General features: G+C 39.7%; 33 protein-coding genes. 2 read left to right on the top strand and 31 right to left on the bottom strand.

Features of this window, described 5'->3' with window-relative positions; all coding sequences use genetic code 11:
* Positions 1–108: 108 nt before the first annotated feature.
* The 16 genes from QME45_06940 to QME45_06865 form a co-directional block, all read right to left on the bottom strand.
* Positions 109–5226: an Ig-like domain-containing protein gene (locus QME45_06940; protein ID MDI6618400.1), complete on the bottom strand. Its 5118-nt coding sequence runs from the start codon at positions 5224–5226 to the stop codon at positions 109–111.
* A gap of 36 nt (positions 5227–5262) precedes the next feature.
* Positions 5263–6864, bottom strand: a complete 1602-nt coding sequence (locus QME45_06935) for an extracellular solute-binding protein (GenBank protein ID MDI6618399.1) — start codon at positions 6862–6864, stop codon at positions 5263–5265.
* 156 nt (positions 6865–7020) lie between these two features.
* Entirely contained in the window at positions 7021–7914 is an 894-nt protein-coding gene (locus QME45_06930) for a carbohydrate ABC transporter permease (protein ID MDI6618398.1), read from the bottom strand.
* A 16-nt stretch (positions 7915–7930) separates the two neighbouring features.
* The gene (locus QME45_06925; GenBank protein ID MDI6618397.1) at positions 7931–8896 is read right to left on the bottom strand and encodes an ABC transporter permease subunit; all 966 of its coding nucleotides are present in this window, start codon (positions 8894–8896) and stop codon (positions 7931–7933) included.
* Positions 8897–8931: 35 nt separating this feature from the next.
* A complete protein-coding gene (locus QME45_06920; GenBank protein MDI6618396.1) occupies positions 8932–10548 on the bottom strand; it encodes a hypothetical protein in 1617 nt (538 codons plus the stop codon).
* Positions 10549–10847: 299 nt separating this feature from the next.
* Positions 10848–13145, bottom strand: a complete 2298-nt coding sequence (locus tag QME45_06915) for a helix-turn-helix transcriptional regulator (GenBank protein MDI6618395.1) — start codon at positions 13143–13145, stop codon at positions 10848–10850.
* A 258-nt stretch (positions 13146–13403) separates the two neighbouring features.
* Complete coding sequence (locus tag QME45_06910) at positions 13404–13694, bottom strand: demethoxyubiquinone hydroxylase family protein (protein MDI6618394.1); 291 nt, start codon at positions 13692–13694, stop codon at positions 13404–13406.
* 81 nt (positions 13695–13775) lie between these two features.
* Positions 13776–14966, bottom strand: a complete 1191-nt coding sequence (locus QME45_06905; protein MDI6618393.1) for an anhydro-N-acetylmuramic acid kinase — start codon at positions 14964–14966, stop codon at positions 13776–13778.
* An 83-nt stretch (positions 14967–15049) separates the two neighbouring features.
* Positions 15050–16630 carry a beta-N-acetylhexosaminidase gene (nagZ, locus tag QME45_06900; GenBank protein ID MDI6618392.1) on the bottom strand — a complete coding sequence of 527 codons (1581 nt, stop codon included), beginning with the start codon at positions 16628–16630 and terminating at the stop codon, positions 15050–15052.
* Between the two features lie 130 nt (positions 16631–16760).
* Entirely contained in the window at positions 16761–17462 is a 702-nt protein-coding gene (locus QME45_06895; protein MDI6618391.1) for a PIG-L family deacetylase, read from the bottom strand.
* 2 nt (positions 17463–17464) lie between these two features.
* Positions 17465–18454, bottom strand: a complete 990-nt coding sequence (locus QME45_06890) for a GNAT family N-acetyltransferase (GenBank protein MDI6618390.1) — start codon at positions 18452–18454, stop codon at positions 17465–17467.
* 90 nt (positions 18455–18544) lie between these two features.
* A complete protein-coding gene (locus QME45_06885; GenBank protein ID MDI6618389.1) occupies positions 18545–19402 on the bottom strand; it encodes a carbohydrate ABC transporter permease in 858 nt (285 codons plus the stop codon).
* Between the two features lie 150 nt (positions 19403–19552).
* Positions 19553–20467: a sugar ABC transporter permease gene (locus QME45_06880; GenBank protein ID MDI6618388.1), complete on the bottom strand. Its 915-nt coding sequence runs from the start codon at positions 20465–20467 to the stop codon at positions 19553–19555.
* A gap of 111 nt (positions 20468–20578) precedes the next feature.
* Positions 20579–21994, bottom strand: coding sequence for an extracellular solute-binding protein (locus QME45_06875; protein MDI6618387.1), 1416 nt, complete (start codon positions 21992–21994; stop codon positions 20579–20581).
* Between the two features lie 59 nt (positions 21995–22053).
* Positions 22054–22971: an N-acetylmuramic acid 6-phosphate etherase gene (gene murQ / locus QME45_06870; GenBank protein ID MDI6618386.1), complete on the bottom strand. Its 918-nt coding sequence runs from the start codon at positions 22969–22971 to the stop codon at positions 22054–22056.
* Between the two features lie 254 nt (positions 22972–23225).
* Positions 23226–24083, bottom strand: coding sequence for a MurR/RpiR family transcriptional regulator (locus QME45_06865; GenBank protein MDI6618385.1), 858 nt, complete (start codon positions 24081–24083; stop codon positions 23226–23228).
* A 473-nt stretch (positions 24084–24556) separates the two neighbouring features.
* Here QME45_06865 and QME45_06860 point away from each other — a divergent pair, with 473 nt between their 5' ends.
* Complete coding sequence (locus tag QME45_06860; protein ID MDI6618384.1) at positions 24557–24739, top strand: PspC domain-containing protein; 183 nt, start codon at positions 24557–24559, stop codon at positions 24737–24739.
* Between the two features lie 302 nt (positions 24740–25041).
* Here QME45_06860 and QME45_06855 read toward each other — a convergent pair whose 3' ends face one another.
* The 15 genes from QME45_06855 to QME45_06785 form a co-directional block, all read right to left on the bottom strand.
* Positions 25042–26499: a nicotinate phosphoribosyltransferase gene (locus QME45_06855; GenBank protein MDI6618383.1), complete on the bottom strand. Its 1458-nt coding sequence runs from the start codon at positions 26497–26499 to the stop codon at positions 25042–25044.
* Positions 26500–26512: 13 nt separating this feature from the next.
* Positions 26513–27409 (bottom strand): NUDIX domain-containing protein, encoded by an 897-nt coding sequence (locus QME45_06850; GenBank protein ID MDI6618382.1) that lies wholly within the window; start codon positions 27407–27409, stop codon positions 26513–26515.
* Positions 27410–27644: 235 nt separating this feature from the next.
* The gene (gene groL / locus QME45_06845) at positions 27645–29270 is read right to left on the bottom strand and encodes a chaperonin GroEL (GenBank protein MDI6618381.1); all 1626 of its coding nucleotides are present in this window, start codon (positions 29268–29270) and stop codon (positions 27645–27647) included.
* An 18-nt stretch (positions 29271–29288) separates the two neighbouring features.
* Positions 29289–29573 carry a co-chaperone GroES gene (locus tag QME45_06840; protein ID MDI6618380.1) on the bottom strand — a complete coding sequence of 95 codons (285 nt, stop codon included), beginning with the start codon at positions 29571–29573 and terminating at the stop codon, positions 29289–29291.
* 293 nt (positions 29574–29866) lie between these two features.
* On the bottom strand, positions 29867–31183 hold the full coding sequence (locus QME45_06835) for a hypothetical protein (GenBank protein ID MDI6618379.1): 1317 nt from the start codon (positions 31181–31183) through the stop codon (positions 29867–29869).
* Positions 31180–32304: a DUF58 domain-containing protein gene (locus QME45_06830; protein MDI6618378.1), complete on the bottom strand. Its 1125-nt coding sequence runs from the start codon at positions 32302–32304 to the stop codon at positions 31180–31182. Before QME45_06830 ends, QME45_06835 begins: the two co-directional genes overlap by 4 nt.
* A gap of 4 nt (positions 32305–32308) precedes the next feature.
* Complete coding sequence (locus QME45_06825) at positions 32309–33277, bottom strand: MoxR family ATPase (GenBank protein ID MDI6618377.1); 969 nt, start codon at positions 33275–33277, stop codon at positions 32309–32311.
* 164 nt (positions 33278–33441) lie between these two features.
* Entirely contained in the window at positions 33442–33735 is a 294-nt protein-coding gene (locus QME45_06820; protein MDI6618376.1) for a hypothetical protein, read from the bottom strand.
* A 46-nt stretch (positions 33736–33781) separates the two neighbouring features.
* The gene (locus QME45_06815) at positions 33782–35491 is read right to left on the bottom strand and encodes a homocysteine S-methyltransferase family protein (GenBank protein ID MDI6618375.1); all 1710 of its coding nucleotides are present in this window, start codon (positions 35489–35491) and stop codon (positions 33782–33784) included.
* Positions 35492–35722: 231 nt separating this feature from the next.
* Complete coding sequence (locus QME45_06810; protein MDI6618374.1) at positions 35723–38188, bottom strand: hypothetical protein; 2466 nt, start codon at positions 38186–38188, stop codon at positions 35723–35725.
* A 127-nt stretch (positions 38189–38315) separates the two neighbouring features.
* Complete coding sequence (locus tag QME45_06805; protein ID MDI6618373.1) at positions 38316–39821, bottom strand: carboxypeptidase M32; 1506 nt, start codon at positions 39819–39821, stop codon at positions 38316–38318.
* A 225-nt stretch (positions 39822–40046) separates the two neighbouring features.
* Positions 40047–40973 (bottom strand): ATP-binding cassette domain-containing protein, encoded by a 927-nt coding sequence (locus tag QME45_06800; GenBank protein ID MDI6618372.1) that lies wholly within the window; start codon positions 40971–40973, stop codon positions 40047–40049.
* The gene (locus tag QME45_06795; GenBank protein MDI6618371.1) at positions 40966–41643 is read right to left on the bottom strand and encodes an ABC transporter ATP-binding protein; all 678 of its coding nucleotides are present in this window, start codon (positions 41641–41643) and stop codon (positions 40966–40968) included. Before QME45_06795 ends, QME45_06800 begins: the two co-directional genes overlap by 8 nt.
* A 1-nt stretch (position 41644) precedes the next feature.
* Positions 41645–44485, bottom strand: coding sequence for an FtsX-like permease family protein (locus QME45_06790; protein ID MDI6618370.1), 2841 nt, complete (start codon positions 44483–44485; stop codon positions 41645–41647).
* 15 nt (positions 44486–44500) lie between these two features.
* Positions 44501–45520, bottom strand: a complete 1020-nt coding sequence (locus QME45_06785) for an efflux RND transporter periplasmic adaptor subunit (protein MDI6618369.1) — start codon at positions 45518–45520, stop codon at positions 44501–44503.
* A 303-nt stretch (positions 45521–45823) separates the two neighbouring features.
* Here QME45_06785 and QME45_06780 point away from each other — a divergent pair.
* The coding region (locus QME45_06780) for a transposase (GenBank protein MDI6618368.1) at positions 45824–46086 on the top strand (263 nt) is incomplete at its 3' end.

The following is a 46086-nucleotide window of genomic DNA, read 5'->3' as shown; positions in this document are numbered from 1 at the left end:
GCAGGCCTTAGAACTTACAAAACTTGAATCTGGCGAATGAGTGCTCAAAATAACACAATTCTATTTATGACAGATTTCATATTATGAATCGCAGATATCTAAAGAATACTACTGCTTTTCATATTCATAAACACAGTCTATGGATTCTATAAGCATGTCTGCAAAACTCTCATCTATTTTCTTTCCCCTCTGGGCTTTTACTTCATTTTTTAAAGCTTTAAGCCTGTTTAAATCAGCATTGCTGCCTTCTTCATGGTCCTCTTTTAGCTTGGCAAGCAGACTGTTATATATGCCCTTACTGGTTATATAATTCTTGCTATACCCTGTGTTAATCATATAAATCAAATCCGATTTACACATGTTGTGTCTATGAATATTTACCTCGGCGATATTGTTCCAGCGGTTTACATCGCTTCCATGCCCGAGTATCCTTATATATCTTGCTCTTTCCATCTCTGGGAAATCATATTTTACAAGATCAGAAGTAGTTCCTGTGGTCTGCACATTTTGGAATATTGTCTTCCAGCTCTTTCCGTCTTCCGATACAAGAATATCAAAAGTATATTTTCTTTCATTTCCACGGAAGTATGCAATGGATATACCTTCCACTACCTGACCTTCTCCAATATAGTATTGTATCCACTGGTCACCTTCCGCCGCCCATCTGGTTACAAGATCTCCGTCCATGGAATTTTCAGGCCAGTTCCCTTCCTCAGCCGTACTTGCAGTTATTCCCTTGTCTGGATACAGGTCTATATAATAACTGTTTTTGATATCCGCATTTGTTTTAGAAGTAACCGTCACCTTGGCAGTTCCCGGAACAGTTTCAGGCAGTTTTACATCCACATTGACATCAGGATTGTTTACTTTCGCCTCTACGTTTGGTACCGTAGTGCTTCCGTATGGAATCATCACTCTATAGACTCTATTATATTTATTGAAATTCTCAACTTCTTTTCCATCCACCGACAGCCCATCTATAAATAACGGCGTTTCTTCTTTTACCTCCCACTTATCAAGACTTACTACAGCCGGCTTATCAGTCGGTATCTCGTCGGTGCTCATGAGAGGTACCATCCTTATGGCTAAGTTTACATCCAGTGCATCTTCTATATGCACAACCAGTTTTTTAATACCTGTATTTGGCTGTTGAACAGCCACCGGTGATGTCGGCAACGGTACGGCATCCATTACAGAAAATTTACCATCATCGCTCAATATCTGAACATAAAGTCTCTTCCCCTGCTTGGTCAATATGGCTGATTTACCGTCTGCACTTACGTCTATGCTTGAGTCGGTATGCATAAACCACCAGTAATCGGAAGGTTTCCTGTTTCTTACCTCATCTTGAACCAAAAGGTCCGTTTTATTGTTAGTCAGTGATAATCCTCTCTTCGCAGAAAAAGCATCTTTATTATACGTTTCGCTTAAGTCCACAATTGACATAGCCGCAGTCTGATTTGAATTAGTTTCAAATTTTTCGATCTTAGCTTTTGCATACACATTTTGGTCAGGATAATTTCCCGGATTTATTACAAATGTATTGTGTCCTTCTGCCCTCTTCCTGTAGTACTTCCACCTTCCTGCTGTAGGCCCCATCTCCCAGTAACCCTGGGAATTATAATCTCCCTGTCCTAAATCCAGAGCCCATCTTACTCCATAGGCATCATATATGAAGGAACCCTGATCGAGATCACCGTGATTGAACTGGTTATATCCGCCTTTAAAGCCTAAAAATATCCCATTTCTGTCATACCAGTTGCTGCGCATCGTTCCAACTTCAACATAGCCAAACTTTTTATCCAGTATTTCCGGCGGTGCGTCAGCTTCATATTTTTCCGGTCCTGGATACCAGAGCATGCTTAAAGGGTCCCCCGTATCCGTTCCGGATACTCTGTAAGTCCAGTAATATGAAGGATTATTATATCTTGTACCAAACCAGAGCATTATCGGCGATTTTGCTATGCCGCTTCCTGCATCTGAAAAATTATAACTTCCCAAATCTCCGTTATTGTATATAGGAAAATCCGTAGTTATATCCATACAAGGAAAATCAGATAAGCCATAATCCGTACCGAGAGCCTGGAGCATTGACGACAGCATATATACTGTATAGCTCGTTCCATAATCCCAGTAGCCAGGGCCTTCATTCCATGCTCCTTCCGGCTGATATTCCTTCAGCATGTAGGGCAAATTTTTTACTGCATTTTCAAGTACGGTAGCAGCTATGCCCTCTATTTCAGGATCGATATCTGCCTCATCCCCTACAGCCAGCGCACCAACCGAAAGTCCTCCGTTACATACCCCGTTCCAGTTGGTGTTGACCTTTGTCCACCATCCATTCGTATTATACGCATTCACACCGGGTATAAGCCCCTTTTCCTTTATGGCTTCAACTATGAAGCTCTTTCTCTCGGGGCTCCAGTAATCGTAGAGCCAGTCATAAGCTATGCCAAAAGCATTTGTCATCTCTGCGGTATCGAGGAAATGCGTAGAAGAATTCCAGTCTTTGAAATTCCCTGCTTTATCCAATTCAGTCCACAGCCTTTCGGCATATTTGCTGTCACCCGTCATCAAATAAGTCATGGAAAGGTATCTTGCTCTTCTTAAGACTTCCCTGCTTACATCCAGAAGCCTGATCCCATCCGGGCGTTCATATTCTTTTGGCGGCTGAGTCAGTATCACATCTGAAGCGGCCTTTACATTTCCAAACCATCTCGTTATATTTTCATCATTATTTTGCAGCAATAATTTTAAGTTGTCAAATGTTTGCCTGCCGGCACCTATCCTTGGATGCGTTTTATCTTTGCTTACCGATTTCAAAGTACCGATTATTTTTGCACCTTTAGGCGATATGAATACATTAACCTTGTAAGGTGCCGTTCCACCTTTGCTATCACTTGCCATGATCGTGAAATCATCATCTCCAATGCTGTCGTTGCCGGCTTTGTATACAAATTTTCCATCTGAAGTCAACGTCACCGTCCCTTTTGACGGATTGCTGCTGATTGTGTAGGTAACAACATCTTTATCTATATCGGCTGCATCAGCACTGCCTTCTACCGAATCTCCCTGCACAACCACAACAGTGGTCTCGCCGGATGACGGAGCATCGTTTTTAGCATTGACGGTAATATCTATATCTTGCTGGCCTATTCCCCCTGCTCCATTTGCAGCTATTACTTTGAATTTATCGCTTCCGTAAAAATTCTTGTCCGGAGAATATTGAAAATCACCGTTGCTGTTTACTCTGGCCAGTCCGTTATCTGCATATTCACATACAGTGTACGTAAAAGCGTTACCATTCTCATCGGTTTTATCCAGACTGCCATTTATCATCCCATCTTCATCTACGGAAAAATCATATGTCTTTGGCGGCAGAATCTCCATATCGCTATTGGACACATAGACAAAGAAATCCCTCGAAAATCCGCCTTCTTCCGTCGTTGCGGTAATTGCAGCCGTGCCTTCGCTGATTCCGGTTATGGCTCCATCGTTTACAGCTGCAATATCCGGATTTTCCGTCGTCCATATTATCTTTTTATTATTTGCATTGTCAGGCGTTACCTTTGCCGTAACGTTTATGCTGCTTCCAACCTTGACTACTCCAAAACCGGATGAAATCTCTAAACCCTTAACCGGAATATACTCCTCAACCCTTGCATCGTCAAACCAGGCAGTCCCTTTAGCTACGCCAATATAACATTGAATACCTACCGCCGTAGCATTTTCAGGTATGGTTATGACCTTTTCAAGCAATGTCCAATCGTTATTACCCGTTAATGTAGTGGGCGCCAGAAATACCGGAGAGGCAGCATCGCCGCCGCCTGACTTCCACATGCATACTCTGATGTCCGCCCCCTTATCACCGGAATTTGCCTTTACTATATTCTCAGTTTTTACATAGGCAGAAAATTTGTATGTCTTTCCTGCAAGCGCAGGCACATTATTTTGCGTATAGGCTCCTCTTGTGTTGGCATCCGAGCTGATTTTTGCGGAATAATTCCCGCTGTGCTTATTAGCTGAATCCAAAGAAACATTGAAAGGCGTCTGCCCGGGAGCTGTCCATGCCGACCATCCGCTGGCCAGAAGAGTGCCGTTATCATCTGTATATGTATCTTCAAATCCGGGATTTGCAACTATGTTTTTGGCTGCTACCTCTACATCACAGTAGTCGGCAAAGCCGCCTTCATCTGTAGTTACTGTAATTCTTGCAGTCCCAGGTTCAAATGTTTTGACCAATCCGCTATCAATAGTTGCTACAGATGTGTTTGAGCTTGTCCACTTAACATCCACACTTGTAGTATTGCCGGGTTCGAAAATAGTATTAAGCATGTACGTTTCCCCTTGAGTAAGAGTTATTTTTTCCTTATCCAGGGAAATCCCGGCTACAGGTACTTCTTCATCACCTACTCTGACATACAATTCCTTTTTTCCGGCTCCTGCCGATATATCCTCAGGCCATGCAGTTACTATGGAAGCTCCCCTGCTTATGGCTACCAACTTTCCGTCCTCTATCCTTACAGCTTCCTGATTTGAACTGGCCAGCGTAATATTTTTATTAGTAGCATCTTCCGGAGTATATATTATCGGAGGCTCTATAGTCTCACCAGGTTGCATGCTTATGCTGGCGTTTTGAAAGTTGATGGACTGAAGGGGGACCAGCTTTATAAAGCTTACATCGTCGAACCATACGGCACCCTGGCCTGCCATATAGACTTCTATTTGTATCTGCTGGGCATCCCCCGGAATCTGTATAACATTTTCTATATAAGTCCAATCTGTAGCCGAGCTACCGGGAGTATACTGCCAGCTACTGTCATACACACCGTTTCTCTTGAACTTATACCTTACCTTGCCTGCAACTTTATCGGCTTTGATCCATAGTCCAAGCCTATAGCTTTTTCCCGCTTCTACATTGATTAGCTGATTTGCTCCTCCACTGGAGGTAGTTGAGATCTTTAATGATTTTGTCCCTGAATGAAATACAGCGCTGTCAAGTGAATATACAGTATTGGTGTTATTCCATGTTCCCCATTTGTCAGCTGCATTAGTGCCTGACCCTGCAGTTTCAAATCCGGAATTTAAGATAAGATTCTGAGCCGTCGCATTGGATTGCAGAATTTCATCTGCTTTCGCTATGATGTTTCCCATTCCTGTAAACGTCAATATAAGGATGAAAACCAAGCATCTGCTGATTTGCCTCATAAATCTTTTCTTTCTCACTTTATCCCTCCTAAATTTTTAAAATGGATACAGCATTTATCTTTTATTGTATCTGTCTACCGATGCCTGTCTTATTTCAATTGCCCTGTCTATATTTAATTTTTTCAATTGAGCCTGGAATTTATCAAAATCGCTCAAAGGTTCCGTTCCCATTATGAACTTTATAATATTTTCATTTGCATAGGCATTCAAAGGGGCTTCAATACCTACTATCTCCTGGGATTCTTTGCTGTTGAATGTCGCAAGGGGATATTTATTTGGATAAGGGTCTGCCTGTGCCCAAAGTTTTTTAGCCTGTTTTTGCTGCGGCATGCCCATGGTAAATTGTTCGTCCAATTCTTTGCTCTGCACGAAAGGGCCGACATATGAACCCCTTGAATATTTGGCTATTGCCTCTGCCACGGATAATTTATCGGGATTTTTTATAACATTATCCGTTAATGTCGGATATCCGTTGACCATCTTGAAACTTACACCTTCTATGCCAAAATTATATAGTAGATTGCCTTTTTTAGAATATCCATAATCCAAAAGTCTCATAGCTAATTCAGGGTTTTTGCAGTTAGGGGTTATCGCTGCAGTGACTGTGTTGAATTTCCAATCCTTATTGGCAAACTTGACTTTCTCTCCCTTTTTAAGCGTCGGATAAGGGGCTCCTACTAATTCATATTTGGAATCTTTATCTTTCATGATATTCATAAGCGTAGCCAAATAGCCTCCGGAGTATCCCAATATGAGGCCGGATTTGCCGCTTAGCATATTTGACTTTACCGCATCTTCGTCATTTGATGCAAAATTCTTATCAAGTATTCCCTCTCTGTACCATCGGTTCATAACGGTCAGATAATCTTTAAACTCAGGCCTTGCAGGCCCATAAGCCACTTTTTTATTATCGTCGATATACCAGCCTTTGCTTATGCCGAAAGCTCCTGTTATAAAGTTATCCTCAGTACCAATCTGAGTAAAAGCTGCGGTAGCACCTTCCTTATCCTTAAACGCCTTCAGCACATTTTCATATTCATCAATAGTGGTTGGTATTTCAAGATTCAGGTCATTCAGCCAGTCACCTCTCATTATAGGCCCGTAGAAAACGCAATTCATATCCGTACCCCTTACAAACGGGAAACCATATAAAGTTCCGCTATCGGTTTTTACCTGTTTCCCCAAATCCGGTTCACTCATAAGATACTTTTTGTAATTCGGGGCATACCTGTCAATTAAACCATTGAGTTTTAATATTATATGATCCTCTATGGCTTTATCGGGCCCACCGGGATAATTCAAAAAACCGCGTTCAATTATATCGGGCAGATTTTTCGAAGATGCCATTATGTTGAAATTTTCATTTTCCTGGCCCAGAGCAGGATGTATCCATTCGACATCTATTCCCGTCTGTTTTTTGAGCTCTTTTGCAAATTCCGTATACCCTAAGTTTTTTGCACTTGCAGCAGCCTTGGCATCGAGGCTGACCCAGTAAGTCAATTTAGCATTGGTTTTAATCGGATAAGTTACTTCACCTGCGGGCAATCGATTTTTACTATTTGCAGTCTCACTTTTATTGTTTTTACAACTGCTTATAGTTGCAGTCATGACGACGCATAACAGAATAGCAAGTAATTTAACAGTCTTCCTTTTCATATCTAATCTTCCTCATTATGTAAATAGTAAACAAGAAAAAATCTAAGGTTAAGTACATAATCGTCAATATAATAACATCTGTTTCTATTATAATATTGAAGCAATAATTTTTGCACAATAACCTTAGATTTTTATTCCGATAGAACTAAATCACCATCAACCTTTTACCGCACCTATCATAACACCTTTTACAAAATATTTCTGCAGGAACGGATATATGCAAAGTACAGGAACAGTCGTGATGATGATCGCAGAATACTTTATGGTTTCCGAGAAATCATCTACCTGATCGGCCTCCGTAGCAGCCGAATTCAAAATATCCGAATTTGCGATCAATACCGCACGCATTACATTTTGGATAGGAAGTTTCTCGTTATCCTTTATATAAAGGGATGCAGGAAACCAACTGTTCCAGTGCCCTACGCCGTAGTACAAAAGGAGCACGGCGATGGTCGGCATAATCAGCGGAAATACGATCCTAAAAATGATCATTATATCGTTGGCTCCATCGATATACGCTGATTCTATGAGGCTGTCCGGTATGCTTTCGATGGCCGTTTTGCAGATGATCGAATTGTAAATGCTAAGTGCACCGGGAATTATAAGAGCCCACAGTGAATTATAAAGCCCTAGCGAACGCACATTCAGATAACCGGGGATCATGCCTCCGCTGAAGAACATTGTAAACATGATAAACGCTAAAATGGGTTTTTTAAAATAGACATTCTTTGAAGCCAAAAAGTATCCACAAAATAGTGTCAATATAATGTTAATTGGCAAGGATACAAGCAGAATAAATAAAATGTTTCTATAACCGCTTACCAGCAGCGGATGTCTGAATGCCAGCTTATACGCACCAAGGTTGAATCCCTTGGGAAACCAGAGCACCCCCGGTGAAGCCAGAAGTTTGACATTATTGCTGAATGAAGCGCACAATACATAATACATCGGATATAATGTTATAAAGCATAGTATGAGCATTATTATAATATTGATGGTATCAAATATAATATCGCCTTTTGTTTTCTTTAACAACTTGCTTTTAGCCACTCTAAATCCCTCCTCTTTAGAACAGGCTCAAATCGGTAGTTTTTTTTGCTAAATGGTTTGCCAGAAGCAGAAAAATTACATTGACCACCGAGTTGAACATGCCCACTGCAGTGCTATAGCTGTATTGCGCATTGAGTATACCTTTACGGTAAACATACGTCGATATGACATCCGCAACATTATAAGTAGACTCGGAATAAAGAAGGAGGATTTTTTCAAAGCCGACGTTTAAAATGCCGCCCATACGCAAGATAAACAAAATAACTATGGTAGGCATAAGGCCCGGTATTGTAATATAAAACATCTGCTTGAACCTGCCGGCTCCGTCAATCCTGGCTGCTTCATACTGCTGCTGGTCGATACCTGAAAGGGCAGCAAGATAAATAATCGAACCCCATCCTATATGCTGCCATATGCCTGAGCCAACATATATCGTGTAAAAATTCTTGCCGTTCATGAGCAGGTTATCTGCTTTGCCGCCGAGGGCAACGGCAATCTGTGAAAAAATGCCGTTGCTCTGGCAGTAAATCTTAACCAGCGAGCACATAACAACCAGAGAAATGAAATATGGCATATAGGTAATTGTCTGTACCGTACGCTTAAACCAGGTGACCCTAATCTCGTTTATGAAAAGCGCGAGAATGATAGGTGCCGGAAAGCCAAATAATATATCCAGTCCGCTTATTGAAAAAGTATTTCTAATCAAGCGCCAGAAGAATACATCATTAAAAAACTGCTTGAAATATCTGAAGCCCACCCATTTGCTGGCTTGTATCCCTATCGCCGGTCTGTATTCCTTGAATGCGATAATTAAACCGTACATAGGCTTGTATGCGAACAATATAAGGTATACTATAACCGGCAGTATTATCAAATATTTATACTTATTTATCTTAAAATCCCGGCCAAGTGTATGTCTTAGCGATTGCTTTTTTATTATTGAAACTTCTGCTGAAACTCCTGTTAAGTTTTCATTTGCCATTATTTCTTCCCCCTGACATCTAAGATTTGATGCGTTTAACGCTTAGAAAATCTATCATAAGCATCCTGGCGGATTTTAAGAACTTTTTCCAATCCCATATCGTTCAATTTCTTTACATAGCTGTCAAATGTATCGAAGGATTGCTGGCCTGTAATGAATTTCGCCGCAGTTTCCGAAGCATATGTGGAGATTGCATTTTGCAATTCCTCAAGCTGGTTGCTTTCATCCGTCTTAAATGTGACTGCTGCAGGATACGTCCACTTTGCGGCTATATCCTTGTTGGGATTATACCATGTATTGTTTGCGTCTATTGCCTCTTTGATATTCTTCAAATAAAGCATCCTTGTCGCCTGTATGCAGGAACCAGCCCAAGTGGACCCGCCATATTTCGAAATTGCGTTGTTCAAACCATCCTTGTCTTCCGTAACAAGCTTTGTATATTCAACTTCGTTATCCTTGTTATAGTCCCATGAAACACCCTTCTTGCCAAAGTTCCAGTAAAGATTGCCATCCTTAGTATATGCATAATCCAAAGCGCGCATTGCAGTTTCAAGTTTATCATCAGGGCAGCTTTTAGTAACAACTGCAACAACAGTCCCGATTCCATACCCGCCGAATATCATCGGTAATTTGCCGTCGTCGGATGTCGGATATTGAAGTCCGGCCCATTCAGCACCATTGTTGGCCTTTTTTGCATCATTAATCCAGTTGGTCAACTGGCCCATGGATGTATATGAAAGGCCTGTTTTGCCGTTTAAAGCTTTGCTCTGGGCGATCTTATCGTTCATTGTCATTATATCCTTGTCAAGGAGCCCCTCTTTCCACCATTCGTTCAGCTTTTGCATGTAGTTCTTCCATTCAGGCTGAGCCTGAGCAAGCTGCACTTTTCCATTTGGATCTATATAATATATGGTATTTATGCTTCCATAAGCGCCGAAAGCACCGCTTATTCCGCCTTGTTTAAAACGGTCCCATGGTCCCGCAAACTGCGCTCCGTATTTATCTTTAAATACCTTTAAAACATTGTCCCAGTCGGATATCGTCTTCGGCTCTTCAAGATTCTGGGCTTTAAGCCAGTCCTTGCGTACTACAGGCCCTTGGTAACTATCATTCCAGCCGCCGTCCTCCCTGAAGAACCCGTAACCATAATATTTCCCGCTGTCTGTCTTCATAAATTTATCATATGTTGGATTCGATTTAATGAACTTGTAGTATGCCGGTGAATAAGTCGGCATTTCCTTTGTCAGATCACGTATGACTCCTTCTTCCATATAGCGCTCCGCATCTGACATAAGGCCCCAGAAAATAATATCCGGAAGTTTTTCGCTTGCCAGCATCGTGTTGAATGCCTGAGTCCCATCTGTTCCTGCTGTAGGAAACTGCCAGTCGATCGTTACTCCAAGCTGTTCGGCAAGCCCTGAATGGAACGGTGAATCCGAAGCTTTACCATAGGCAGCATTCAGAGTATAGCCTGTACCAACCCACCATGTAAGTTTAGTATCCTTCTTATCCATAGGATACCCTTTAAAAGTAGAAGTTACCGTTGCATTTGAATTGCTGTTATCTTTGTTGTTCGCTTTTTTGGAACATCCCGGCAGAAGCATCATAAGCATCAATACTGCCAGGAAAAAAGACACTACTTTTTTAAACATTGAATACCCTCCTTAATATAGATGTCTAAATTTAATTTTAGAAACTTTGAATAGCTCAAAACAACCAAAAGCAACATAAATCACACAAAAAACAACCAATTTCTTGTGTCAAAATAAAATATTTACTTCATTTTTAAAAACATCGAGATATCTCGTATATACTTGATTATAAATTTATTAAGGAAGATTTTGAATAGACAGAAAATAAAAACGGGAGACAATTTTTAAAATCTATCTCTCGTTTCATTTTTTGTCCGTTATTTTATTTTTTGTCTTACCCAGACATTAATATCTATAAGTCAGACTTCTTTATATTTTCCCGGAGTTATTCCTTCTATTTTAGTAAAAGCCCTTGTAAATGTTTTTACATTTGAGTATCCCACCATTTTTGCTATAACTTCCATGCTGCATTTTTCCATCTTTATCAGCTTCTTTGCTTCCTCAACTCTCAATTTGTTTATATAATCCAGTATCCCTTCCCCCATCTGAAGCTTGAAAAGTTTGGACAGATACGACGGCGACATGTTAAAAGTTTCAGCTATGCTTGAAATATTCATATTCTCATTTTTATAATTTTCATTTATAAATCCTATTACTTTTTCGCCTATCTGAAATTCCCGCCTTCTATCTTCTTTAATCTTCTTGCATATTTCATATATAATTGATAATATTTCATCTTTTATATATTTTATATTCTTATACTGGATAAGGTCTTCAAATTCATTTATATATACCAAATACCCATGGTCGTAAAGCCTCCCTATGTCCTCCACGGCATTTATGAGAGTGCCTATTATATTGAGCTTCAAAAGCTTAATCATTTTGCTGTCGGGCATCAGCTCATTCATATTCTTGTTTATCACATATTCTATTATATCGCTGGCTTTTTCGTAGTCTCCCTTTTTAACGGCATTTGCCAGTTTTTGCTCTTCCTCCAAAGTATAATGATATTCCGGGTTATTCCTTATGTTTAATTCGCTGTAACTTAATACGCTTTCCCCTCCGGTTTGCTCGATAAATTCCATAAGTTCCATGGTTTCTTTAAACGCCCTGTTCGTGTATTTAATATCCTTGTAAATACTGCTTAAGCTTGCTGATAAATCCGTTCTATAGTGGTTATTTATGATATTCCGTATTTTCAAGGCTATCTTTTTACATTGGATACTTAACTCGCCCTCATCCCCGTCAATATTTAACAGGCAAACAGGATTATTTTCTATTTCCGTTGTGAAAACTTTTCCGGTGTTCTTGACTGAATTTTCCAATATATATTTAATTATAAACTTCACTAATTTGAAGGATTCAGGCTTACCCGCTGAATTCTTTTCTTTGCTCAAGTCACCTATATGAAAAGATATGACTGCAAAACTGCCGTATTCAAATTTAATCCCTATTTGTTCCGCTTTTTTAGAAGGGTTCTCCTCTATTGCACCTCTTAGTAAATTGCCGATATATTCTTTTCGCAATATTTCATTTTGGAAATCCCTAAGCTTCTCAGTTTCCTTCTTTTCATCCTTAAAAACATTTATAGCTTCACTTATTATATTGTATTCATTGGACCCTTCCGTTACTTTTGCCTGATGATAAACTTCCAGGGATTTTATAAGTTGTTTCACGGGCTCATAATTCTTCTTAAGCAGAAAATAAGCGACTATGGTACCTGAAAAAATACACAGCACGATTCCTGCATAAACAAGTTTCCTGTATTGTTCGAGCCTGTTCCAGTATTCACTAACCGGCATTATGCTTACATACTTCCACATTTTTGGTTTTGAGGTTAGGTAGGATATAGTTACCCCCCCCCGAGAGGGTGTATATATTACACCGGAATTATCCTTCATCTTCTTGTAATCTATCTCAGATGTCAAGGAAAATTCTTTTGTTTTCAATATGAGTTCATTGTCGGAATTTATGATCCCGAAATTCGATTTGCTTAAAGCCTCCATATCCTTGGCTACATTTAAGAATTTAGATTTGTCTATGATAACTACAATGTTCATATCTCCTGAGTAATTTCCGGTCATCGGCATGGATATCATATAAGCGAGCAGCCTGTCCGAATTTGTTACATTCACATTTGTTCCCTTTAAATTCATATATTGCCCGGAATACTTGTTATTATTAATATCTATCCAATCATCTGCCTGCAGCTTGTTATTCTCAGCGAACATATTAAAATAATCTTTCGCATCCATTATATTTTTATTGTTTACGACTATATGGAGATTCTTGAAGTATATATATACATCCTGTATGGCGCTATTATAAAACGTATTCTTAATCTGTTTTTGCAATTCAAACAGCTTATATCTTTCTTCAGAAGTAAGGTCACCCTTTTTTATGCTCATGTTAACCGCAGTTTCATTATAAGCTAAATTTGTCGCTACCCTTTCTATATCTTCCACAAGATTATCCGTGTATTGCTGCACTTGCTTTAACAAAAACAAGTTCGACTCGTTGATTTCCTTCTTTAATGCGCTATCTACTTTAAAAAATATCGCTATAGACATGATAAGTGGCAACAGAAATAAAATACTGTAGGTTGCCAGCCAGGTAAATTTTATACTCTTGCTTTTCAGCGAATATAACTTTTTCATTATATTACCCTCTTAATCTATAGATATTTTAACTGCCTATGTTGTTGAATTATTCTTACTATTGCATATATTATAACACTTTTTTTGCAATACTTCATAACCTGATTTTTAGACGGTGCATTTTATATTTGAAGAATATATATACACCCATTTTTATGTAGCTTCGATTCGTAATATAAAGCTTATGTTATTTTGAACAATGGACTTTTGAAACGGCAGGCGGCAGTTAACGATTATCTGTCAACTGCCGCCTGTTTTTTATATCTGATTGCTCTTTACCTCGTTTTTACCCTTCTCTACAAATTGCTCCTCCTTAGGGCACAAAATATAGAGAAGTTGCTGCAATTCTCCCACATGCTGCCTTTCCTCATCGGCAATATGATAGAGTATTTTCTTAGCTCTCTCGTCCCCTGTTGACATCGCATGAGCTTCATAACCTATTATCGCTTCGAGCTCTCCTGCATAATCTGCCCGGATAGCCTGAACAAGTTCATCGTGAGACATCTGTTTTTGAACATTTGCTATAAATGGGTTGCCAAGCAAAGCCATAGTTAAAACCCCTTTCAACGTTTTAACTTATTCTTTGCATTAATTCAAAAAATATACAGAAGCCAAATCAAGACTCAATAATCAAAGAGAAATTTTCCCCATTATCACCTTTTTTTTAGCGCCTGTTGCTCCGGGAACATTGTTACAGTTTCCGTTTATGGCCTCATTTGCCAGCACGGCAAAAGCGACGGCCTCTTTGGCATCGCTGTTTAATCCCATATCCTCCTGGGTAATTACTTCAATGCACGGAAGGTAATTCCTTATCATGTCCACAAGTGTGCTGTTATAACTTCCGCCGCCACTGATGATGAGTTTGTCCAAACGACATTTTGGAATAACAAAATCCCTTATGCTATCGCTGATTGCTTTTGCAGTAAAAGCTGTAACCGTGGCTACTAAGTCGGCATTACAAATACCTGATAATGCGGCCTTTTCCATCAGTTTATCCGTAAATTCCGAGCCAAAATATTCCCTTCCGCATGTTTTGGGAGGTTCGACCTTAAAATACTTATTATCCATAAGGAAATTTAAAAGCTCAATATCGATCTTTCCATTGAGGGCCATCTCTCCGTTATTATCAAACCTCTTTGCTCCGCCTGTTACTCTTTTTACTACCTCGTCTATAACCATATTCCCCGGCCCGTTATCGAAAGCATAAACATCGTCCACGCTGCAATTTCGAGGAAGTATCGTTATATTTGCTATTCCTCCGATGTTCTGAAGCCCTATGGATTTTCCCACGTCCCGGTACAATAAGAATTCTGTATAGGGCACCAGCGGCGCTCCTTGCCCGCCTGCCGCAACATCTCTGACACGGAAATCCGACACTGTCACAACTCCCGTCCTCTCTGCGATTACTGCTGATTCTCCTATTTGAAGGGTGGACCTTACTTCATATCCACTATCTATTATTGGTACGGGAATATGATATACCGTCTGCCCGTGGGATCCTATCAAATCTATCTGGTCCATGTTGTATCCTGCTTTTGCGGTAAGGTCCATAGCCGCCTTTGCAAAAAGTTCGCCGAGCAGAAAATTCATATGACATAAGAAATCGGCTCTGCATTCTTCAACGTTAAATAACCTGAATATATCATTTCTCGTCTTTTCATCATATGAAAAATTCTCAAAGTGTATGAGTTCGGCCTTTGTATGGATCCCTTCACCGGATATTTTCACAAGAGCCGCATCTATACCGTCTGCAGATGTCCCCGACATAAGTCCAATCACTAATCTTTCCTTCTTGTTGAATAACCTTAAAAGCCTTTCCATGCTGAATCGGTCTGCCTCCTGTCTGCATTTATATCTAATCTAACCTGCCATAAGCCTTGAATGAGTTCTCAAAAATCAATATTCTATCTGATTTTAACCGGCAGCGAACCTACAGCCTTTTGCCTGCCTTTAAGCACGTCAATCACGCTTTTCAATGATAATTTAGTATATTCATAAGCGCATATATATGCCGGCACGTCATCAAATACCATAATGTCATATGGATTTCTCAGCGACACAACAATAGTATTCCCGTTGATCCGGTTGATTTTATTTACAAGTTTAGCCTGCCCTTTATTTAAGTTTGCATTATATGTGCCTATTATCACAACATCTGCACCCTTGCACATCTCAACCATATTTTTTATTGCATCATCATCCGGATTCAGAGGTATTACATAAGCCTCCCCGCCGAGTTCTTCCTTAACCGCCCTGCAGAATGTTTCCTTTTTTATGATCGTGTCGTCGGCTCCCGTCAGTGCGGCAGGTTCTGTGGATATTGAAACAATATTTTTATATTTTACAGGGATCAGCCTTTTTTTGTCTTTCACAAGGGTTATGCTTCTACTGCTTATGCTCTTTGCAAACTCCCTGTGCTCAGCGCATCCCACTATTCTCTCTACCTTTTGCATATCCGGATATGGATTTTCAAACAAGTTGTACTTTCTTTTCATATCGATTATCCTGCTTACAGATTCATCGATTCTTTTCTCTTCTATTTCTCCATTTAACACTGCATCTTTTATGGCGTTATAGCTTTCAATCTGCAGAGATAGGGTATGCGATATGCATACAATGTCGGCTCCTGCCTTAACTGCCATTACTGCCGCCTTTGAGGTGCCAAAATATGTGGATATGGCTTTCATTTCCATACAGTCGGTCATTATTATCCCCTTAAAGCCCATGCTTTCTCTTAAAAGGTTTGTTAAAACTTTATAGGAAAGTGTTGCAGGTATTTTCCTGTTTTCAATCGCAGTAAAAAGTATATGAGCGGTCATTATGGCATCAACACCGGCGCTTATCGCTTCTTTAAAAGGGTACAACTCAATTTTTTGCAGCCTTTCCATACTATAATTGACCACGGGTAGGCTAAGATGCGAGTCGATACTCGTATCGCCATGGCCCGGAAAATGCTTGGCGGTTGCAACTACCTGACCTTTTTCAAGCCCTCTTATATAATTTGACCCAAAGCCTGCCACCTTTTCAGGATCATCTCCATAAGACCTTACCCCTATTACAGGATTTTCAGGGTTATTGTTCACATCCAGAACGGGAGCAATATTTACATTTATGCCAAGAGCTCTAAGCTCTTCACCTGCTATCCGGCCTTCCTTGCAGGCATCCTCGAAGGATCCCGCAGCGGCAACTGCCATATTCCCCGGCATAAAAGTTGCCCCTTCATATATCCTTGTAACCATTCCGCCTTCCTGATCTATGGATATAAAAGCGGGTATGCTAGTATTTTCAATCTCATATTCCTGTATGCTTCTGTTTAAATTGGCCAGATCAACTTTACCTTTTACATTTCTTGCAAATAGTATGATATTCCCTATATGATATTTTTTGATTATTTCTTTAATATGATCATCCAGTCTATCGGATGGAAACCCCGCCATTATCATCTGTCCTATTTTCTGTTCAAGAGTCATATCCTTTATATTCATAAATCGACCCATCCTTTAATAAATATGGCATTTCTCCATAAGCTCGATTCATCCAACATCAAACTATTTGAAGAATATAAAATGTACCCTTTCACGAAATCATATGTTTTTATTTTGAACACTCTATCTGCTAAAACGAATCGATTACCTTTTTAACAGCCATAGGATCCACTGAAAACGCTTCCGCCCTTTCTTTCCTTATTTGAAGTCCCCTTACTCTGCTCAATGCATCATAATACTCAAGGTATTTAAATGAGGCGCTGTTTGTAACAAACCAATGGCATCTTAAAGCCTTCATCCATAAATCATAACCTTCGCTGATATTTACATAAAGATATGGTTTGAAATCATATGGGTCCTCCCAGTTTTCAGCGAAATATGGACCTGCTGCAAAATGTGCAGGATACTCTCTCTCAAACCCTTTTATCCCTGCATAAAATTGGGCATCGAGAACTATTTTATAAGTTAAGGCATGATCCTTATGCATGCTGTTTTTCCAGTGTGTTATAAGTATATCCGGTTTGTATTTTCTTATGATATCGCAAACTTCAAACCTGACAGTATCATTGTCCGGAAGCTCTCCATCCTTATAATTCAGCACTATGGCTTCTCCGCCTATCATCTTGGCAAATTTGTCGGCCTCGGCTATCTTCTGAGCTCTGTATTCATCTACGGTCTTTGTAGGAGGATTTCCTTTCTCCCCTGCAGTTAAATGGACAAGCGTAACTTTATCGCCGAGCAGAGAGTGCTTTGCAAGTACTCCGCCTGCAGTAAGCTCCATATCTCCTATATGAGCTCCTATAGCCATAATATGAATATGTTTTCTTTCCATGTTTAAAGCTCCTTTCTGAATAAAGCCCAGGTCTTTACGATTTTAAACCCTGCGGCTTCATATATTTTTCTTGCTTGATTATCTATTCCCGTAAATATGGACATAAATTTGACTCCTTCTTTTCTGAAACTGTCGCATAACATGAAAAACAGCACTTTTCCTATACCCATACCACGGCAATTGGAATCCACACCTATACCTGAGAATAAACCACGGCCGCTCTTTTCCATGCTTATCGGCCCTGCAAATCCGCATATCCTGCCATTTTTGCTTGCCACCAATACAGGATAAGGCTTTTCACGGGATAAATCATCGTCTATTTCCTTTCTCCAGAGTTCATTCCCTAAATTGTCAAAAAGTCCGTCAAATCCGGTGTGATTATTTTTATCATAGTATCCTATATCTACTCCTCTTTGCTTTAGTTCAAGTTTCTTTTTTAGTATGCTTTCATCGATTTCAAATCTTTTCAGGTCAAGATACATGGAGATTTCCCTCGTTCTCTCTATATATCCGTTTTTCTTTACAAACTCATAACCGGGACCTTCGATATCCACTCCAGGGGCATTTGGATGATCATGACGGTCCGTACCCGGGATATACCACTCAAGATTTATGGGATTAAAAAAGTCCATCTGGCTCCTCTTTTTCCCGCTGTTTTTAAGATAGTCCTCTGCTCTTTTTAAAAGTGCCGTACCTACTCCTTTGTATCTATAACCTTTATCCACGATCACAAAAGTTATATATCCCGGGGTATTCTCAAACGTTTCCCCCGGCAGGAAGCTTTTTTTAAATAAGGCATTCGCAAATCCGATAACTTTTTCTCCATCAGTACACACAAATGTTCCATCGTATGAAAAGTGAGGATTGTTGATAAACTTGAGTTTAAATCCCTCCTCTGTAAATGGTTTATAAGGCATCTCAAAACCGCATGAGCTATTCCATAAATGTACAACGTCCTTAAGATACCCATCATTGAATTTTACTATCTCCATATCATCCACCCTCCCGTTTTTATTTTAGGCTATGCCAAAGAGCGATGCCTAAAAATCGGCATTTCGCTTAAGCAAAGCCTTGTTTTTACATCATCCTTTAATGGCACCAACGGTAACACCCTGCAGGAAATACTTTTGCAGAGAGAAAAACAATATGAACATAGGCAGTGCGGCGATCGTAGCACCGGCCATCATAGGCGAAAAATACGTAGTATTTGCAAAACGGAAATTGGTCAAGCCAACCTGTATGGTCTCCATGCTTATGGACTTGGTAACAAGCAATGGCCAGAAGAATGTGTTCCAGTTATCCATAAAAGTGAATATGGCTATTACAGCCAAAACTGTTTTTGAAAGAGGGACAACAATCTGGAAGAAAATCCTTCCATGGCTGCATCCATCTATCTTTGCTGCTTCAATAAGTTCATATGGAAGCGAGGCTAAAAATTGTTTCATGAGGAATATATTGTATATCCCTGCAAGCCCCGGCAATATCAGTGCTCTGTAGCTGTCGGACATTTTTAATATATTCACTACCAGTATATACAGCGGAACCTGTACAACCTGGTATGGCACCATCATTGTACAAAGCAGTATCCAGAACAGAGCTTTCCTCCCTGGAAACTTTATTTTTGAAAAAGCATATCCTGCCATCCCTGCGAAAATCACATTTGAAATGGTGGTAGTACTTGCAACGATGAATGAATTGAGAATCCACCTCAGGGAGTAAGGGCTGAAATTAAAGAAGAATTTAAACGAATCCAGCGTAAAGGAGGTCGGGATTATGCTGTAACTTTCAGCAGCAGATTCAACAGGAGGCCCAAACGCCGATATGATCATATAGTATATCGGAAAAAGCGTTGCAATCGCAAACATAAACAGGAATATTACGGTAGCGATTGTCGCAAGAGTTCTATTTAGTTTGTTTTTCCCTTTATTTGTATATAGCAACTACAGTCATTCCCTTCATCAACAATTTATCTTTCCCGGACATTTCCAATGTATTACAAGCCTCATGCAACTTTTGAAATTCAAGGACGCATATTTATATTTGAAGAATATTCTTCAAATAATCTTATACACCTACAATTCAAGCATATCCTAATATTCCACATCTCCGCCGAGATATTTGAACTGCAGAGATGCTACGATTACAATCATCACAGTCAATACCAAAGCCTGTGCCGATGCAACTCCGAAGTTGAAGAATGTAAATGCATTCTGGAAAATCAGCAGACCTATGGTGTTAGTGGCATTGTCCGGACCTCCGCCTGTCATCAGATATGCATTGGCAAATACCTGAAATGATCCTATTACGCCTGTTACGGCAAGAAAGAGTGTCGTAGGTTTGAGCAGTGGTATTACTATATACCATACTTTCTTGAGAAAAGATGCACCCTCTAAATCGGCAACTTCAAACAAGCTTTCAGGTATGCCGCCCATAGCCGCGATATAAATAATAATGCTTTTACCCTGTCCCCCTAACCAGGTCATAATCAAGAGCGAAAGCATCGCTGTTTTGGATGAGCCTAACCAGTTCTGGTTTGCTATTCCAAATACGGAAATCAATCTATTTAGCAATCCGCCGGGAAGCGGTTGAAATATCCACAGCCAGACAATTGAAATGGTAACGCCGGATGCAACCGCCGGCAGATAATATACCGCCTTGAAAGTTGTCTGCATCCACTTTTTTAAGGGAAAAATCAATAATGCAAGGGAAAACGAGATGAACAAGTTTACAGGCACCGCGCCGATTGTATATACAATAGTATTAATAATCGATTTGGCAAAGAGCGAATCATGCAGCAGCGATTTATAATTTGCTAAACCCACCCATTCCGAGCCAAGGGGCTTATATTTTTGAAAGCTTATTATAAATGCACTGACAAGCGGATATGCTGTAAAAACCAGAAACACTAAAATAGGTACGCCGATAAACAAATAGCCCCACATATATTCTTCATTTTTTAAAAGTTTCTTTCCTGTATTTGCTGATCTTTTATTATGCGTTTTCATAATATCCCCCCTACCTGGAAGAAGATTTTAATACAAATGGCACTCCCTCAGTTGTCCCGGGAATTTGACCCGGGAATTGAGGGAGTGCTTCCACTCAATATTTTAGATTACCTATTTTCTTATTCCATCCTGTCCAAATGCCGTTATAGCTGCGGCTTTAACAGCATCATACATCTGCTGAGGTGTAGCCTCTCCTGCAAGCAAAGCCTGGAACTTCGGAACCATAACCTTTGTCATTATATCCGTGGATTTTGCCGCGAGTTCAGGTGTAATATCCGGACGCGGCTCAAATACTTCACCGGTTAACTTGGTAGTCATTGCGAGGTTATCCGGATCAATATCCACCTTTGTATTTTTGGCTGCTTCTTTGCCGCTCTTTGTTATCTGTGCTAAGAATAAATCGCTGTTAGTCTTAGCGGCTACATCGCCGGAAGTCAAGAAATACAATGCTTTAACTACATTCTGTACATGCTGCTCCTTTGCCTCTTTACCCTGCTTGAATGTCATATATCCATCGATGCCGCCTCCGGCAACCTCTGGCGATCCTTTAAGGGTAGGCATTGGCAGCTGAACATAATCGACCTTAATGCTGCCTTTAACTGCGCTGCTATCTTTTGCATCCAATTTTGCATTATTTGCCTTTGCGGAATTTTCAAATACAGGCATACCTTTTCCGGTAATCATAGTCTGCCCTGTGAGCATCATATTCCAGCGCGCCCCCGCATTTATTGTATTCGAATTCTTCGGCATCGATCCGTCATCTATAAGTGCCCTTACAAACTCAAGTACTTTTAAGAAATTAGGATCAGTATACGCAAATTTCAAATCCTTATCAAAATCAGCAGGCATGCCTGCATTCATCGCAAGCATAACAAGCAGATCCTTTGCCGTTACACCATTGCATGCAAACACAAATCCATAACGGCTGGTCTTGTCTCCACTTTTAACTACTCCTTTTTTTACCATTTCTCTGAATTCATCGAAAGTCCATCCGTTCTTTTGGATGTTCTTCCAGTCGATTCCTGCATCTTCAAGGAACTTTTTATTGCCTCCGATAGTCTGTATAGCCATGTAGAGAGGCAAACCATACATGCCGTTTCCGTTTTTAAGATATGCTAAAGTATTGGAATCAAAATCATCCAAAAATTCCTTGGGAACTGATTTGCTTATATCCAACATCATACCTGTTGAAAGATATTTTGCGATAGCTCCGTTTACCTGTCCCATAAAAGCTATATCAGGCGGAGTTCCGGCATTAACCTGAACATCAAGCTTTTGTGATAAATCTTCCCAGCTTGTTGCTTCCATAGACAATGTAAGATTAGGATATTTTTTCTTGAAAGACGCCTGGATATCAGTAATCTGTTTTTGGAAATTTGGTGAAATCGGCGGTACCATTGCTGTTATTGTATCGGCTGCGTTTGATGTATTCTCATTGGGTTTTGCTTTTTTTGCACAGCCGATAAACAGTACGGCTATCATCGATATTACCAGCACTGCTGATAAAACTCGTTTAAGCTTTTTCATTATTATATTTCCTCCCCTTTATTATAGATATTTTTATCACCTTTTTAGGGTGTTAGAGCCTAATCTTTAAGCGTTTCAAATATCTTAAGAGCTTTTGTGACAAAACCTTCTCCTTTTGATAACAGTTCCTCTGCCTTTTCTCTTGAAACCCCCGTCTTGATCATGACTATCGCCACCTTTGGGTTATACCCCGATAGCTTAATATATTTGTTTGCAGTCTCTTCATTAGCTGATGTCGCATAAATGACTATTCTGACCGCTCTATCCAGCAATTTTATATTGGTAGGCTTTAAGTCAACCATCAAATTGCCATAAACCTTACCCAGCTTTATCATAACTGCAGTGGTTATCATATTTAATACCAGCTTTTGCGCAGTTCCGGATTTCATTCTTGTGGAACCCATTACCACTTCAGGACCTACAATGGGAGTTATCGCTATATCGACTTCATTTTTTATTTTTGATTTCATATTGCTGCTTAGCCCTATCGTCAGAGCCCCAACTTTTTTAGCTTCCTTTACAGCGCCAATCACATATGGAGTTCTCCCGCTTGCAGTAATCCCAACAACGGCATCTTTATATGTTATTTTTTTCTCCAGTATTACATTCCTGCCCAGTTCCTCACTGTCTTCAGCACCTTCTACAGATTTTGTGACAGCTTCATTTCCCCCCGCGATAATACCCTGGACTAATTCGGGGTCCGTACCATAAGTCGGCGGGCACTCGGAAGCATCAAGTATACCGATTCTGCCGCTTGTTCCTGCGCCTATATAAAATAAACGCCCTCCATTTTTAATATGACTAACAACAGCATCTACCGCTTTCGCAATATTTTTTATTTCTTTTTTAACTGCCCCGGGAACATTCATGTCTTCTGAATTGATTATTTCAAGTATCTCTGTGGTACTGCAGACATCTATATGAGTTGTTTGCTTATTTATCTGCTCTGTTGTCAGGCTGCCAAGATATTCATCCATAGTTACCCCCCTTATATTTTTATGTTGATGTGTCTGTACATAATATTATTATATATATATTGACATATAATTTCAATGATTTTATTGTATTTTGAAAATTATTTTTAAATTGTTTACTATCATATTTCATAGATTATTTGGAATTTATTATATATGCCTTTATTTCAATTGCTGTAAAAATGATCCCCATAAAGGCATATGTTGATTTGAAAAGTATTATGAAAAAAGTATTTGATTTGAATACGCTTGTTTGCCTATTTATTGTATTTTTTGAGCAATGTCGCCTTATGAGTCTTATCAAGGTACTTTTTTATATCCTTATATTCCATGCTGGCAACTGCCGAAAATATTATATCTATCATGTTAAGCTGTGCTATTCTGGAACCCATGGCGCCACTTCTTATGCTCGTTTCAGGGGATGTAAGAAATAAGTTTATATTTGACAATTCACTGAGTGTACTTTTCCCGTATTTAGTTATGCTTATTACCGTGGCTCCCGACTCTTTAGCTGCCTTTGCGGATTCAATTATATCCTTTGTCTCTCCCGAATATGAAATAATAATCGCAACGTCGCCCTTTTCAAGAGTAGCCGCCGATGTTATCTGAAGGTGTGAATCCGTATAGGCAAAGCAATATTTATGAATCCTCATAAATTTTTGCTGCCCGTCAAGCGCTATTATTCCTGAAGCACCCACGCCGTAAAAGTCAATCCTCCTGGATTTATTTATTGCGTCTACCGCTCTTTCTACCTCGTTGTAATCCAGTATTTTCAATGTATCATCGATGGATTTTATATTATTGATGCATACATTTTCTATAATGCTTTCGAGCTTGTCCCCCGGCTTTATGTCCGTATATTTATTTTCATCGTCTTTTTGCAAAGCTAAGATATCCGGTGTAATATCTATCTTAAAGTCCTTATAGCCATTATACTGTATCGATTTGCAGAACCGTACTATTGCCGCCTGGCTCGTACTGCATCTTTCCGCCAGTTCTCCTATTGAAAGATGTATTATATCATCAGGATTCTCCAGTATATATTCCGCAATCCTTTTTTCCGTTTTATTGAGATTGTTGAAAACTTCCTTTATTTTTAATAATGTTCCAGGCATATAATCACTCCAATAATATCTTCAATTCGTAATTTAAGATTATGTTATTTTTAACACTCATTCGACAGATTCAAGTTTTGTAAGTTCTAAGGCCTGCAGCCTTGATAATCCAAGAGCTTTTGAAACTCGCCTACGCTCAGACAATCAAAAGCTCTAAGGATTTTCTTCGGCAGCAAAGCCAAGAACTTATCAAAACTTTCATAATGCTCATTCGTTGCTCAAAATAACATAATCCAATTTATGCCCGATTTCAAATTACAAATCGAAGCAATAATATATTCAGCGATGTATAAAATCATCTATATTCAGGATACCATAAATTGCCTAAAATTTCAATACACCGCTCTGTTTTATGAAACTTATTTTCGGCTTAATCTGCCTAGTCCACCAAAAATATTATTTCCTGTAAGACTTTTTCTGAAATATTACGTATAAAATATTAGAAAGCGTTTATATCAAAAGGAGAATAAAAAATGGAAAAAAGGTTAATAAGGTCTAAAACCAATAGAAAACTGTTGGGCGTATGTGGTGGTATCGGCGAATATTGCAATATCGATCCAACTATCATAAGAATTCTCTGGATAATCGGCTTTTTTGCGATGGGTTTGGGATTAATAGCATATTTAATTGTTGCAATCATAATGCCGGAAGAATAAAGCAAATAACGTAAGTGCAAAAAATCAGGCTTTGATAAGCCTGATTTTTCATGTATCCGTATCTGTGAAACGTACGTATCTGAAGCATGGTGCATATTTTATATCTTCGATTCGTAATATGAACTTATGTTATTTTGAACACTCATTCGACAGATTCAAGTTTTGTAAGTTCTAAGGCCAGCAGCCTTAAGAATCCAAGAACTTATCAAAACTCTCATAATGCTCATTCGTCGCTCAAAATAACATAATCCCATCTATGCCTGATTTCAAATTGCGAATTGAAGATTTTATATATCTGAAACTTATTTCCACGAATATTCATCCAACAGCTTACTTTTTATAATCCATAACGGTTTGGAAAGATCCACATAGTACCTGTGGGGATTATCGAATCTTAATACTTCATCCCATAATGTACCGAGCTGCTGTTTGCAGTATTCCCTGACGGAATCGATATCAGGACTTTCATAAACAGGCTTTCCGCCTTCAAATATTTTAACCAACAGTTTTCTCGTATAAAAATTCGTTACTGTCTTTCTCTTCCATGTATATTCAGGATCAAAAATAATATATGGTTTTGTATCATCTATCGTTTCATCGGCCAGGGTGATGACATCGGCAATTGCTTTATGGTTCTCCCTGCTGTATAGCCTGTATACCTGTTTGAAACATGGATTTGTTATTTTTTCTACATTTTCGCTTATTTTAATCTTAGGTATGATTTTGCCGTTTTCTTCAATTGCAGAAAGCTTGTATACTCCGCCAAACACCGGCTCCGACCTGGACGTTATGAGTCTCTCGCCAACGCCGAAGGAATCTACTCTTGCACCTTCTGCAAGTATATCTCTTATCACATATTCATCCATGGAATTCGATGCGGTAATCTTGGCATCTGCAAATCCAGCATCATCCAGCATCTTTCTGGCCTTTTTTGAAAGGTAGGTTATATCTCCGCTGTCGATTCTTATTCCTTTTGGCCTTATTCCCCTTGGAACAACCTCTTCCTTAAATACCTTTATGGCATTAGGAACACCTGATTTCAATACATTATACGTATCCACCAAAAGCAGGCAATTGTCAGGATATATTTTTGCATAAGCTCTAAATGCATCAAGCTCCGAGGGGAATAGCTGCACCCAACTGTGAGCCATCGTGCCGAGAGCCGGTATTTTATAATCCCTGTCAACTATCGTACATGCCGTTCCGGTACAGCCTCCTATGTAAGCGGCTCTTGCTCCAAGCATGGCACCGTCATATCCCTGTGCCCTCCTTGAACCGAACTCCATTACAGGCCTTCCCTGTGCAGCCCTCACAATTCTGCTTGCCTTCGTCGCAATCAGGCTCTGATGGTTTATAGTGATTAAAACCATCGTTTCCACAAACTGTGCCTGCATTATGGGCCCTCTCACAGTTACGATAGGTTCATAGGGAAATATCGGCGTCCCTTCAGGTATGGCCCAAACATCGCAGCTGAATTTAAAGTTCTTCAAATAGTTCAAAAATCCCTCGCTGAAAATCTTCTTTGACCTTAAGTATTCTATATCCTCATCATAAAATTTCAGTTCATTGAAATAATCCATGAGCTGCTTTAAACCTGCTATTATGGCGAAGCCACCGTCATCCGGTACTTTCCTGAAAAACATATCAAAATAGGCTATTTTTTCTCCTATCCCGTTTTCAAAATATCCATTAGCCATGGTTATTTCGTAAAAATCAGTAAGCATAGTAAGATTATTTTTAATATTAATATCAGTGTCCATATTTTCCCTCTCCTTAAAACAAACTTTCAACCCAATTCGGGTTAAATTTATAAAGCTTTGAAGGCCTGTGGCCAACATCCTTTGTTATCCTGTCGGTTTCAATAACCATTCCTGAAATCTTTCTCCTGAAATTCGCTTTTAAAAGTTCCCTGCCTAGTATTACCTCATACACCTGCTGCAGCTCTGTCAGTGTGAAATATTCAGGCATAAGATTAAATGCTATATCTGTATACTCTATTTTATTTCTCAACCTTTCGATTGCATATTGTATTATTTTTGCATGATCGAACGCTATGCCTGATGAACTCACAACCTCTCTGCTGCAACCTTTAACGCTTCCTTCGACATCCTTGACTGTCTTGACAGTCGCCGACAGTTTCGTATTATCGCCTATTAGTTTCAGTGAAATTAAATCCTGAATCCTATAGCCTTTTTTTGCGGCTGTCTTTTTTTCTTCGACAGTATTATATTTTACCGTAAACCATCCGGCATCAGCAGCGTCATCCCCTGCCTTGATATCAAGCTTTGAACTGTCTGCGAGAGACATATAGGAACAGCTTATAACTCTGGTCCTTGGATCTCTGTTAACATCTCCCCATGTATATAATTGTTCCATATAAATATCGTCGATGTTAACCTCTTCTTTCAGTTCACGCAAGGCTGCATCCCTTATGCTTTCATCAATGTTCACAAATCCTCCGGGAAGCGCCCACTGACCGATATATGGATGATCTCCCCTCTTTACCATTAAAATTTTTAATACTCTTTCCGGAAGTTTTCTGTAGCTTGATTTTTGCCCCTTGCATACTGTGAATATCAACATATCGACGGTTACAGACGGCTTTTTATATTTGCTGTCATCATATCTTGCTAAAAATTCTTTTTCAGTTAAACCATTTTTATTTCTCAATTCACTTCCATCCGTAAAAAACACCTCTATTCAAATAACTTCGATCCGTAATATTAGATTATGTTATTTTGAACACTCATTCGCCAGATTCAAGTTTTATAAGTTCAAATAAATTGTCTTATTACCATTGTGTTAATATCATATTAATACTATGTCCCGAGATTGTCAAGAAAAAAAGCGTACAGTTTTTTGCTGTACGCTTTTTTGACTCAGTATTGACTGCAGAGTCTTAATTTTAATATCCCATCTCAGGATTTGGTGCCGCAGGTGCTGGAGCTTTCTTCTCCGGCTTCTCTGCAACACTGCCTTCTGTTGTCAGGAACATGGCTGCAACTGATGCAGCATTTTGGAGAGCCGACCTTGTAACCTTGGTAGGATCGATTATGCCTGACTGAACCATGTTGACATATTGTCCCTTTGCAGCATCGTATCCAGTCCCCTTAGGACTGTTCTTTACTTTGTCGACTACAATTGAACCGTCTATTCCGGCATTTTCCGCAATCTGCCTTAAAGGATCTTCAAGCGCTTTGACGATCATGACAGCTCCGGTTTTTTCGTCGCCTGTCAGCGTGTCTGCTAATTTTTGAACTTCCGGTATCGCATTAATATATGCGACTCCGCCGCCTGCAACTATACCTTCTTCAACGGCTGCCCTTGTAGCATTAAGTGCATCTTCGACTCTCAACTTCTTTTCTTTCATCTCAGTCTCCGTTGCAGCTCCGACTTTTACAACTCCAACACCGCCTGATAACTTTGCAAGCCTTTCATTGAGTTTCTCCTTATCATAGCTTGATGTTGTAGCTTCTATCTGCCTCTTTATAGATTCTATCCTGTCTTTAATATCCTTTGAATTGCCAGCTCCATCGACGATTATGGTATTTTCCTTCTGAACCTTAACCGATTTAGCCCTGCCAAGCCAATCAAGCTTTGCATCCTTGAGGCTCATGCCTGTTTCATCGGATATGACTTCTCCCCCTGTAAGTATCGCTATATCGCGGAGCATTTCCTTTCTCCTGTCGCCAAATCCAGGTGCCTTTACTGCAACACACTGAAGAGTTCCCCTCAATTTATTGACTATTAATGTAGCAAGGGCCTCTCCTTCAACGTCTTCAGCGATAATAAGCAATTTTGAACCGTCCTTTACGATTAACTCGAGGACAGGAAGCAAATCCTGAATATTGCTTATCTTCTTATCGGTAATAAGTATATATGGATCTTCGAGTACTGCTTCCATCTTATCATTGTCAGTTACCATGTATGGTGATACATAACCTCTGTCAAACTGCATTCCTTCAACTATATCTATACTCGTTTCGGATGTCTTGGATTCTTCAATCGTTATGACGCCGTTACTTGTAACTTTCTCCATGGCATCGGCAATAAGCTTTCCAACTTCTTCATCGCTCGATGAAATAGTCGCAACGAAAGTCATATCGCTCTTGCCCTTTATTTTCTCGCTGTTTTGTTTTAATACTTCTACAGCTTTATTTACGGCCTTTTCTATACCTTTTTTAAGTACCATCGGGTTTGCACCTGATGCAACATTTCTTAAACCCTCTTTAATTATGGACTGTGCAAGAAGTGTAGCAGTTGTAGTTCCGTCTCCAGCAACATCGTTCGTTTTGCTTGCGACTTCCTTTACAAGCTGTGCGCCCATATTTTCAAAAGGATCCTCAAGTTCTATTTCCTTAGCAATTGTAACACCGTCGTTTGTAATCATCGGCGAACCGAATTTTTTATCAAGTACAACATTTCTTCCCTTAGGTCCCAATGTTATCTTGACTGTATTTGCAAGGAGATCAACTCCTTTTTCCATTGACTTTCTTGCTTCTTCATCATATTTTATAATTTTTGCAGCCATGTCTTTTCCCTCCTTAAATTAATCGACGATTGCAAGAATATCTTCCTGCTTTACGATAAGATATTTTTCTTCATCTAATTTTACTTCGGTGCCGCTGTACTTGCTGTAAAGTACCTTGTCACCCTTTTTAACTTCCATCCTGATCTCTTTCCCGTCTTTTACTTCTCCTGGTCCGACCTCAATAACCTCTGCCATAAACGGCTTTTCCTTGGCGGACGAAGGAAGCACTATACCGCTTTTGGTTGTTTCCTCAGTTTCAATTTCTTTTAGAAGCACTCTGCTTCCTAATGGTTTAACATGCATTGTATAACATCTCCTTACATATTATTTATAAATATATAAACCCCCGAGGGGTGAAGATTATTTTTTGTTAGCACTCTTTACCTATGAGTGCTAACAATATAAATTTTAGTTAATCTATCCTTTATTGTCAATAGGTATATGATAATTTTTTTAACTTATAATCCTAATTCAATTTGTACTATTTGTATACTGCCATCAAGATGCGTTAACAGACTCTAAAGCCTTTCCGCTAATTGCTCTTTCCATATTATTCTTCGAATAATATATATCACACTGCCAGATTCAAGTTCCGCTTATAATTCCTTGGGTTTAAAATTCTTGATTGCATTCAATTCGCCTTTGGTACATTCAAGCTTGCCGTACCTTGCCTTTTGGTAAATGGCCGTCGCTTCATCTATATCCCTCTTGGAATCCTTCAATATCTTATTTTCAATGACTGTTGCAGTATCGGAAGGTTCTATTTTGGTATCGCTTTTTTTATTCGACTTTACAAGTTTATAATATATCCTTCTGATCTTTTTATTGTTTGAATTATCGACGAGTGATTTATACTGCCTTTTAACTGATGATATTTTCTCTTTTATATTTTCCACTACATCGTCTATTTTAAAAAGCGACTCTTTTTCCTCCGCATATTCAACCTTTCCGAATACCAATTCCCGTATCTTTTTATATAAAGCCCTGCCTAAAAATATGACAAGTGCCAGAGCTGCGGCGATCATAAGTCCGCCGAATATCATTTTCAATATCATGGCAATTACGGCTCCCACTGCCGAATTACCCCCCTTTATGTTTTTCAAGGCATCCGGAATGCCAATATCTTTCTGAGGGGCTTCACTTATAATCTTTTCCGGCTGTCTTGGCTTCGGGGACGCTGAAAATAAGCTTCCTATATACATGAGTATACTTTTATCAGCCTGCATAAAAAAATTTTCCATATAGAACAGAATGAATACTATGGCAAGGAACATTGAGAATACGGCAATGAATTTCAAGCTTACGCCGTTTATCTTCCTTTTGTCTTCTTTCGATGTCGTCCTTTCCCATTTCATAAGCGTTTTAGTTCTAGATATGTGTATATAAATAATACAAATGCCTGTGAAAAGTGCAAAATGAATTATGATCAAATACTGCAAAGAATAAAAATTATTTGCGACAGATATTATATACAGAATCATAAAAATAACAGAAGGAGCTATCATATAGCTGAGCTTTCTAAATGTAACGAACTTCCTGTTTCTCTTTGCGATTGACACGCACATCATTGTAAAGAGCAGCGGCAAAATAAAACATTTCTCAGCCGTCGGACCGCCAAAATAATATGCTGCTGCAAGTATTGGAAGATATGATAGATAATGAAGCAGGTTATTGTGCACGAACCTTCTTAAAAGCACCATGACCATTACGCCCGCTATGGCGGCATAACCCTGGAAAATGTATGAATCGTCCTTTATAATGGCATACAGCACAATCGCAAATAAGGGATAAACCATAAGAAAATCCATAAATGTTTCAAGGACATCATAAAGCATGGATTTGCTGCTGTGCAAATTCATCCAGCTATCCGCAACGCTCTGCACCCTTATGTTTAAAACCCGGTCATCTTTCATTTCTCAGTCACTTCCCATACGAACATATCGCTCTCATCATCCACTTTAAGCTTTGTATCTGGATATTTAGGCACTATCCAGTATAAATTAAAACCCTCCTGCCTGAAGCTTTCGACTTCATCCTGCAAATCTTTCCCGAAATATTGTGATATCAGCACATATAAAGGCTGCTTATCCAACCGGAGGGACTCCTCCTTTAACGTCTCGGCAAATGGCTCCAGCACATTTTTTGTATCGATACATGCTAACTGCCTGTAAAACGAAATAGTATAGTCAGGGCTTCCGGACTTTTCTACCGTTATCCTGCCATTTGACAATAAACTTCCGGCATTTGAATCAAGCTGTACCGGAATACCGGTCTTTATACATTCTGCCGCAATGGTGGCTGCTATCCTTATGCCCTCTTCTATGGTGCCGTCGCCATCCCACTCATTGAACTTCTCTATATTCAGGAGTATCTTTACTTCTTTTGACGACGTGTAATCATACTCGTTTACTTTGAGTTCACCGGATTTTGCGGAAGCATTCCAGTTAATCGTCTTCAAGCTATCATATTCCATATAATCCCTTATGTCCCTTATAAGAAAAGGATCTTCCATCAGCCTCTCTTTGGACAGTATTTCCCCCATCATCCTTCTAAAAGGGACTGAAAGCTCCGTATCCGATACGAGTCTCGGGTATACATACAGGCTGGCAGATACCGGTAGATCCATAAGGAACCTGTACTTGCCAAATAAGTCGCCGGTCATCAAATCCGCCTTTTTTATCGTATAGTAACCCCTTCTGGACGCTACTATATCGAAACGTCTTTTTACCATTTGGTATGACGAGAGGGAAAACAGGTCTTTTTTATAACTCGCATCGCTTACGGAAACGTCCACGCTGGAATTCCCCTTGAATAATAAATTTTTCGATGTTTTGAATTCGACTATAAGATACCAAAGTATCAGCCATTTTTTGTTTCCCACTGTCTCAATAAGCTCCGTATGATCATTTTCAAAGACGCCTGTATCCTTAAACGCAACCTTCAGGAAGACATTATCAAAGCACTTTCTGCTATATATCTCCGTTTGGAAGAGATAAAATCCTATTATCAGTACAAGCAAAATTATTATAAACATTTTTTCACCTTGCAGAATGCTTATCCCATTCTTCAATTGGAACAGGTACTTCATTTAATATGTCCGTGATTACTTCCCTGGGAGCCACTCCTCTTACACGGGCGCTGTCCTTTAAGATAAGCCTATGGTTAAATACATGGACGGCCATGCTTTTGACATCATCTGGAGTTACAAAATCACTGCCCTTTATGGCAGCATATGCCTGACACATTTTGACAAGGGCAAGCATGCCTCTTGGGCTTATGCCCAGCCTGACGTAATTATTGTCGAGGGTTTTCTCCGTTATTTTTATTATGTATTCCTGTACTTCATCGCTTATATAAACTTTGTTGAATATCAACTTTGCGTTATTGATTTCCTCACTGCTGCATACGCTTTTAAGATCCTCCAGGGGATTTGCCGCGATGAAGCGCTCTATTATCTCTTTATTTTCCTTAAAATCAGGATATCCCATGTTAAGCCTTACAAGGAATCTGTCAAGCTGAGCTTCCGGCAAGGGAAACGTCCCTGCAATTTCAATGGGATTTTGAGTTGCGATTACAAAAAAAGGCTCGTCTAATTTATATGTAATGCCATCGACGCTTATCTGCTTTTCCTCCATGCATTCTAGAAGGCTTGACTGAGTCCTCGGAGTCGCCCTGTTTATTTCATCAGCCAAAAGAATATTCGTAAAGAGAGGTCCCTTCTTGAACGTAAACTGTCCCATTTTCTGATTATAGTAATTTATTCCCGTAAGGTCGGAAGGAAGCAGATCCGGAGTAAACTGCACTCTTTTAAAATCAGCACCTATGGATTTCGAAAGGGCTTTTGCAAGAACTGTCTTGCCCGTCCCTGGCACATCCTCCAAAAGTACATGCCCTCCTGCTATAACAGCACATATCAAAACGTCTATTATGCCGGATTTCCCTATTATGACTTTTTGAATATTTTTCCTGATCCTATCCGATATTCCCTTTATCTCTGATAATTCCATATAATAACTTCCCCCCACCTCTAAAACTCAAAATTGTAAATTTTCATAAATCAATTATACCATTTACATAAGAAAAGTTATAATAATTTATATCTTCAATTCGCAATATGAGCTTATGTTATTCTGTAAACTTGTTCAAGGCAGAATCAAAATTCACGAAAAATTTATAGCAAATTTACTATGTAGACGCAGTTATTGCCGTTATATATTTTTATAATGCTTTTATCCTTGTCGTATTGTATAACGCCATTTCCTATGCTCAATGTTTTATTTCCTCCAAGGGCATAAAAGACATCGTCGGACATGGTCCTCAAACATTCATTGCGGTAATTCTCCTCCATGCCATTCCACATATCCTCATCCATCTCAAAGAGGGTATAAAAACCATCTACGCCTCTTATTCCCTCCATTAAATCCGTAAGTATGTCGGCATATCTTCTTTCATATCTGATGCCCAAATTAACATCTCCTCATTAATTTCAATTTACAAATAACCGCCATTATCTATTTCTTGCAGTTTTTAATATAATCCGCAGCATTCTTATCCTGGTTTGCGATTACTTTAAAGGCTTTCACGGTATCCATTATCCCCTCATCCATCGGGTTTACGATTGCAGAGTCAAGCCCCATCGCCAGTGCCATCGCAAGATATGTCCTGTTTAATACCTTCCTTTCAGGAAGTCCATAGGATATATTGCTGACTCCGAGCACTGTCGCAACTTTGTATTTATCTTTTACCATCTTAACGGCCTTAATAGCCTCCATAGCGCTTTCCTGCTGTGCAGATGCGGTTAAGACCAGACAATCTATGATAATATCTTTATCCTTTATCCCAAAGATATGCGCCTTCTCAATTATTTTTCCTGCTATATTTACCCTTTCTTCAGCAGTTTTGGGTATGCCTTTTTCATCTAGGGTAAGGCCTATGATACATGCGCCATACTTTTTCGCTATGGGAAATATTCTTTCCATAACCATTTCTTTGCCGCTTACAGAATTTATAACAGGCTTTCCGTCGTATTGCCGGGCTGCCGCTTCTAATACATCCGTACTTATACTGTCTATCATTATAGGAAGTTTAACCGCAGTCTGTATCTCCCTTATAACTTTTATCATTATATCCTTTTCATCTATATCCGGGATTCCGGTATTTATGTCGAGCATGTCTGCTCCCGCCTCCTCTTGCTTTGACGCAAGAGATGCTATGTATTCCATATCATCGTTTTTCAATGCATGCGTTAACTTTGCCTTGCCCGTAGGATTTATATTCTCACCTATAACTTTAAATTCATCGCCCAGTATAACAGTTCTCGAAGATGAAGATGCTGCCGTAATATTCTTGCCGACGGCCGCTACAGGGGATAATTGGACCAAGGCATCATGTATTTCCTTGATAAAATCCGGATTTGTGCCGCAGCATCCTCCAAAAATACACGCTCCCATCTTCGCCATCTCTTTTATATCTTTTGCAAATTCAAGAGGTTTTATATCATAAATATTTTTTCCTTTGCACACCCTCGGAAGCCCTGCATTAGGTTGTACCATTACAGGTATCGAAGAATACTCAAGCATTTCAGCTATAATTGGCATGGTCTCTGCCGGGCCGATGGAACAGTTCGCCCCTATGGCATCGATTCCCAGACCTTCAAGTATATTTACTGCAGTCAGCGGGTCCGTACCCATTATAGTCCTTCCGCTTTTCTGGAATGTCATGGTGCAGAGCACCGGAATGGAGCTGTTCTCTTTAGCGGCAAGCACTGCTGCCTTGGCTTCATAGACATCCGATAATGTTTCTATCAGTATAAGGTCGACGCCGGCTTTGACTCCAACCTCCACCTGCCTTTTGAAAATATCATATGCCATATCAAATGAAAGATCGCCAAAAGGCTCCATGAGCCTTCCTGTCGGCCCGATATCAAGGGCAACCAATCCCGAGCCCGCTGCTTTTGCAATACCGACTGCCTTCCATATAATCTCCTCCACTGTATATCCCGATTGTAAAAGTCTGGACGAACTGACACCGAATGTGTTGGTGGTTATAACATCGGCTCCTGCTTTTATGTAACTTTCATGTATGCCTTTTACAATTTCGGGGTGAATAATATTATATACCTCAGGCATCTCCCCGACTTCCAACCCCGCATTCTGAATCATCGTGCCCATGGCACCGTCAAATAGTATAAACGAATTCCCCAGTTTCTCTTTAAAATCCATAATATTTTCACCCCTCTTAAAAAAAATTGCCGCAGCAGATCATTTTGCATTTTTATTATTAATCCCAATGCATCATGTTTGAATAAGTATAACAAATATCCATTTACCGTACAAGCTTTTCTAAAGGATATCTTCGATTCGTAATATGAGTTTGTGTTATTTTGAGCACTCATTTGCCAAGTTACAAGCTTAAAATAAAAAAGGATGGGATCCCATCCTTTTTATTTTCAATCATATTTTCGCTGTAAGCTCTGTTATATCAAAGATGTTTAATTTGCCTGGATCCTCAGTAAATACAATTTTGTATTCCTTGCCCGGCATCATGTTTATGCAGTTATCCGACAGATCGGTTTCATTTTCCGTCTCGATGAATACGCCAAATGCAGGTATATCGGACTGCAATTTCAATGTATTCCCTTCATAGGAATATTTTATATCGGGTTTTGATAAATTCAGATTTCTGAACCTATCGAACACCAAATAATTCTCATAATGCCTGCCCTTCACAACCATATCAACATAAACGACCGTATCTAGCATATTTCCGTTTTTATATTCAGGATAAGTAAATCCGTCTCTGCTTACCGGAACGGTCCTTGATACATAGCCATCTGCAAAATCTGAATCATTGATGAAACTGATTTTTGTTACATCGTTTGCAATCAAGGTGGTGCTTATATCTTTCTCAAACGTCTTTTCGCCATTCAACTTATAAGCCTTTATTTTTACGGTTGCATCGGTATTCTCCAGCAAATCGCTGATACCTGAAACAGTTATGCCGCCGTTTTCACTTTTGATATAAGGCATGACATCCGAATAAAAATGTTTTGAATAATAATAGAGCGCCTTTTTCCGTTTATAATAGTCCAGGCAAGACCAACTGGCAACAGGCCAGCAATCGTTAAGCTGCCAGTAAAGAGTCCCCGCGGTCATGAATTTTCTTGATCTCCAGTGCTCAACGCCAAATTTGATAGCTTCCGCCTGATTAAACTGCGTCAGATATACGAAGCTTTTAAAATCCTTCGGGAAGCCAACCCTGCCCACCATAAACCTTATAAGTCTTTCCGTCCCTTCAACCATCTTGTTATGCGATATCGTTACAGGGCTTAAAATATACCTGTCTTCAGGTGCCGTACAGGATAATATGGTTTTATAGTCAGGCATCGATTGAAATCCGAATTCGCTTATAAACCTGCCCTTATCGTTTTGATAATGCCCGTAGTCGGCCCAATTTGACCATACGACCCACTGATGCCTGTCGCCTTCTGCCTCGCTGTTGGGGTCGACTCCTCCATAAGGGCTCGACACCCAGTAAGGCCTCGAAGGATCATATTTTGAACAAATCTCAGGAAGTATTTCCTTATATATAAAATTGCCGAGATATTCAGGATCGTTAAGACCCCACCATGAATAAAAGCCCCAGTTGTTTTCGTTATTGCCACACCACAAAACTATCGACGGATGGTTTCTCAGGCTCAGCACAACCTTTTCCGATTCATCATAGACGATATCACGGAACCATTTATATTCATCGGGATACTGGGCGCATGCATACATAAAATCCTGCCATACCATGATGCCCATTTCATCGCAGGCTTCATAAAATGCGTCGTCTTCATATATGCCGCCTCCCCAAATCCTCAGCATATTCATATTTGCCTCTTTTGCAAGCTTTATGTACTTATAGTAATCATCTCTTGTAAGCCTTGGCAGCAGATTGTCTGCAGGTATCCAATCGGCGCCCTTTGCAAATATTTTTATTCCGTTTATTTCAAATATGAAGCTCTCGCCTTCTGTATCCTTCTTGCGTATGAGCTTTACGTCTCGTATTCCTGTTTTAACATTCCTTTTATCGATGAGTTTATCCTCGCTGTACAGCTCGATATCGACGCTGTATATAGGCTGCATGCCGTAACCGTTCGGATACCACAGGTCAGGATTATCTATTTCTATAGATGTATCGATTTTCCCTTTATCCACATCCGCAGTTTTTACCGCACGGATTTTATTGCCGTAGGAAACGGTAATCTTCGATTCAACATTTATATCCTTGTATAAGTCCACATCCGCGCTTACATTTATATATGCCTTATTATCCCTTATCTCTTTTGTATAAACATATGGATTTTCTATTTCTGCATCCTTTGCCAGCGATATATATACGTCCCTCCAGAGCCCAACCTGCAGGATCCTCGGTCCCCAATCCCAGCCGAACGAGTATTGCGCCTTTCTGATATACGGCCTTCCGATCTCCATGCTGCTCGTTAAATTCGAAGGGCTGTCTTTTTGTAGAGCACCAATATGTTTTACTATCGATTCAAAATATACTTCTATCGTATTTTTGCCCTCTTTTATGGCATCAGTTACATCGAATACTTTTGGAACGAACATATCCTGAGCTTTACCGATATATTTTCCATTGAAATATATTTCGGCTATGGTATCGATTCCCTCAAACACCAGTTTTGCGCTGTCATAGCCGCCATTTTTATTAAAATTGAACTCCCTTTTGTATATCCATTCCTTTCCCTCTAATTTACTGAACTCAGCCTCATTCATCCTGTAATATGGATCAGGCATTTTCCCGAGCTTAACAAGATCCTGCTGAACAGAACCCGGAACGCATCCGTTTTCCCATTCATCCGCATCCTTTTCTTTAAACTGCCATTTGCCATTCAGATTTAATTTCTCTTCCATCAGACACCCTCCTTAAGCATACTCATGCTTTATATTATCCCGATTGCCAAGCTTCAAAGCTCTTCCCAATAATATCCTTTAAATAATTTATATGCGCCCTCTTTTCATAAAAATTCAATATAGACTATTATAGATTATATATTTCGCTATATTTTTTGTTAAGGTAATCGATAAAATATTTTGCGGTAAGTTCCTCACCGGTTGCCTTTTTCAAAAGTTCGGCAGGCTTGTATACCGAGCCGTATTTATGTATGTTCTCTTTAAGCCATTGATGCACAATGTCCAAGTTGCCCCGTTCTATCTCTTTATAAAGATCCGGTATATCCTTTTCCATCTTGCTCAAAAATTGCGCGCCGTAAAGGTTCCCGAGAGCATAACTTGGAAAATATCCAAAGCTTCCTCCGGACCAATGCATATCCTGAAGTATCCCCTCGTCATCGTTTTCAGGCTCAATACCCATATATTCCTTATACTTTTTATTCCAGACGGATGGCAGCTCATCTACATCAACTTCATCATCGAATATCTTCTTTTCTATTTCATACCTTATTATGATATGAAGGCTGTATGTAAGTTCATCGGCTTCTGTCCTGACCAGCGATGGCGAAACAGCATTGATTCCCTTATAAAATTCATCAAGCGTCACATCCTTGAACTCAGGGAACCTCCTTTTAACCTCCGGATAAAAGTACGTCCAAAACGCCCTGCTTCTTCCTATAATGTTTTCATAAAATCTCGATTGTGACTCGTGCAGCCCCATGGACGCTCCGCAAGCAAGCATAGTTCCCTTCAGGCTATCCGGTATGTCTTGCTCATAAATAGCGTGCCCGCCTTCATGTATACAGCTAAAAAGCGCACTTCTGAATTCATTTTCATAATAATGGGTGGTTATTCTGACATCTCTATTGTCAAAATTGATTGTAAATGGATGAACGCTTTCATCCACCCTTCCTTCGTCAAAGTCGAAACCCATCTTCGCCATGACATATTTGCTGAAGCTCTCCTGCCTTCCCTTAGTAAACTTTTTATGGAACATGCCGCAGTCAGGTTTTACGCCGCTTTTTTGTATTCTGTCCAGCAAGCTTACTATAGCTCTTTTAAGTTCACCGAATGTTTTATCAAGCTTTCCTACGGTTATGCCAGGTTCATAAAAATCCAGCAGTGTATCATATTTTGAATTCCTATAACCCCAGTAACCAATAAATTCCTTATTGAAATCTATCATCTTTTTTAAATGGGGTTTGAAAATCGAATAATCCGATTTCGCCTTTGCATCTTCCCATGCCGCTTCTGAAGCAGCCTGTTCTATGGTATATTCCTTATATCTTTTTTCAGGTATCTTCATAGTCCTCTCATAGTTTTTTTTAGCATTTCGGACCATGGCTTTCGTAATATCATCGAGATCCCTGCAGGATTCAAAGTAATCAATGAATTCTTTCATCTTCAAAGAAGTCTCAAGCTTATACTCTTCGCCTGAAAGGTAACTTAAGACTTCCCCTCTGTAGGGTATGGCCTTTTTGGGGATTCCGACTCGCATGTCCCAATAAAGAACGCTTGAAGCGCTTTGCAGATACTCTATATTTTTAAGGTATTCCTTAAACTCATCCAATCTTGCTTTAAAATCTTCTTTCATTATGTAGCCTCCCTATTCAATCGATTAGTTCGTAATTTTAGCTTGTGCCGCTTTGAACACTATTCCCGAGGTATATCTTCGATTCGTAATTTGAGCTTATGTTATATTGAACACCCGTTCGGCGGATTCAAGTTTTGTAAGCTCTAAGGCCTGATTTCAAATTGCGAATTGAAGAAGGTGTATATATTATTCGCAGAATATAAATATGCACCCCTATTTTCAGATTCAATTTTTATTATTCTTATTCTGGGGCGGAATGAGTACAACTCTATCTCCCTCAAGCTCAACCTTCAGCTTGCTGCTCCCCTTTATTCCCAAGGCCTCTAAATACTCCCTGGGTATTTGGAGCCTTCCGACCCTGTCGACAACTGCCAGCTCTTCGTGGGTCTCTTCATCTTCCTTTGCCTCTATGCCGTTTTCAATCTCGGCAAGTTCCTCCGCATAGGACTTTTTACGTATGAATTCGCTCGATGTCCTGCCGTCTCTTATGGCAACCACCCTGTCAACCTTTCGTGAAAGCTGTCTGTCATGTGTCACTATAACGATGGTGACTTTTATGTCCCTATTCAATTGCCTGAAAAGATCGAGTATCTGCCCCGCCGTCTTTGTATCGACAGAACCCGTAGGTTCATCTGCCAAAAGTATCTTCGGCCTGTTTGCAATGGCGATGGCAATAGCCACCCTTTGCTGTTCGCCGCCTGAAAGCTGTGCAAGCTTGCTGTTTTTTCTATCGGGCAGGTCCACCATGTCTAAAAGCTCATTTGCCCTTTCCCTTTTATTTTTCTCGCCTGCCAGACTTAAAACAAGTTCCACATTTTGAAGGGCGGTAAGATAAGGTATAAGATTTCTTGCATTATTCTGCCATACAAAACCAACTGTATTCCTCTTATACTCTATCATTTGCCTTTCATTGAATTTAAATAAATCCTTGCCATCCACATAAAGTTTTCCCGCCGAAGGCCTGTCAAGGCCTCCTATCATATTTAAAAGCGTGGACTTTCCGCTTCCGCTGTTGCCTATTATCGCCATGAGCTCACCATACTCGACTGTCAGGTCCAACCCCTGCAGCGCCACAACTTCTGTTTCGGAAGTCTTATATATCTTTACAAGGTTTTCACATTCTATTATATATTTTTTCTCATCATCACTCATTTACAATCTCACCATCCTGCAAGGTATATACGCAATCGGCAACCTCCATCATGCTCGGATCATGCGTCGACATAACAACTGTGAGTCCTTCTTTCTGAACAAGGTCTTTAAATGTCTTGACCACCTGAAGCCCCATCTGTGTATCCAGCGCCGCCGTGGGCTCATCAGCGAATATCACCTTCGGCTTATGGGCTATTGCCCGGGCAATGGCTACCCTTTGCTGCTCTCCGCCGGATAATTCACCCGGCCGGTGGTTCATCCTCTTGGCAAGCCCTACAAGACTTAAACACTCCTCGGCCCTTTTCTTTCTTCCATTCGGTTCAAAGCCTGCTATCCTCAAACCCAGCTCAACATTTTCATACGCTGACATATTGGATAAAAGCCCTCCGGATTGAAATACGAAACCCATTTCCTTTCTTCTCAACATATCCCTCTCTTCCCCTGTCATTTCATCTATCTTATTTCCATCAAACGTTACGTCCCCTTCATCCGGAAGATCTATCGCACCGAGTATATTGATAAGAGTAGTCTTGCCTGACCCCGAACGCCCCTTCAATATAGTAAGCTTACCTGATTCTATATCAATACTCACTTTTTTTAAGGCATGTATTATTTCATCACCGGATTTAAAATTCCTCCATACATTTTCCGTACTAATAATAGCAGACATTTTAATCCTCCCCCAGTTTTAAAGCCTGACTTATGTTTATCTTCGCTATCATCCTTGCAAGTATTATAATACCCGTAAGCATCATCAAAGCTATAATAATATAAAGCTTTATATAATCGGCACCGGATGCTACAACCCTGAAGGGAGGCACCTGTTCTTTGGAGCTGTATGCCATCTGCAAAAGCGGTACGAACAGATTACTTGTAATACCGCCCACCACAATACCCATGATTATGGCGGAACCCGATATCAGCACCTGCTCTCCGAGGAGCATTTCGACTATTTCTTTAAATGATACTCCCATTGCCCGCAAGATTCCAAACTGCAATGTCCTGTCCTTGATAGACATGATCCAGTATATCAAAAATCCTATAACGCTTATTATCATCGTAACAATAAAGCCGAGGGTCAAAGCGCCATTCGTGCCCTGAAGCATGGGATCGTTCTTCTTCATTATGATCTGTTGGCTTGCATCCTTTAGATAAGTAATATTTATATCGTTCTTCTTAATCTCATCATATAGCTGTTCGCTTGAAACACCAGGTTTTTTCTTAGCCCATACTTCATAAGGCTCAATGGGGCTCAATGCCTGTATCAGCGAAAGATTTGCCACAACGATGTTGTTCTCGGATGTATCATCATTGCCGCTATATGGATTATATGAAGGCCAGTAATCGATAAACCCGAATATTATACCCTCTATGCTTTGATTGTTTTCCCAGGATATATAAATGGGATCACCAACCTTCGATTTATATTTTTTCTTAAATGAACTCGATACTAAAAGAGCCCTCGGATCTCTGCTAAGCAGATTTAAATAATTAAACCAGTGATATGGAAGCAAATCATTCCGAAACCAGGCGATTTTACCGAACTCATTTGGTATAATCGCCATGAGTGTTCCATTGTCTATTTTGCTTTCACATTGGAAAATGGCATCTTCTTTTTTAAATACTTTTGTTACCGATTCAAGGGAGCTTAGTTTCGTATACCTCGAAAAAGGCGGCTCTTTATATATCACAGGCCCTTTGCTGCCGGATGCGTCACTGCCACCTTGGCCCTGCCCATACGATGGAGACTCGTCATCCTTATTTGATTCCCATTTTTCCTGCATTGTAATATCAGCGCCACAGGCATATTTAACCTTTTCTTCAGTATTGTTGTTCATAGTCCTTGCAGCATTTGCATCAAACACTCCAAGGGATATGGTAAATATCAAAAACAACATGAGAAACTGATCCTTGCCGCCGGACCTTCCCACGCTTATAAGCGATGTATACAAGGCAGGAGGCCATATCTTTCGCCCGATGTAAAATATAAGCCTTACGATATAAGGGAAAATCCTCAAAAATAATAATCCGGCCCCAAGTATGAAAAATGCGGATATTAAAAACAAAAGGGGATCAATCGGTATATCGCCAGATTTGGCACCGGTTACTTTTAATATTCCCTGCCTTAAGTTGTATGTATATAACCCATAGCAGGAAATCCCGAGAAGTATAATATCAAAAAAGTATTTTTTCCAAATAGGTTTTTTATTTTTCCTTGCGCCTTGCTGTTTATGAAGTACGATGGATGTCCTCGACGCAGGTATTACAGGAATAAGCATCGTGATCATGAATAAAATCAGAGCATATATAGAAAATATATATGAATTTAAATTAAGTTTGACGGGAAGGGAACTCCTCTGCACAAACTCCATGAAACCATTTGCCGCTCCAAGCATTTTACATATCAGAAGCCCAGTAAGCGGCCCTATGACAAGGGATACCACCGCCAGTATTGCTCCTTCGGCCGTATATCCGTAAAATATCTGCCAGCCGCTCGCCCCCCTGCTTTTTTGTACCGCGATCTCGCCTTCCTCTCTCCTTATTAAAAGCTGCGATACCATGAACATAAAGAAAACCAGCATGAGAAGTATAGGGACCTGCAATATCCACAGCGTAAGTTTCAGAAGCTTTGCCCTTTCATCATATTGTTTCAAAATGGAAAGTGCGGGTATCTTAAGGTCTGAACCCGTATATGACTTAAGCCATTTGCTTTCGGAATCCACAAAACTCAATAGGCCCTTGAGCTTGTCTATAGATATCTTATGATAATCGAAAGCATAATACCATTCACCGCTTGTTATTCCTCCAAGATCGCTCTTTAAGAAATCATTTTTAAACAAATCATAGTCCATCATCAGGCTTTCAGAATATTTGGAAAGCCCCTGATCCCAGTATAAGTCCCTTTTATCTTTTAATGTATACACTCCTGCAATTCTTACCTTAAACGTCGGCCTTTTTTCATCGACTATATCCTTGATCGTATATACCTTGCCAACCAGAACATCCAGTTTTTGAAGGGCCTCTTCGGATACCATCACATCTATCGTTCCATTTGATTTGCTTTTTGAAAAAGCACTTCCGCTTATGATGTTGATGTGATTCTTAAAGTCCATAGGGGCATCTATTTTTACAGCGACATCTTTTTTATGCCCTGTTGAAGGATCCGCTGCTATACTTAGAAAATCATATGTATACAAATTATATTTTTGCTGCACGGGAAGTGCCATATTCTTACATATCTCATTATCAAATTCCCTGGTGACATCGTCAAAGTTCCTTATACCCTTTTCCTTAGGTACTCCATAATATTCCGCTTTCAAACTGAATGAACCGGGAAAAATATTTGAATCCACCTGAAAATTCTCTAGATCTTTAATAAGCATTCTCTGAAGCACGCCGTTCGTATAAATCGGCACACTGCTAACCATTGCAACAGCCAGTATCGTACCTATAAGCAGACACGAAACCATCCACTTATTGTTCAGCATTTTTTGAAGTAACCTGTATAGCAAGACTGTCTCCCCCTTTTAACGCTGTATGACCTTTTCCCCTTCATTTAAACCCTTTACTATCTCAACCTCTGTGGGAGTCTGCATTCCAAGCTCCACATCTCTCTCAACCGGTATATTCTTATCCAGTATCTGAACATAATTTCTCGAAGCAAATGTGTTTATCACGTTTCTCGGAAGTACTATGACATTTTCCTTTTTCTGCAACGTTACATTAATATCCGCGCTATCGCCTATTTCTGTACCGGACGGAACAGAGTTCAGGCTGATAATTATCGTCTTTTTTAAACTCTCATCGGCTCCATACGGCATGTTGGCCGGAGTCATAACGACTTTGCCCTTGTACATCTTGTCCTTGAATTTTATATCGACGGCCATTCCAAGCTGAAAATCACTTGTATTGTCGGTCTGATACTGCAGCTGAAGCTTACCGGGGTCCGCAATCTTAAGTATAGGCTTGAAAGCATTTATATAATCCCCTGTGCTTATCTTGTCTATAAATACAACCTGTCCTGAAATCGGCGCCACCAGTTTGGATTTATTATATTCCTGTTTTAGATCGTCAAGGTTTATCTTCGCTTTCTGCACCTCTATATCTTTCTTCTCAAGGTCAGTACCCGTTGTACCCTTGGATTTTTCACTATCATAATCTAACTGCTTAAACTTAAGATCCAGCTCTGCGATCTTTATCTGGCTTTCCATGTGGCCGGTATCAAGCTCTGCGATCAACTGTCCTTTTTTAACCTTATCCCCCAATTTCACATATATGTTTTTCAAATTTCCGCCTTTGAAAGCAAAAAAAACATCTTTCTGATCCGATGACTCAAAATTAGCAGTACCTGTCACTTTCTTTTCAATGGTTCCCTTTTTTACATCGATAGTATCATAAGTAATCTTCGGGGGTTCTATTAAAGGAGGTGCAAGAACCTTTTCCTCCTTCGGGAAAAAGTAACAACCTGAAAATGAAAATGCAAACAGCAGTAACATTAATAAACAAATAATCCGATTACTAAATTTGATATGCCTATTGTCCTTCATTTTTAAGCCTCCAGATAAATTATTGATAAGCTCTTCAAATATTTCTTTGTGCTTTAAATTACTTTGCATCCTAAATTATCAGAAAATAGTTAATCGTTTTATATTACTTTGAATTCGGAAAAGTAAAACAAGCTATATCTTTTATATTATAGCAAATAATTCTTGCATTTTCCAGAAGCTGAGGGACGGTTAAGCAAAACAAACAAACTGATGACTGCGCTTGGGGGACGGTTAAGCAGAAGAATACATCTCAATCTTTTGGCAATAATACAGATAAAATATATTTGGATTGAGGTGTTTTTTATGCCAAGACTGCCAAGACAAAAGTCCGACCATGCCATATTCCATGTAATGTGCAGAAGTATCACCGAGGTAGATCTTTTCAAGGATGACGACGATAAGGTGAAATATCTTTCTCTCATGAGGAAGTATCAGAAGCTATATCAGTTCAAGGTTTACGGTTACTGCCTGATGGATAACCATGCACATTTTATTATAGACGTCAATGGCGCCGACATATCGACTATAATGCACAGTGTGAATTTCTCATATGCCATGTATTTTAA

It is taken from the genome of Clostridiales bacterium (genome assembly GCA_030016385.1).
Classification (GTDB): Bacteria; Bacillota; Clostridia; order Clostridiales; family Oxobacteraceae; genus JASEJN01.
This window is presented reverse-complemented; position numbering and strand designations above follow the sequence as displayed.

What these genes read in the sequence shown, in the direction of transcription:
- QME45_06935 (MDI6618399.1), bottom strand. Translation starts at nt 6,864, where the DNA reads ATGAAAAGGAAGACTGTTAAATTACTTGCTATTCTGTTATGCGTCGTC.
- QME45_06925 (MDI6618397.1), bottom strand. Translation starts at nt 8,896, where the DNA reads ATGGCAAATGAAAACTTAACAGGAGTTTCAGCAGAAGTTTCAATAATA.
- QME45_06920 (MDI6618396.1), bottom strand. Translation starts at nt 10,548, where the DNA reads ATGTTTAAAAAAGTAGTGTCTTTTTTCCTGGCAGTATTGATGCTTATG.
- QME45_06915 (MDI6618395.1), bottom strand. Translation starts at nt 13,145, where the DNA reads ATGAAAAAGTTATATTCGCTGAAAAGCAAGAGTATAAAATTTACCTGG.
- QME45_06910 (MDI6618394.1), bottom strand. Translation starts at nt 13,694, where the DNA reads ATGGCTTTGCTTGGCAACCCATTTATAGCAAATGTTCAAAAACAGATG.
- QME45_06905 (MDI6618393.1), bottom strand. Translation starts at nt 14,966, where the DNA reads ATGGAAAGGCTTTTAAGGTTATTCAACAAGAAGGAAAGATTAGTGATT.
- nagZ (MDI6618392.1), bottom strand. Translation starts at nt 16,630, where the DNA reads ATGAATATAAAGGATATGACTCTTGAACAGAAAATAGGACAGATGATA.
- QME45_06895 (MDI6618391.1), bottom strand. Translation starts at nt 17,462, where the DNA reads ATGGAAAGAAAACATATTCATATTATGGCTATAGGAGCTCATATAGGA.
- QME45_06890 (MDI6618390.1), bottom strand. Translation starts at nt 18,454, where the DNA reads ATGGAGATAGTAAAATTCAATGATGGGTATCTTAAGGACGTTGTACAT.
- QME45_06880 (MDI6618388.1), bottom strand. Translation starts at nt 20,467, where the DNA reads ATGAAAACGCATAATAAAAGATCAGCAAATACAGGAAAGAAACTTTTA.
- QME45_06875 (MDI6618387.1), bottom strand. Translation starts at nt 21,994, where the DNA reads ATGAAAAAGCTTAAACGAGTTTTATCAGCAGTGCTGGTAATATCGATG.
- murQ (MDI6618386.1), bottom strand. Translation starts at nt 22,971, where the DNA reads ATGGATGAATATCTTGGCAGCCTGACAACAGAGCAGATAAATAAGCAA.
- QME45_06865 (MDI6618385.1), bottom strand. Translation starts at nt 24,083, where the DNA reads ATGCCTGGAACATTATTAAAAATAAAGGAAGTTTTCAACAATCTCAAT.
- QME45_06860 (MDI6618384.1), top strand. Translation starts at nt 24,557, where the DNA reads ATGGAAAAAAGGTTAATAAGGTCTAAAACCAATAGAAAACTGTTGGGC.
- QME45_06855 (MDI6618383.1), bottom strand. Translation starts at nt 26,499, where the DNA reads ATGGACACTGATATTAATATTAAAAATAATCTTACTATGCTTACTGAT.
- groL (MDI6618381.1), bottom strand. Translation starts at nt 29,270, where the DNA reads ATGGCTGCAAAAATTATAAAATATGATGAAGAAGCAAGAAAGTCAATG.
- QME45_06840 (MDI6618380.1), bottom strand. Translation starts at nt 29,573, where the DNA reads ATGCATGTTAAACCATTAGGAAGCAGAGTGCTTCTAAAAGAAATTGAA.
- QME45_06835 (MDI6618379.1), bottom strand. Translation starts at nt 31,183, where the DNA reads ATGAAAGATGACCGGGTTTTAAACATAAGGGTGCAGAGCGTTGCGGAT.
- QME45_06830 (MDI6618378.1), bottom strand. Translation starts at nt 32,304, where the DNA reads ATGTTTATAATAATTTTGCTTGTACTGATAATAGGATTTTATCTCTTC.
- QME45_06825 (MDI6618377.1), bottom strand. Translation starts at nt 33,277, where the DNA reads ATGGAATTATCAGAGATAAAGGGAATATCGGATAGGATCAGGAAAAAT.
- QME45_06815 (MDI6618375.1), bottom strand. Translation starts at nt 35,491, where the DNA reads ATGGATTTTAAAGAGAAACTGGGGAATTCGTTTATACTATTTGACGGT.
- QME45_06810 (MDI6618374.1), bottom strand. Translation starts at nt 38,188, where the DNA reads ATGGAAGAGAAATTAAATCTGAATGGCAAATGGCAGTTTAAAGAAAAG.
- QME45_06805 (MDI6618373.1), bottom strand. Translation starts at nt 39,821, where the DNA reads ATGAAAGAAGATTTTAAAGCAAGATTGGATGAGTTTAAGGAATACCTT.
- QME45_06800 (MDI6618372.1), bottom strand. Translation starts at nt 40,973, where the DNA reads ATGAGTGATGATGAGAAAAAATATATAATAGAATGTGAAAACCTTGTA.
- QME45_06795 (MDI6618371.1), bottom strand. Translation starts at nt 41,643, where the DNA reads ATGTCTGCTATTATTAGTACGGAAAATGTATGGAGGAATTTTAAATCC.
- QME45_06785 (MDI6618369.1), bottom strand. Translation starts at nt 45,520, where the DNA reads ATGAAGGACAATAGGCATATCAAATTTAGTAATCGGATTATTTGTTTA.